Raw genomic sequence first — 56,203 nt, forward strand, 5'->3', positions numbered from 1 at the left:
CTCGTACAGCTCGCTCTGTTCCGCGACTACATCAACAACCGCCCCCTCTACCCCCAGGTGCACGCCTACTTCCGGGAACGCCAGGTCCCTCTCCTCGCGGTCTGGGGCGCGGGCGACGAGATCTTCGGCCCGGACGGCGCCCGCGCCTTCACACGGGACCTGCCGGACGCGGAGATCCACGTGGTTCCCGGCGGCGGACACTTCCTGCTCGAAAGCCACCTGGACACGGTGGCCGACTACATACGCGGCTTCCTGAAGCCCTGACAGTCGCCTACGGCGCCGCCGCCAATGTGGAGGTGACGCCGGGCGGTGGTCAGACGACGGTCGTGGCGGGGCGTGGACTGCCGTGAAAGACCTGGCTGGTGTGCCAGGAACGGTGGGCGGCGGCGATGGGGCGGACACCCGGCTGGGGGCCGATGAGCGGACGCCCGGCGAGCGCGATGACATGCTCGCGGGCGGCGGCGCTGTGACCGACGAAGCTCTGCGAGACAAGGATGCGATGGCTCTCGCCCTGACCTTCGCCCCGGCCCTCACCCCGGCCCCGCCCCTGACCATGGCCCTCGCCGAGACCGAGTACGCCCTTGTCGAACAGCTTGTGGTGCAGCGAGCACAGGCACAGCCCGTTCTCGACGTCATCCGGCCCGTCAAACGCCCACCAGCGCACATGGGCGGCCTCAAGGCCGACCGGCACCGCGCCGATCCTGCCGTCGTACCCGCAGAAGGCGCACTGGTACTCGTACGCCGTCAGGACCATTTCCCGCATCCGCCGGTCCCGCTGCCTTCGCGCGGGCGAGAGGAGTCCGGTCTCGGCCTCCTCCGGTTCCAGGCCGACGGCTTCGCACAGTTCGCCGTGGAGGGAGGGCGGGAAGTTCAGGTCGAGCAGTACCCGCGTCATCCGGCCGAGCAGGGACGGCTCCCGCCGCAGCGCCGCGCGCAGCTCCGGCGTCAGACGCCCGGCGGCACCGGTCGCGCGCAGTTCCCTGACCCCGGGCCCTGGGCTGCCCGGCCCGCGCTCGGTGCGGACCTCCCACACGCCGTCACTCACCAGGTGATGGAAGGGGTAGGCGGGCGTCGTCCGGTTACCGGGACCGTATTCGGTGAGCAGCCCTCGGAGGTCCTCCTCCACGGCGCTGTACCGCAGTTCGTCATCGGCGTCCTGCTGAAACCGGCTGAGCGCGTACAGGAACAGCAACGGCTTGTGCGGAGCGCGCGTCCCGCCCCTCGTCCACTGCCTCAACCGCGCGGCACGCTCGACCCAGTCCATGGTCGGCGATCGTAGTGAGCCGCAGGAGGTGCTGGAATGGCCCCATGGTCGACACCCCGTCCGGCACAGGCTCGCCCGCGGCCCACAGCACCGACCTGATCGTCGTCGGAGGCGGACCGGCCGGCTGTGCCGCCGCCCGCATGGCCGCCGGTGTCGGTATGCGCTCGGTACTGATCGAGCCGGACGTCTTGTGCCGCAATCTCTACCGCATCGGGGCCCTGAACAACGTCCTCGGCGGTCACACCAGCGGTCCGGCGCTCGCCGACGCCATCACCACGGAGATGCGGAACACGGAACTGTGCCGCGTGGAACTCGGCCGCCGCGTCATCGAACTCCGCGCAGGCGACGACCACGTGACCGTCACCCTGGACACCGGTACTTCCCTGACCTCCCCGTACGCGGTCGTCGCCACCGGCGTCGTCCCCCTTCAGCCCCGCGACGTCCCCTGGCTCGAGGCCCCCGGCGGCCTCACCTTGGCCCCGCTCTGGCAGGCCGATGCGGACGACACCGAGGGTCGAACGCTCCTGGTCCTCGGCGGCGACCGCCCGATCGGCACCTTCCTCCGTGCCCATCCGGCCACCGGAACCCGACTGCTGGTCGCGTACCCGGAGGCGGACGCGTACAAGGTCGAGGAGATCCGCCACGACCCCCGCGTCACGCTCCTGCCGGTCGAGCACGTGGCCCTGACGCCCTCCGAAGGGGGAGCGGTGAAAGCGGCGGAGGTGGTGAGCCGGGGCGGCGGGAGGCGGACGATCAACGCGGACGCCGCGTACTCGAGCATCGGAAACGCCCCCACGGCTCCGCTCGGCGACCTCGTCCGAGACGCCGACGGCTACTGCCCGCCGACAGCCCAGCACCCCCGCGTCCTCGTGGCCGGCGACCTGCGCTCCGCCCGCTTCCAACGCATCATGACCGCCATGGGCTCGGGCAGCGAGGCCGCGCTGCACGCCTACTCAGAGAACACCTGATCCAGCACGACGTACCGCTTTCGAGCGTGCCCTCACGAGCCTCCGTGGCCGGGTCAGACCTTCCGAACGACGATGCGATCGGGGAGTAGCTTCTCCAGGTCGTCCCCGTCGGAGGTGAAGACGGTGACTTGGCCTCGTTGGGCGAGTGCGATGACGGCGAGCATGGCGTCGATTGCGTACTTGTGACCGTGCGGCTCGGTATCGGCCAGCAGTCTGCGGGCCCGTCGGGCTTCCTCCTTGCCCAGGTCGGCGACCTTCACCCGGGAGAGCACCCAATCCCAGCGTTGTTCCGTAGTCCTGCCGTCGTATGCCTCGACCAGCGTCATGGGGGAGGTGATCACGTCGGCTTCTCCGCGTGCCGCCAGGTCGAGCCAGCCGATCATCGTGCGGTCTCCGCGGACGGCGAGTGACAGCGCCTCGCAGTCCAGCACGAAGACGCGGAAAGGCTTCGCCGCCTCACTGCGATTCCGGGTCACGCTGCCTCGCGGCTGTGCTTGGCGGCGGTGGCCATGCGGCGTTCATGCTCGGCGTCCAGGTCGTCCAGGTCGTCCAGTGCGCCGTACGCCGCGGAGCGTTCGGATTCGGTGACCGGTCCGTATTCCTCTTCGAGCCACTGCACGAGTTCGAGCAGCCGGTCACGGTCACCTTCTTGGAAGCCAGAGACGACGAAGGCCCCGACCGGTGAACCGGTCAGGGCCTTCGTCTGCCCTTGCGGGCGGGTGCGGAGGATACGAGATTCGAACTCGTGAGGGGTTGCCCCCAACACGCTTTCCAAATGTGGTGATTGTCCCGATGGCTCTGAACGGGGCCGTTCACCTGCGTTCACGACCGGCCGGTCGTGAGAGCGGCTACCGGATGCCGCCCCGCCTGAATGGTCGTGAACGGCACTGAATGAGACGGAGACTGAGACGGAAACGGGCCTCCTCCGCTCCAGGAGGGCGGCAACGTAATCCGCTATGCGCTCGGACGGCGACTGCTCCACATCTGTGTCGACGTAGCGCTCATAGAGGCCGGTGAACGCTCGCGCGGCCGCCTTATCGTCCGCAGGGCGCCTCGCCCCCAGACACACAGCCAAGTCGTATCTCATGCCCGGAGGCTCTCACGCTGCACTAACAAGCTGGCAAGGATTTGGCGACGGGGCTGGTCCTTCGTGACGCCCGCCCTCCATGGGCGATAGCAGACGGTGGAGGCAGTTAGTGAATGACTATTTGTTCAACGTAGCGTGTCAAAAATGTCATCCACGGGATCGTCTGTCGCCGCAGAGTTGAGAACAGGAACGGCGTCGGAGTTCCCTTTAAAGTGGCCGTTATCTTCTTCATCAGGATCAATGCTTTCGTCAAAGTCCAGGTCTTCGGCTACCTCATCTAGCAACATTCCAAGTCTTACCCCTAGAGCTTGTGGCTCCAGATCTGCCTCGATGTCGAATGCCTCCAAAGCCGCTGTAAGTTCTTCGATCGAGTCTTCGCATTCGGCGACGCTATTCACATTGCTCGACTGTGCACTATCCCAGATACTCACGAAATCGTAGAATTTTTCCCGTAGTTCACTCTCGGCTTTTCTCGACCATTCAGTTTCAATCAGTCCTACATCGCAGAAGATGGAAAGCGCACTCTGATATTCCCTCGGGCTGCGAAGGGAGTTCATGCGTTTCTCAGCCGCAGCGTCACGCGAAGAAACCACCTGATTATTCACGTTGGGATACTTGGCCAAGCACTGCATAACCCGAAATTCCCCGGGGGGAAGGTCTGCCGCTGCTTTCGCGATTCGACTAGCCATATTAGCCGCCATGTTAACCAAAACCTCCTCCGGAAGGAGTTTGCGGTCATGCTTCGCGTCAAGCATGAGCATCAGTAGGTGCCGACTCTGGAGCGAGATAGATTTCCTCACCCATGTGCGTTCGTTATAGCGCTGACCCCAGAAACAAGACTTTGAATCCGCGAGACGCACCAAAGCCCCCATCACAGCTCTTTGCTGGCCGGGGACGAGACGCACAGCTTGCTTTCTGCCCCTGGGTCGACCAAAGAAGGCATCCAAGAGTGAGGTAAAGGTCACTGATTCGAATGGCCCTCCAATGTCAACGCTATCGAGCAGCTCTCCCAGATCCCAGCGAGCAAGTGTCTCTGCCTGCTCGAAATAGAGGCATCCGTTGGCCATGTGGTGAATTTCGGCAGGGTGAGATGAAAGATATGAAGATACATAGTCGATAAATGACGGATTGGCCAGTTGGACGAAGGTCACCAAAGTTCCAGGGTGGATACTATTAGGCTGATCATCCAAACGGGCGTCCGCGATTACGTCAACAAAGGTCCCTTGCAGCTTCTTCAGCGCGAGATGCAACTGGTGTCGACTCGTAGGCCGAAGACAACCCACAGACTCGTAACTATTTAGAGCACGATGGAGATCTGTCAGTTCGATTTGCTCACGGACCGTGGCAAGAATTAGCAGAATGTGCCGCTCGGGACTAGTTAGTTGACTTTCGAAAATCTGCTCCCACAGGGCGTTCGGATTATTCAGGGCATTCAATGCATAATTGAAGAAGCCTGCATCCTTAAAACCAGAGTCGTGAAAATTGGAAGTGACAAATTCAATTAGGCGCGGATTGAAGTTGGCGTGCTGAACAATTTCTAGATAGTTCTTATCGTGCAGAAGCGATCTACGTGCCGTCTCGGAAATATCGGCGAAGTAGATGTGATTGTAGAAAATTCTCGCTTTCTGCTCGCGTGTGTAGTGCGCGAGATTGAGGATGATCTTGCGCTCTTCTAGCTGGGACCGCTGGAGTCGCTCGTACACTTGTCGCGCCTGCTGTAAAATGTATTCGCGAGTCGTCATGATTAGGATTTTGTCCTCAACCTCCTGAACCCTATCGATAAATTGAGCCAGTCGGCTGTCCTCATTCTTGTTTAGGTTGTCGAGCAGGGAGTTTTGGCCTAGGAAGTCATCGTAGAGAAAGACTTGCTTCTCGCCTGGCTTCCACATCCGCTCAATATCTGCAATGTCCTCTGAAGCCAAATGGACTTGCCAGCCATCGGCAATGAATCTTACAAGTAGCGTCTCGGCGAGGGTCGTTTTTCCAATTCCCGGCTCACCCGAGATAATGCATACGCGATGCCTGGCGATGAGGTCCAGTGAAGCTGCGTGTGCCTCGCTATGTACATATAGCTTCCGGCGTTTAAGGATGCGTTCTACTAGACCGGAACTTCTCTGGTAGAGCTCGGACTTTAGTAGGTAGTCCAGTACGGCACTTGAAGTGATCCACAGCTTGAAATTGTTTGTCTCGACTTGAGGATGCTGAGTAAGAAGGTTGTCGACGTCATCAATTCCAAGGATGTCCCCTTCTTCTAGGGGAACTCCAGTGAAAATTTTGACGATCTCCTTCTTATTTGCACGGGTCAAGGAAGCTGAAGTGACCAGCATGTAGCGAACTGTGAACCTGTCTTTTACTTTCTTGGCTTCAGATTCGAGCTGGCTTCTAATTTGAGAGAATGACCGCCCTGGAGAATGTTTACATTGGATCACTAGATGTTCGCTGCCGTCGCGAAACAATCGAACATCGACACCTCCGTCTCTGCCTTGAGGGAAGGTTTCCATGCGGACCTTGTATTCGGCCTGCAGTAGATCTCTGACAAGGACCTCGAAGTCGTGAGGTGAAAGGTCCGTGTAATTTCGCGACATGGCTCTACTGTGACATCTGTCTACCCGTCAAGATGACTCGTTTGGCGATTTACATACACTTGCTCTGGTTTGCGGTGATCTAGGCGGCGGTACCGACACTGCCGTGGGCTCTGGGCAATATTCGTGCTCGCTGTTGCGCTGCAGCGCAAGGTCGGCGGAGCGGCTTTGGGCTGGAGCTGCTTTGGGGCGAGTGATCATGGCCCCGTAAGCTCATCGCGAGTCGGGCAGTCTGTGGACCTGCCCGTTAAAGCACGACGTTGGGGCCATGATCTTAGAGGCTCGCCCCAAAGTGGCTGCCTAAAGCCGTGGAGCCGACCGCCCCAGCCACGATGGACCAATTCCCTGAGTTCAGTTGGCCGCCAGCTCTTGTCGCGCGGCCTGGTGGACCGGGCCGGAGCGGGGCGGAGACAGGAGCGGCGGCCCGGGGAGCCGGGCCGCGCGCGGGGAGCGGAGCGAGCCGCCTTGAACCAGTAGAGAAAGTTGTAACTCAGTCCGTCTGCTGGGGCTTGAAGTCGTATGCGCACGGCGGGAGTTCTGCCGCCTGGCGGTGTGCGAGGGGCAGGAAGAGGACTGGTCGTATCGTCCAGGTGATGCGTGTGTCGGTGTGGGTCACTGTGACCGTGCACGGCTGCATCTGGAGGAGTGCTCTGCGGGTGTGGACGCGGTCCTCATACAGCCACTCCCAGGCTTCGTCTGATGCGTCGGCGTCGAGCGCTGGGGAGATCGTGCGGAGTGCCACCGCTACCCATCGGTCCGCCTGGGGTGCCGAATAGGCGTCGAAGGATGCTCGAAGCTGCGGTTCGGACTGGCCGTCCGTCGGCATGGGCTCCGTCCAGCACTCGCACCAGTAGCCGCGGCGAGGCCTGCTCATCGGCATAGTGGGGCTCCCTGGTCGGCCTGGGTGTAGAGGGCCGCGGTGACCGTGAGGCCGTGGTCGCCGTCGTGGGCGAGGACTCGGTGGGCGATGGCGCTGACCATGTCCAGGCCCCGGCCGTGTTCCGCCTCCTCGTCCTGGCGCTCGACCTTCGGGGCGGTTCCCGCGCCTCCGCCGTCCGTGACCGACAGGGCGACCATCTCCGGCGAGACCTCGATCAACAGGTGGAAGCTGCCGGACTTCTGGCCGCTGGCCGTGTGCAGGATCGCGTTCGCGCTCAGCTCGCTCACGATCAATTCGGCGTCCTCCGCCAGCGGCGAGCCCCGCAGGATGTCCCGCGTCCAGCGTCGGGCCCGGCTGACCTCTTCAGGGAATCCTGGGCAAGTGAGGCCCCAGACTCGGATAGTGCTCGTATACTCGTGCATACAAGTTCCTTCGTGCTGGTAGGCCGCCATGTGCAGCGGGTTCGAGCTAGACGAGTTTCACGCCGTCATGGGCGCGAATGGCCGGCGGGGAAGCCGCGTCGAGAGCGTCCAGGACGCGGATCGCGTATGCCTCGTCGGCGAGTTCGGTGACTTCTTCGCGGGTGGCCCAGTGCAGTGCTCGGGTCTCGTCACCCGTGGTGGGCGTACCGTCGGCGGCCTCGCAGCGGAAGACCATGGAGACGATCAAGCCCGTCATGTTCTTGTAGATGCCGGTGAGGGTCGCGGGAAGCGCGATCTTGATGCCGGTTTCTTCGAGGACTTCGCGTTGGAGGGCCTCGGGGATGGTTTCCTCACGTTCGAGGATGCCGCCCGGGGGCTCCCACTGGCCGTTGTCCCGGCGCTTGATCAAAAGGGCTCGGCCCTGGTCGTCGACGATGACTCCGGCAACGCTCACGGAGTGCGGACGGTCAGTGCTCAAGGTCCTCGGCCCTCTCGAATAGCTAGGCTCTCCACCGTAGCAACAACACTCGCCCACTCGTCTAGATACCTAAAGGAGTACACGTGACGTCCCTTCCTGGCCTGCTCGGCGCCATCGACCCCACGAGTGATCGTGCGGTCTTCCGGCAGATCGCTGACCAGCTTCGCGAGTCCATTGACCGTGGGCGATTCAAGGAGGGCGAGAAGCTGCCCTCGGAAGCGGAACTCGTCGAGCATTACGGCGTCTCCCGGATGACCGTTCGGAACTCCTTCTCCGTTCTCCAGGGTGAGGGCCTGGTCCACGCCGAGCACGGCAAGGGTGTCTTCGTACGACCACGGCCACCGGTCCGGCGCCTAGCCTCCGACCGCTTCGCCCGGCGTCACCGCGACCAGGGGAAGTCGGCCTTCATCGTCGAAGCCGACGCTGCGGGCAGTCACCCCCAGGTGGACAGCCTGGAGGTCAAGGAGGAGAAGGCCACGCAGGACATCGCCACCCGCCTCGGCTCGGTGCGGCGGGTGCTCGCTCGTCGGCGTCGGTATCTGCTGGACGGTAGGCCGGTCGAGTTCGCCACTTCGTACCTGCCGCTCGACATCGCACGCGGTACGCAGATCGCCGAACCCAACCCCGGACCCGGCGGCATCTACGCCCGCCTCGAAGAGCTGGGCCACCACCTCGACCACTTCGAGGAGGAGATCCGGGCCCGGATGCCCGCACCGTCCGAGGTGAAGACGCTGCGACTCGCCTCCGGCGTACCCGTGATCCACCTGATCCGCACCGCGTATGACACCGAAGGTCGGGCCGTGGAGGTCTGCGACACCGTCATGGCTGCGGACGCCTACGTCCTGTCGTACCAGCTCCCGGCCACGTGAGTACCTGACCGCCGGTGGCGCGCACCGTGACGCTCCCTCAACTCGTACACACCGACAGGCATACTCGTATAGACGAGTGGGCAAGTGGTGTGGCAAGGTGGTCGCCGTTCCCGGAGATCGGGTTCGAATGCCGCATCTTGTATAGACGAGTAGATGGGAAGAATCTTGCGAACCATCCGTGTGGAGACATCGGCCGCGACGATCCTGCTGACTGAGGCGCCCGAGCCCAAGGTCCGCGACCGTCAGACCGGCGAGATCGCCAAGGACGCCAGCAGCGGTGAAGCACTCATGACGATCGGCGTCGTCTACATCGAAGAGGGGGAGTCGTCCCTGATCAAGGTGACCATCCCGGAGAGCGGAGTGTCCGACGGGCTGACGCTCGGTGCGCCGGTCTCGCTGCCGGGGCTCGTCGCCCGGCCGTGGGAGAGCGTCTTCAACGGCCAGCAGCGGCACGGCATCGCCTACCGCTGCGCCGCCGTCACTCCGGCCGCCTTCCCGGCCGCCATGGGGGCCTCGGCCTGATGACCGACCTGACGACGCTTCTGGAGGTGGGTGGTCCTGTCGCCGCGCTCGGCGGCGGGGCTGCCTACACCCGGGCCAACCATCCCGGGGTCTACTGGTCCGCTGTCGGCCTGCCGATGTCCATGGCCCGGCTGCTCAGCTCGTACGGCTCGGTCATGGAGGCATGCGGCCTGACCGTCGCGCCCTCCCGGCTGCGGGTCCTGGCGGCCAGGGCCACTAGCCGCCGGGAGATCCGGCCCGTACCGCCTCGTCGCGGACTCATCCGCCCGACCACGACCGGGCTCCGGCTCCGCCTGCGGCTCGCCCCTGGCCAGGAACCCGCCGACGTCGCTGCCTCGGCCGAACGGCTGCGGCATGCGTGGGGCGTCCACGGCGTATACGTGACCGTGGTCAAGCCTGGTGTCGTCGACTTACGGCTCGTCGGTTACGACGTGCTGCGCAACGTCCGTATGCCACGCAAAGCGGTGGACGGGTTCTTGAAGGCGCCCGTGGCGCTGCGGGAGGACGCGACGCCCTTCGTACGGGACTACCGGGCCGTGCCGCATGGCCTCTGTCTCGGCGCCACTCTGTCGGGCAAGTCCATGTACCTGCGCCACCTCGTCACCGGGCTCGCACGGCAGTCCGTCGCCCTGGTCGGCATCGACTGCAAGCGTGGCGTGGAGCTGGCGCCCTTCGCCCCGCGACTGTCGGCGCTCGCCACCGACCCCGAGCAAGCCGCCGAGCTGCTGCCCGTACTCATCAAGGAGATGGAGGACCGGTACGACCAGATCAAGGCCCGGCAGGGAATCGCCCCGGGCACGCCTGACGAGACGATCACCTCCGACATCTGGGGGCTGCCCGAGCAGGAACGGCCCGTGCCCGTCGTGCTGTTCGTGGATGAAGTGGCGGAACTCTTCCTCGTCGCCACCAAGAAGGAGGAAGAGCGGCGGGACGAGATGGTCACCCAGCTCATCCGGCTCGCCCAGCTCGGCCGCGCCGCCGGGATCTACCTGGAGGTCTGCGGGCAGCGCTTCGGCGCCGAACTCGGCAAGGGCGCGACCATGCTGCGGGCCCAGCTCACCGGACGGGTCTGCCACCGCGTCAACGACGAAGCCTCCGCGAAAATGGCGCTCGGTGACATCGCCCCCGAGGCTGTCGGGGCTGCGTGTGCCATTCCTGCCGAACGGCCCGGCCTCGCCGTTGCCGGGGACACCTCCGGTGGATGGGCCCGCATCCGTACGCCGTATCTCTCCCTGGCCGACGCCGCCGAGACCTGCCGTGCCTCGGCCCACCTGGTCCCCGACTTGCCCGCGCTGAAGCCCTTCCAGCCTGCCGTGCCCGCACTCCCGGTCGAGTCTTCGGCCCCGGCCGTACGGCCGCGACCGGTCACCGGCTGAGCGCACCTTCTCCCGTCCCGGTCGGCGTGACCTTCTCGCGCCATGTCCCTACCCCTCCCATGCCTGAATCCGGAAGGAGCCGCAGCATGCGCGCCCACCTGGCCCGTGTCGACGCGGTGCTCGTCCAAGCCGTCATCGCCGCCGCCCTGTCCTTCGCCCACCTGCACGACGTCGCCTCGGCGGCCGGACAGGACGGGTGGAAGGCGTGGGCCTACCCGGTCTCGGTCGACCTGCTGCTCGTCGCCGCCTGGCGCCGACTGCGGACCGGCGACGGCAAAGCCGCGGGCTGGTGCTGGTTCGTCATCGCGCTCGCCGCCTCCCTCGGCGCGAACATCGCCACCGCCGGACTGCTCGACATGGGCCATGTGCCGGCCTGGCTCCGCATCCTCGTCGCGGGCTGGCCTGCGGTTGCCTTCCTCGGCGGGACGCTCCTCGCCCACTCGGCGCCGATCTCGGATGACGGGGAGCAACGCCGAGACCCCGAGCGCATCGACGGCCAGGAGGACGCACCCGATCCCGTACCGGAGCTCCCGCCGTCACCGGCCCCGGCCACCGAGCCCCCTCCCGCCCCGACTCCTCCGTCCGCCGTCCCCGTCCCGGCCGCCCTGGTCGACCACGCCCGCAAAGTCGCCACCGAGCACCACGCCCGTACCGGCACAGCCATCGACACCACCACCCTGCGCGCCCGCCTTGGCGTCCCCATGCCCATGGCCGACGCCATCGCCGCTCAGCTCTGAAAGCTCGGAACGTTCTGAAGGGAGATCCACATGAGCGCCAACCGTCGCTTCCGCTCCGTCACCCGTATCGGTCCCGTCCAGGTCGGCACGGCATACGACAACCGTGGCCGCGAGAAACACACCGCTGCGTGCACGGCCCCGCGCTGCGGCTTCTCCGCCGACTACGACAGCCGCGCCGCCGCCGAGCTGGCCGCCCGTACCCACCGCTGCCCAGTTCGCTGAAAGGACCCGCTGCCGTGACCGTCAGCCTGCCGCTCGTGTTCGTCCTCGGCCTCTTCGCGTGGGGAGCGGTCAAGTTCCTCGGCGTCCGCACGTGGATCGTCGTGCTGATCGCCCTCTTCGGCTTCTGGCTATCGGACACCTTCATGGCCCCCGCCATCGAATCCGGCACGCGCTCCGGCGTGGACGCCGTAAACGACTCACATGACTAGACGAGTAGGTAAGGAGACCTTCGCCGTGTTTCTGCCCAAGTACCCCGACAGCCCGACGCCGCCGCCCCTCCACCACCTGGCCGACCCCGGGCCCGTGCGGCGGTCTTCGCCTCAGATCTCCGTCACCACCGGGGCGGTCGTGGCCGTCCTCGTCGGCGGCGTCGTGCTGACCGCGCTCCTGGCCGCCGTCGCCGTCACGGCCATCTCCGTCGCGGTGTGCGCCGTGGTCATCCGCTCGATGCTCCGCGACCAGCGCCGCCGCTAGACGCCAGCACTGCCAGACCCCCGGGGCGGCCCTGATACCGCCAAGCATCCGCCGCCCCGGGGGCCCTGTCCCTCCTAGCCGAAGCCAGAAGGAGAACTTCCATCATTACCCGCGCCACCCCGCCCCCGCTCCGCGAACTCGGTCAACTGGCCGCAACCGGCACCATGCCCGCACTCCTGCGACAGCTCTCCGGCCTCGGCGGCTGCACGCACCCGATCCGCCTCGACGGCCACCGCACCGAGCACACCGTCGACACCCACACCGGTGAGATCGGCAACGTCCTCCACCACCTCGACTCAGCCGCCCTCCCGGCCGGTCACCTCCTGGTCCGCTGCAACAACCGCCGTACGACCCGCTGCGCGGCCTGCGCGGAGGTCTACCGCCGAGACACCTTCCACCTGATCACCTCCGGCCTGCGCGGCGGCAAGGGCATGCCCGAACGCGTCGCCGCCCACCCCCGCGTCTTCGCCACCTTCACCGCCCCCGGCTTCGGCCCCGTCCACAACCGCCCCACCGGCCCGGCCCGAACGGTCCACCCCTGCCGCTGCGGCACCCTGCACGACCAGGACGACGCGGTCCTCGGCACCCCACTCGACCCCGGCACCTACGACTACGAAGCGGCCGTGCTGTGGAACGCACACGCCGGGGCACTGTGGAGGCGCTTCTCCACCTACCTCCGCCGGGAAGTCGCCAAGCGCGCCGGACTCACACAACGGGCCTTCCGCGACTACGCCCGCGTGTCCTTCGCCAAGGTCGCCGAGTACCAGAAGCGCGGCGCGGTCCACTTCCACGCCGTCATCCGTATCGACGGCCCCGAAGGCGGCGACACTCCGCCTCCCGCCTGGGCCACCGCCGATCTGCTGACCGACGCCATCCGAGCAGCCGCCACCGCTGTCCGCGTGGACGGCCCGGTCATCGACGGACGCGCCCACGCCTTCGCCTTCGGCCGCCAGCTCGACGTACGCACCATCCGGTCCGCCGACTTCGACGGCGGCCAGGAGCTGACCGAGCGAGCCGTCGCCGCCTACATCGCCAAGTACGCGACCAAGGGCGCCGAAACCGCCACGGGCGCGCTCGACCGGCCGCTGAAGTTCCTCGCCGAACTCGCCCAGCTCGACATCAGCGACCACGCCCGCCGCATGATCCGCACGGCCTGGAACCTCGGCGCCCGCAAGGAACTGGAAGAACTCCGGCTCCGGGCCTGGGCCCACATGCTCGGCTTCCGCGGCCACTTCTCCACCAAGTCCCGCCGCTACTCCACCACGCTCGGAGCTCTTCGAACGGCCCGCGCTGAATGGCGCGCAGCCCAAGCCGCAGCGGCTACCAGCAGCCAGGTCACATACGGATATCCGTATGTGACCACGACCCTCGTCCTCGCCCACTGGGTCTACGCCGGTACCGGCCTCACGGACGCCGAAGCCTGGCTCGCCGAATCGATCGAACCCGCTCCCGGAACAGAAGGAGAACCGACCCGTGACTGAGTCCAGTTCCGCTGCCGCCGTCCTGGACGCGCCCGATTCCTCCGCAGTGCTGCTGACCGTGGAAGAGGCGGCTCGGCGGTTGCGTATCGGGCGTACGACCGCCTTCCGGCTCGTCCTGGCCGGAGAGATCGTCAGTCACCGTCGGGCGGCTGCGCAGGGTTCCCGCCGATGCTCTGCCCGCTTACGTGGCCAAGCTGCGGCACCGTCCCGCAGCAGCGGCCTGAGGGGGACGACGTGGCAGAGGCAAAGCGCACGCGTCAGCCAAATGGAGCTTCATCCATCTACCTCGGCAAGGACGGCAAATGGCATGGCCGGGTGACAGTCGGCGTCCGTGATGACGGAAAGCCTGACCGCCGCCATATCGAGCGGAAGACGAAGGCCGAAGTCACGAAGGCCGTCCGCGAGATGGAGCGGGCCCGCGACGACCGGAAGCTTCGTAAGCCGGGCAAGGGCTGGACCGTCCAGGGCTGGCTTGAGCACTGGGTCGAGAACATCGCCAAGCCGTACGTCTCCGAGAACACGTACGACGGGTACGAGGTCGACGTACGCGTCCACCTCGTACCGGGCCTGGGCGCTCACAAGCTTGACCGCCTGGAGCCCGAGCACCTCGAACGCTTCTACCGGAAGATGCAGGCCGGCGGGAGCTCTGCCGGAACGGCTCACCATGTCCACCGCACGATCCGTGTGGCCCTCGGTGAGGCCGTGCGGCGCGGGCACGTCGTCGTCAATGCGGCTGAAATCGCCAAGGCTCCTCGCCTCGAAGAGGAGGACATCGAGCCGTACACGATCGAAGAGGTGCAAAGCCTCCTTGTCGAAGCCGCCAAGCTCCGCAACAGCGCGCGTTGGGTCGTGGCCCTGGCGCTCGGCCTGCGGCAGGGGGAGGCGCTCGGCCTGCACTGGGAGGACGCCGACCTCGACGCGGGATACATCCGCATCCGTAAGAACCGACTGCGTCCCAAGTACGCGCACGGCTGCGGTGCTGATCCGTGTGGGAGGAAAGCAGGCTACTGCCCCAAGCGGGAGCAGACGCGGCGTGAGCACAAGTCGACCAAGTCCCGCGCGGGGCGGCGGACGATCGGGCTGCCCGATCCGCTGATCAAGATTCTCCGTCAACACAAGGAGGTGCAAGAGCGTGAGCGGATCGCGGCCGGTGACGACTGGGAGGGGAAGGGGTACGTGTTCGCGTCCCCGACTGGCGGGCCGCTGAGTCCGAACACCGACTTCCACGTCTGGAAGCGGCTGCTTCGGGATTCCGGTGTGCGTGATGGCCGCCTCCATGACGCTCGACACACTGCCGCGACCGTGCTCCTGATTCTTGGCGTCCCAGACGTCGTGGTCGACTCGATCATGGGTTGGGAACCCGGGGGAGCGGCCCGGATGCGCGCTCGGTACATGCATGTCACCGGGACCATGCTCCGCAAGGTCGCCCAGCAAGTGGGAGACGCGCTCTGGGTACTGCCCGACTCCGGCAGCGCCACCGGTCCCGGCGAAAGAGCCGACTGAGACGGAAACTGAGACGGAGAACGACGAAGGCCCCGACCGGTGAACCGGTCGGGGCCTTCGTCTGCCCTTGCGGGCGGGTGCGGAGGATACGAGATTCGAACTCGTGAGGGGTTGCCCCCAACACGCTTTCCAAGCGTGCGCCCTAGGCCACTAGGCGAATCCTCCGCCGCAAACAATACAAGACGTTGGGGAGTGCTCGCGAACACGATCCCGGCGGTGGCATCCCGAGGTCGGATGGGGGGCTGCCGGCGTCGCTTCCGGGGCGGGGGATCCGCTAGGGTGGGCGTCAGCCCCTCACGCGGCGCTATCTGACTGAACTCCCCCAGGGCCGGAAGGCAGCAAGGGTAGGTTGGCTCTGGCGGGTGCGTGGGGGGCGCTTTGCGTTGGGGCGGTCCAGGTTGTCAGTGGTCGCCATTAACCTCGTATGTGTGTCGTCTCTCGCGTTGTACCGCCGCTATCGCCCGGAGTCGTTCGCCGAGGTCATCGGGCAGGAGCATGTAACCGACCCGCTGCAGCAGGCGCTGCGCAACAACCGGGTCAATCACGCCTACCTGTTCAGTGGTCCGCGCGGCTGCGGCAAGACGACGAGCGCCCGCATCCTGGCCCGCTGTCTGAACTGTGAGCAAGGTCCCACCCCGACGCCCTGCGGCGAGTGCCAGTCCTGCCGCGACCTGGCGAGGAACGGCCCGGGATCGATCGACGTCATCGAGATCGACGCCGCGTCGCACGGTGGTGTGGACGACGCCCGTGATCTGCGCGAGAAGGCCTTCTTCGGCCCGGCGAGCAGCCGGTACAAGATCTACATCATCGACGAGGCCCACATGGTCACCTCGGCGGGCTTCAACGCCCTCCTGAAGGTGGTCGAGGAGCCGCCGGAGCACCTCAAGTTCATCTTCGCGACGACCGAGCCCGAGAAGGTCATCGGCACGATCCGCTCGCGCACGCACCACTACCCCTTCCGTCTCGTGCCCCCCGGCACGCTCCGCGACTATCTCGGCGAGGTCTGCGGGCGGGAGGACATGCCCGTCGAGGAGGGGGTGCTGCCGCTGGTCGTGCGGGCCGGCGCCGGTTCCGTGCGTGACTCCATGTCCGTCATGGACCAGCTCCTCGCCAGCGCCGCCGACGACGGTGTGACATACGCCATGGCGACGTCCCTGCTCGGTTACACGGACGGTTCGCTGCTCGACTCCGTGGTCGAGGCCTTCGCCTCCGGGGACGGGGCCGCGGCCTTCCAGGTCGTGGACCGCGTCATCGAGGGCGGCAACGACCCCCGGCGCTTCGTGGCCGACCTGCTCGAGCGGCTGCGGGACCTCGTCATCCTCGCGGCCGTCCCCGATGCCGCGGAGAAGGGGCTCATCGACGCCCCCAGCGACGTCGTGGAGCGCATGCAGGCCCAGGCCGGCGTCTTCGGCGGCGCCGAGCTCAGCCGCGCCGCCGACCTGGTCAACGAAGGACTGACCGAGATGCGCGGCGCCACCTCGCCGCGGCTTCAGCTGGAGCTGATCTGCGCGCGCGTGCTGCTTCCCGCGGCGTACGACGACGAGCGTTCCGTCATGGCCCGCCTCGACCGCCTTGAGCGCGGCGGGAACTTCGTCCCCGGTGGCCAGGGCCCCGGGCCCGCCATGGGATATGCCCCCGGCCCCGAGGCCCACGCGGGCGTGCGGCAGCCGGGCGTGGCCATGCCTTCCGCCGGGCCTCCGCAGGTTCCGCAGGGCCCGCCCGTGCCGCAGGGCCCGCCCGTGGCGCCGGGAGGCGGTCCCGCCGCCGCGCGCGCGGCCGTACGAGGGTCAGGCGGACCGCAGGGCGACGCCGCCCCGGAGGCCCCGGCCCCCGGCCCGCAGGCGGCACCCCCCGCGGCCCAGGCTCCGCCTCCCGCCGCCGCTGCCCCCACCCCCGCAGCTCCCGCTCCCGCCGCTCCGGCCGGTGAGCGGCGTCCCGGCGGCTGGCCCACGGCGTCCGCCCCCGGCAGCGGCCCCGCGCCCGCGCCCGCCGCATCCGCCGCTCCGGAAGCCGCCGCGCCCCCGCGCCCCGGCGGCTGGCCCACGGCGGCCCCCTCCGGCGGAGCCCCGCAGGCCCCCGCCCCGGCGGCCCCCACGCCCGCGTCCGCCCCCGCGCCGATGGCCGCCCAGGCCCCCGCAGGCGGCGGTCCCGACCCCCGCACCCTGTGGCCGAACATCCTGGAGGCGGTGAAGAACCGCCGCCGCTTCACCTGGATCCTGCTCAGCCAGAACGCCCAGGTGGCGGGCTTCGACGGCACGACCCTGCAAATCGGCTTCGTCAACGCCGGGGCGCGGGACAACTTCGCCAGCAGCGGCAGCGAGGACGTGCTGCGCCAGGCGCTGTCCGAGCAGTTCGGCGTGCAGTGGAAGGTCGAGGCCATCGTCGACCCCTCGGGCGGCTCCGCGCCCCCGCCGGCCGCGGGCAACTTCGGCGGCGGTGGCGGCGCCTCGGGGGGCTACGGAGGTGGCAATTCCGGTGGGTCCGGCGGCGGCTTCGGCGGTGGCGGTGCCCCCGCGGCCCCGCGGCCCCAGAGCCCGCCCCAGCAGCCCACGCCGGCCCCGGCCCCCGCCCCGGCCCCGGAGCCGACACCTCCGCCCCGCTCGGCCCCGGCCCCGGAGCACGTGTCCCCCGAGGACGACACCCCCGAGGACGACGACCCCGACCTGGTCGAATCGGCCCTCTCGGGCCACGACCTGATCATGCGGGAGCTGGGCGCGACGGTCGTGGAGGAGTACCCCAACATCTGACCGTCCGGTGAGGGCGGAGTGGCGTGAAGTCGGGGGAGACGGCTTCGGGGCGCCGGGCGGAGTCTCTGGCCGCCGGTCGGGCAGGGCCTTGCGGAGCGTGCGCAGCCGGGCAGGACTGGATGAACGTACAAAAGGATTGGGAGTCGGACCTCGGGGAGGCATACGAAGCCACCAGCTAGGCTGACCACCGTGAAGGTCCTTGTCATCGGCAGTGGTGCCCGCGAACACGCCCTGTGCCGCTCTCTGTCCCTCGACCCCGACGTCTCCGAGCTGCACTGCGCCCCCGGCAACGCCGGCATCGCAGAGGTGGCCGAGACCCACCGGGTCGACGCCCTCGACGGCACCGCCGTGACCGCCCTCGCCGAGCGGCTCGGCGCGGGCCTGGTGATCGTGGGCCCGGAGGCCCCGCTCGTCGCGGGCGTCGCCGACGCCGTGCGCGCCGCGGGCATCCCCTGCTTCGGCCCGTCCAAGGAGGCCGCGGAGCTCGAGGGCTCCAAGGCGTTCGCCAAGGACGTGATGGCCGGCGCGAGCGTGCCGACCGCCCGGTCCTACGTCTGCACCACCCCTGATCAGATCGACAAGGCCCTCGACGCCTTCGGTGCGCCGTACGTCGTCAAGGACGACGGGCTCGCCGCGGGCAAGGGCGTCGTCGTGACGGACGACGTCGAGGCGGCCCGCGCGCACGCCATCGCCTGCGACCGCGTGGTCATCGAGGAGTTCCTCGACGGCCCCGAGGTCTCCCTCTTCGCGATCACCGACGGCGAGACGGTCGTCCCGCTCCAGCCCGCCCAGGACTTCAAGCGCGCGCTCGACGGCGACGAGGGCCCGAACACGGGCGGCATGGGCGCGTACTCGCCGCTGCCCTGGGCCGACCCGAACCTGGTCGACGAGGTCATGCGGACGGTGCTCCAGCCGACGGTCGACGAGCTGCGCCGCCGGGGCACCCCGTTCGCGGGGCTGCTGTACGCGGGACTGGCGATCACGAGCCGCGGCGTACGCGTCATCGAGTTCAACGCCCGCTTCGGGGACCCCGAGACCCAGGTGGTCCTCGCCCGCCTCAAGACGCCGCTCGGCGGACTCCTGATGGCCGCGGCGACCGGCAACCTCGCCGACCTGCCCCCGCTGCGCTGGAGCGACGACGCCGCGGTGACCGTGGTCGTCGCCTCGCACAACTACCCCGGCACGCCGCGCACCGGCGACCCCATCGAGGGGCTCGACGAGGTGGCGGCCCAGGACGCCCCCGACGCGTACGTCCTGCACGCCGGCACCCGGCGGGACGGCGACGCCGTGGTCAGCGCGGGCGGCCGGGTGCTGTCCGTGACGGCGACCGGGACCGGCCTCACCGAGGCCCGGCAGCGTGCGTACGCCGCGCTGTCCCGCATCCGTCTCGACGGCTCACAGCACCGTACGGACATCGCCGCGAAGGCGGCGGCCGAGGCGTGAGGTCCCGCCGCTTGATCGCGTGAGCGTGCCGCGTTGCCAGGCCTCCGCGTTGCCAGGCCGCCACGTCGTCAGGCCGCCACGTCGTACGTGACTTTCGGCCAAGTTCAGGCCCTGGATCCGGTTCCGGATCCGGGGCCTGTTCTCTGTTCGGCCTCCGTTCCGTGCGGGGCCCGAACGGCGCCTGTTCGATGCCCGTTCGGCGTCCGTTCGGCGTCCACCTTTAGCCAAAGCCATTCCATCGAGTGACCGCTGACCCATCCGGCTGACGGCACCCGGCACCCCAACTAGGGTGCGGCGAAAGCGTTCCAAGCGCCCAGAGCCAAACAGACCACCGGCATTGCGGTGTCGGCGGCGGGTGCAACAGTGGGGGAATGAGCAAGGCCAACGCCATTGACGTGTGCCACCGGCCCCGGCCGGTGGCCGAGCAGTAGGCAGCAGGGGGTGCAATCGGTCGTGTCAGGTTCGGGAGTGGAGGTGGGCGCGCAGGCCGCGCGTTCACGGGCCCTCGCCGTGCTGCGGTTGCGCAGCAGGGCGCTGGCCGTCGCCCTGCTGCCCGCGGCCGTCGCCGTCGTGCTCATCGCGGGCGGCGTCACGGGCCACATGGGCGGCCGGGGCTGGGACATCGCGCGCTGGGTCGTCACGGCCCTCGCCCTGCTCGTCCTGCTCGCGGCGGGGGCCGTCGCCCTGGTCGTGGCCAGGGCGCGGCCCGCCCTGAGCCCCACGGTCCCCGTGCCCGAGGAGTCCGCCCCCGATCTGTACCGCCTGGTCCGTGACCTCGCCGACCGGCTCGACGTGCCCGCGCCCTCGGCGATAGCGCTCACCCCCGACTGCGACAGCTGGCTGGAGGACCGCACCCACCCCGCACACGGCCCGCCCGCCGAGGAGTCCGCCGCCGGGGGCGCCCGTCCCCCGCACCGCCCGGCCTTCACCGCGCCCGTGCTCGTCATCGGCTCCCCGTTCCTGTGGTGGATGCGGGTCGGCGAGCTGCGCGCGGTGCTCGCCCCCGTGGTGGCGGGTACGGGTCCCTCCGCGCACCCCGACATAGCCGCCGCCCGGCGCTTCGTGCGCGGGCTCGACGCGGCGGTGGCCGACGCCACGGCCCCCGGCCGGGGGCCGCTGGTCCGCCCTCTGCTCGTCGGCGTCGGCTGGGTCGCCCGGCTGCTGCTGCGCAACTGCCGTGTGCACGCCGCCGAGATGGAGCGCGGCGTCGCCGCGGCCGCCGCCGAGCGTGCCCAGACCGTGGACTACGGCGTGCGGATCGTCGCCCAGGAGCAGGTCGGCCTCGCGTACGCGGGGTGGGACCGCCTGCTCACGCGGGTCGCGCTGCCCGCCTGGCGGATGGGCCGCTGGCCGTCCCGGCTGGACGCGGGGGTGGTCGCCGCGCTGACCGAGCTCTCGCGCAGGGACCGCCTCGCGGAGGGCTTCGCCTCCCGCCTGGGCGAGCGCCCTGCCTGTGACCTGCTGGAGGAGCCTGGCGTGGTGGACGAGGCCACGTCGCTCCTGGCCGCCCGCCTCTTCCACGGAGGTCCGGCCGAGCCGGGCCCGGACTGGGCGCCTGTGGCGTGGCAGGAGTATCCGGACGAGGTCGTGGACCGCAAGTGGCGTACGGATGCCGCGCGGCTGCACCGGGTCCTGGACTCCCTCGGCGTGGGCCACTCCGCGGACCCGTCCGCCGCGGGCCCCGAGGGACCGACCCTCGGCCGCGTCCTCGCCCACCTGACGGCCCCTGCGGGCCGCTGGGACGCGTCTGATTCCGGGGGCGGGATCGCCGGGGGGTCCGGGTCCGGTGCGGGGTCCGCGTCGGGCTCCGGTGCGGGTGCCGGGGCCGGTTCCGCTCCCGGTTCGGCGACTGGTTCCGCTTCGGGCTCCACTGCCGGTTTCGCTCCGGGCTCCGCGCCGGGCTCAGTGCCCGGTCCCGCACCAGGCTCCGCTCCCCGTCCCGCTCCGGGCTCTGCCCCCGAAGCCGCACCAGGCTCCGCGCCCCGTCCCGCTCCAGGCTCCGCCCCCGAAGCTGCGGCCGGTTCCGTTCCCGTTCCCGGTTCCGCGGCCGCGCCCCTGCCGCAGGCCGCCCTCGATCACCGCGGCGCCCCCGAGGGCGACGGCGCCCCGGGCGAGGACCCCCGCGGCGACGGCGACCCGGATGAGAGCCCCCGTGGCGACGGCGCCCCGGACGTGGGCACACGGGGCGACGGCGCCCCGGATGACGACGACGCCCCGGATGAAGGCCCCCGTGGCGTGCTCGCTGCCTCGCTCACGGCTGAGTTGGCCCGTGAGGAGGCCGAGGCTCCGCCCCGGCCGGCCCCCGCGGGTGGGCCGGACGAGGCGCTCTGGGTCGACGGGGCCCTGCCCCTCTTCCCGCTCCAGCCGCCCCGTACCGGACGTGAGCTCCTCGCCGACCACGTCACGGCGATGGTGTGCTGCGCCGCCGTGGACACCGCGGGAGCCGCCCCCGGCCTCGACTGGCTCGACGGCCCCGCCCTGCTGATCGACGGCGAGCGCGCGGCCGACCTCACGCCGAGCGTCCGCAGCCTCGTGGAGCAGGGCGACCCCGTACCCCTGCGGGACTGGCTCACCCGCCTCGGCATCCGCCCCGAGAAGCCGGTCCGCCTGGCCTGAGCGAGCCGCCGGAGCCCCTGGGATGCCTCCCCACAGCCCCCATACCCCCGTAGCCCCCCCATACCCCCGTAGCCCTCATAGGCCGCGCCCCAGCCAGGCCCCAGCCGCGACCCAGCCCCGCCTCCCGCGCACGCGCCCACGGCGCCGGAGCGCCGCGCCGGAGCGCGGGAAACCGGAAGGCAGCGTTCCGATCCCGTCAATTCGCGACGAACGGTGACGAGGTGAGTGCGTAATGTGATGTGCTTGGGCCGGGGCCGGTCGTACGTACTGACCGGTGGAGCCGGACTCGGGGGAGCGAGGGAGGGAGAGACATGGGGCAGGAGCCGATCCGCCGCTGGGAATCGGGGGCGCTCGCGCACGCCGTGTCGGACCCCTTCGGACAGGGCCCGCTGCCCTGGCTCCGCGGCTCCGAGCACTACTTCGACGACACGGGCCAGGTCGTGCCCTGGTACGTCGACCCCGTCTCGGCCGCGTCGGCCGCTTCGGCACCCGGCGTCCACATCCCCGCCGCCCGCACCGGCGGCACCCTGAACGCCGACGACGTGCGCCGCCAGATCAAGGGTTTCACCTCCACAGGAGCCGCCGCCCCCGGCGAGGCCATCGACTTCCGCGTCACGGTCGACCCGCCCCAGCAGTTCAGCGTCGACATCTACCGCATCGGGCACTACGGCGGCGACGGGGCGTCGAAGATCACCACCAGCCCCCGCCTCTCCGGCATCGTCCAGCCCGCCCCGCTCACCGCGGACCGCACCGTCTCCTGCCATCACTGGTGGCTCTCCTGGCGCCTACAGATCCCGAGCTACTGGACCGTCGGGGCGTATGTGGCGGTGCTGACCACCGCCGACGGGTACCGCTCGCACGTCCCCTTCACGGTCCGCGACCACCACCCCGCCGACCTCCTGCTGCTCCTGCCGGACGTCACGTGGCAGGCGTACAACCTCTACCCCGAGGACGGCCGCACGGGCGCCAGTCTCTACCACGCGTGGGACGAGCAGGGCCGTCTCCTCGGCGAGAGCGAGGCCGCCGTCACGGTCTCCTTCGACCGGCCGTTCGCCGGGGCCGGGCTGCCGCTCCACGTGGGCCACGCCTACGACTTCATCCGCTGGGCCGAGCGGTACGGGTACGACATCGCGTACGCGGACGCCCGCGACCTGCACGCGGGCCGCGTCGACCCCTCGCGCTACCGCGGCCTGGTCTTCCCCGGCCACGACGAGTACTGGTCCCCTGCCATGCGCCGCACCGCGGAGCTGGCCCGCGACGGCGGCACCTCCCTGGTCTTCCTCTCCGCCAACACCATGTACTGGCAGGTGGAGCTGGCCCCCTCCCCGTCCGGCGTCCCCGACCGCCTGCTGACCTGCCGCAAGCGCCGGGGCCCCGGCAGGCCCGCCCTCTGGCGCGAGCGGGACGGCGACAAGACCGCCGAGCAGCAACTGATCGGCATCCAGTACGCGGGCCGGGTCCCCGAGCCGCACCCCCTGGTCGTGCGCAACGCCGACCACTGGCTCTGGGAGGCGACGGGGGCCCACGAGGGCGACGAGCTGGAGGGCCTGGTCGCGGGCGAGGCCGACCGCTACTTCCCGCGGACGCCGCTCCCCGAGCACCAGGGCCGCATCCTGCTCGCCCACTCCCCGTACACGGACGCGGAGGGCGCCAAGCGCCACCAGGAGTCATCGCTCTACCGCGCGCCCTCCGGCGCCCTCGTCTTCGCCTCCGGCACCTTCGCCTGGTCCCCGGCGCTCGACCGGCCGGGCCATGTGGACACCCGCGTGCAGCGCGCCACGGCCAATCTCCTCGACCGCATCTGCAAGCGGGACTGAGCGGGACTGAGCGGGACTGAGCGGGACTGAGCGAGGCTGAGCGGGGCTGAGCCGGACCCGCAACTGCTGCCGGGCGCCTCCATACGTCCCCGGGCCCACCCCCGGCTCCAGCCCCGGCCCCACCCCTGGCCGAGACCACCGTCCCGATACGGGAGAATCGACAGCACTTGGCCAGAACCACCGGGAGGAACCGTGTCCGGATTCGTAGAAAAGCCCGAGCCTCTCGATGTGCCGGGCCTGGTGCACCTCCACACCGGCAAGGTGCGCGAGCTGTACCAGAACGAGGCGGGCGAGCTCGTCATGGTCGCGAGCGACCGGCTCTCCGCCTATGACTGGGTGCTGCCCTCGGAGATCCCCGACAAGGGCCGCGTGCTCACCCAGCTCTCCCTGTGGTGGTTCGACCAGCTCGCCGACCTGGTACCCAACCACGTCATCTCCACGGACCTGCCCGAAGGCGCCCCCGCCGACTGGGCGGGCCGCACCCTGGTCTGCAAGTCCCTGCGGATGGTCCCGGTCGAGTGCGTCGCCCGCGGCTACCTCACCGGGTCGGGCCTCCTGGAGTACAACGACTCCCGCACGGTCTGCGGCCTCGCGCTGCCCGAGGGCCTCACCGACGGCTCCGAGCTGCCCGCGCCGATCTTCACGCCCGCCGCGAAGGCCGCCGTCGGCGAGCACGACGAGAACGTGAGCTACGAAGAGGTCGCCCGCCAGGTCGGCGCCGACACGGCGGCCAAGCTGCGTCAGACGACCCTCGCCGTCTACAGCAGGGCGCGGGACACCGCCCGCGAGCGTGGCCTGATCCTCGCCGACACGAAGTTCGAGTTCGGCTTCGACGGCGAGGCGCTGATCCTCGGCGACGAGGTCCTGACGCCGGACTCGTCGCGCTTCTGGCCCGCCGACCAGTGGGAGCCGGGCCACGCCCAGCCCAGTTACGACAAGCAGTTCGTCCGCGACTGGCTGACCTCGCCGGCCTCCGGCTGGGACCGGAAGAGCGAGCAGCCGCCGCCCGCGCTGCCGCAGGACGTGGTGGACGCCACCCGCGCCAAGTACATCGAGGCGTACGAGCGGCTGACCGGCACCGCCTGGTAGCCGGACGAGATCGGACCGGACCGGACTAGACCGCTAGGCCGGACCGGACCGGAACGCGAAAGAAGGCCCCGCTCCGAGGAGCGGGGCCTTCTTCTCTGAACCTCTGAGCGGACGACCAGGTTCGAACTGGCGACCTCAACCTTGGCAAGGTTGCGCTCTACCAACTGAGCTACGTCCGCGCTGCGCCGTGGCGCGAGAACAACTATACCCAACCGCGCTCGCGTGCGAGACGCACCGCGGCATGACGGTTCTCCGCCCCGATCTTGGTGGCCGCGGAGGAGAGGTAGTTGCGGACGGTGCCCTGGGAGAGCGAGGCGCGTTCGGCGATCTCCGCGACGGGGGCGCCGTCGGCGGCGAGTTCGAGCACCTCGGCCTCGCGGTCGGTGAGCGGGGAGTCGCCGGCGGAGATCGCGTCGGCGGCCAACTCCGGGTCCACGTAACGGTTTCCGGCGTGTACGGAGCGGATGATCTCGGCGAGCCGCTGGGCGCTCACGGTCTTCGGCACGAAGGCGCGCACCCCCACGGCGAGGGCTCGCTTGAGATGTCCCGGTCTGCCGTGACTCGTCACGATCATGGTGCGGCACAGCGGGAGTTCGTCCCGCAGCGATGTGGCCACGCTCACACCGTCGGCGCCCGGCATCTGGAGGTCGAGGACGGCCACGTCGGGCCGGTGGGCGCGTGCCATGGCGAGCGCCTCGGGCCCGGTCGCCGCTTCGGCGACGACGACGAGGTCGTCCTCCAGGGCGAGCAGCGCGGCGAGCGCGCCCCGGATGAGGTGCTCGTCATCGGCGAGCAGCACACGCAGCGTCACAGCAGGGCTTCTTCCTGTTCCTCGGTCCGTTTCCAGGTCCGTTTCCGGGTCTGTTCCCGGGTCCGTTTCCGGGGTTCTTCCTCGGGCCGGTCCGCGGTGGAGCTGCCGGTTCCGGTGGGTGGCGACGGCACCTGGGCGGTGAGGCGGAACCGCCCCGCCTCGCAGGCGGAGTCCAGCGTGCCGCCCACCTCGGCGAGCCGCTCCCGCAGTCCGGCGAGCCCGGAGCCGCCGTTGGGCGCGGGGCCCGGTTCCGCGGCGGAGGGCGCCCCGTCGTTCTCCACGGTCAGCGTCGTACGGTCCGGGGCCACCGCCAGGGTGATGTCGCAGCGCCCGGCGTCGCCGTGCCGCAGCACGTTGGTGGCCGCCTCGCGCACCACCCAGCCCAGCGCGGACTGCACGGCGGCCGGGAGCCCCGCCGCCGACCCGGTCGCCCGGCAGGTGATCCCGGCGGCTTCGAGCACCCCTTGGGCGCCGATGAGCTCGACGCCGAGGTCGGCCTCGCGGTAGCCGCGGACGACCTCGCGCACCTCGCGCTGCGACTCCTGCGCGATGCGCTGCACCTCGACCATCTGGTCCACGGCTTCGGGGCGCCCGCGGCGCGCGAGCTGTACGGCCAGTTCGCTCTTGAGCGCGATGACGGCGAGGTTGCGGCCCATCACGTCGTGCAGGTCACGCCCGAAGCGCAGTCGCTCCTCGGCGACCGCGAGCCGCGCCTCGACCTCACGGGCGCGGTCGGCCTCCCACATCACGGAGAGCGTCCAGGCGCCGCAGCGCGAGGACAGCAGGGTCAGCAGGCCGCCGAAGGCGATGAGGCCGGCGAGGGCGAGGAGCCGGCCGTCCCGCGCCCCCGCCGCGGCGAACGCGGCCACGAGTACGACGTCCAGGGCGGCGACGCGGGCCAGGAAGGTCCGTACGGGCAGGGCGAAGGACAGGGCCTGGCAGAACGGCACCATCAGGTACATGACGGTGAGGGCGATCAGGCCGTCCTCGACCCCGTCCATGGCCTCCAGGGCGACCGCGAGCGCGTAGGCGGTGCCCATCAGGGCGCTCGCCACGGCGAGGTCACGGCGCGGCAGTTCCCGCCGCTCCAGGAAGTGGTCGAGCGCCCGCCGCAGCGAGCGGTTGGCGTGCACGCACTGCGCCGCGCCCACCGCGATCAGCGCCCAGCCGGTGAACTGGGCCGCGGGCCCGGAGCGCAGGCTCAGGCCCAGCGGCAGCGAGCCCCAGCTCAGGTAGAAGATCCACGGCAGGGCGTGCCACATGGCGACGCTCTGGAACTCCACCTTCTCGATCTTGCTCCGCGCGTGCCAGCCCCGCTGCCAGCTCCGTATCCGGCCCACCATCCCGACCGCCCCTCTCAGTGCCTCGGCTCCCAGCGGAACCACCGTCGTACAGCAAACACCGCGACCAGGGTCCAGGCCACCGCGGTGATGGCCGCGTCGAGCGCGTCCCCCGCCGAGAGGCTGCCGGTCCAGCCGCCGCGCACGAGCTGGATGACGGGGGAGAGCGGCAGGCGTTCGCAGACCGAGGCGAGGCCGTCGGGCATGACCTCGAACGGTATGACGAGCCCGGAGCCGAGCATCGACAGGAAGATCAGCGGCATGCTCATGACCTGGGCGGTCTCCGAGGTCCTGCTGAAGCTCGCCGTGACGGCGGCGAGCGCGCCGAACATCACGATGCCGAGGAGCACCCCGAGAACGGCGTACGCGACCGCGTCGGGCGCCCCCGCGTCCAGGAAGGCCACGCAGCCCACGCAGAGCACCACGCTCTGCGCGAGGCCGATGGCGACGGCCGGCAGCGAGGCACCGACCAGGATCTCGTGGTCCCGCAGCTCACCGGTGCGCAGCCGCTTCAGTACGAGCTCCTCGCGGCGGGCGACGAAGACGCCGATCAGCGAGCCGTAGACCGCGAAGATCAGAGAGAAGCCGATGGAGGACGGCAGCAGCATGGTGCCGACGGAGAGCCCCGCCTCCTTCAGGTCGGCCTCGTCCACCGCCGACGCGACGCTGAGCGGCAGGACCATCGGTACGAACAGTGCCGCGAACAGCGTGCCCTTGCTCCGCGCGAGCAGCGTCAGCTCGGCGCGGGCCAGGGACCCCATGCGCCCCGCGGGGGTCGTCATCGTCATGGTGCTCATGCCGCCGCCTCCTTCTCGGCGGAGCGCCCGGCGGCGTCCCCGCCCGTTCCCCGCCTGCCGGTCTCCGTTCCCCGCCCGCCGGTTTCCGTTCCCGGTCCGCCGGATCCCGCCTCCCGCGCGATGCGCAGGAACGCCTCTTCCAGGGAGGCGGCCCGTACGTCGAGCGAGCCGAGGCCGATCCGTGCGTCCCTGGCCCACACCAGCAGCTCCGTGGCCGTCCGCTGGAGTTCGTTGGTGCGCAGCCGCACCCGGCGCCCCTCAGCCTCGTGGCCCGTCACGCCGAGCTCGGCGAGCGGCGGCAGGTCGCCGACGAGATACCCCTCGGGCAGCTCGAAGGAGACGTGCGAGGGCTGCGCGGCGACCACGTCGGCGACACTGCCCTCGGCGGCGATCCGGCCCTCGTGCAGGATCGCGAGGCGGTCGGCGAGCACCTCGGCCTCTTCGAGGTAGTGCGTGGTGAGCAGCACGGTGGTGCCGTTGTCCCGCAGTTCCTGGACCAGCTCCCAGGTCTCGCGGCGCCCCTCGGCGTCGAGGCCCGTGGTGGGTTCGTCGAGGAAGAGCACCTCGGGGCGCCCGATGAGTGCCATGGCCAGGTCGAGCCGCCGCTTCTCGCCGCCGGAGAGCTGTTTCACGCGTACGCCGGCCCGCTTGGTGAGGCCGACGACATCGAGGGCCTCCGCGACGGGCCTGGCCCCGCTGGTGCACCCGGCCCACATCCGCACGGTCTCCGTGACCGTCAGCTCGGCGGGGAAGCCGCCTTCTTGCAGCATGACGCCGATGCGGGGCCGCACCGCCGCCCGCTCGGTGTACGGGTCGTGCCCGAGGACCCGTATGCGCCCGGCGGCGGGTGCGGCGAGGCCTTCGAGGAGTTCGACGGTGGACGTCTTGCCCGCGCCGTTGGTGCCGAGGAGCGCGAACAGTTCGCCGCGGGCCACGCCGAAGGAGATCCCCCGCACCGCCTCGAAACCGCCCCCGTACACGCGCCGGAGATCGGTCACGTCGATCACTTGGTCAGTCATGGTCCGAGCCTCTCCCGTGCGGGGAGGCGGCGGCAGTGCGCGCTGTCACCGGCCCGTATGACAAATGTCAGAAGCGGAGGGAACGGAGGCCGGGCACGAAGAAGGCCCCGGTCTCATTGACCGGGGCCTCAACAACTGGAGCGAACGACGAGGTTCGAACTCGCGACCTCAACCTTGGCAAGGTTGCGCTCTACCAACTGAGCTACGTTCGCATTGCCTCCGACCAGCTCTCACTGATCGGCGCGTGCATCAGCTTACCGCAACCAGAAGACTGGTTCGTAGGCGATGCGGAGCGGGTGACAGGAATTGCACACTGCGCCTTCCCCCTGGAAGGGGGATGTTCTACTACTGAACTACACCCGCACGACTCCTTGGGACCCGGCTTTTCGGCCTTGCCCCTCGGCGTGCTCCAGACTCTAGCTGACCAGCAGGGGTGCAACGCAAGTCGGTTGCCGCGAGGGGTTCGGGGACGTGGCCGTGAGGCGCTCCGGGTCCCGCGTGGAGTCCGAGGTCAGTTGGCCGCCTCGAACGCCTCGAAGGCCTCGTAGACCTTCTTCGGGATGCGGCCGCGCGGCGGCAGGTCCATCTGCCGCGAGCGGGCCCAGGCCCGGACCGCGGAGGGCGCGGGGGTCACCGCCGTGTGCCGGAACGCCTTCCCGGACCTCGACTGCTTGCGGGCCGCCTCCAGGTACGGGGCGAGCGCCGTGCGCAGTTTCTTGGCATTGGTTTGGTTGAGGTCGATCTCGTACGAGTTGCCGTCAAGACCGAACGCGACCGTTTCCGCTGCTTCCCCGCCGTCCATGTCGTCAAAGAGTGTGACTACGACACGCTGCGCCACGAATATCGGTCCCTTCGTGCGGCTGTACCGCGTTGACGTGCGGTGACGCCGACTGTCCGGCTGTTTTGGGGCGAGTATCTGCTATTGCCATTTCCTTTGTACAGTGCTTGGCAATGCATTGTGAAGCCCGTCCGAATATCTCCGCGTGTCCGGGCGTAATGCCGACCGGTGATCTTTTCCTGGATTCTCTGTGAAGGTGCCCCGTTCGAAACCTGTTTGGGTAGGGGAACGTGACCGTCATCACGTAGGATTCTACCAATCTACGCGAGTAGAAATTTTGTGCCGGTAGTCTGAAGGAACCTGCTTCAGCACCAGGCGAGCAGCACACGCCAGCACCACACACCGGGAGTGCCAGTGGCACGCGTCGTAGTCGACGTCATGCTCAAGCCGGAGATCCTCGACCCCCAGGGCCAGGCGGTGCAGCGTGCACTGCCGCGCCTCGGTTTCGAGGGCATCTCCGACGTACGTCAGGGAAAGCGCTTCGAACTCGAGGTGGACGGGCCGGTCGACGAGACCGCCCTCGCCCGTATCCACGAGATGGCGGAAACCTTCCTCGCCAACACCGTGATCGAGGACTTCGTCGTAAAGGTGGAGGAAGAGAAGTGACCGCTCGAATTGGAGTCGTCACTTTCCCCGGAACGCTCGACGACCGCGACGCCCAGCGCGCCGTCCGCGTGGCCGGCGCCGAGGCCGTGCCGCTGTGGCACAAGGACAAGGACCTCAAGCAGGTCGACGCCGTGGTCCTGCCCGGCGGGTTCTCCTACGGCGACTATCTGCGGGCCGGCGCCATCGCGCGTTTCTCGCCGGTGATGGAGTCCGTCATCGAGCAGGCGAAGGCCGGAATGCCGGTGCTCGGCGTCTGCAACGGCTTCCAGGTGCTCACCGAGACGCACCTCCTGCCGGGCGCGATGCTGCGCAACAACCACCTGCACTTCATCTGCCGCGAGCAGAAGCTGCGCGTGGAGAACGCGGAGACCGCCTGGACCGCCGACTACACGGCAGGACAGGAGATCCGGATCCCGCTCAAGAACATCGACGGGCAGTACACCGCCGACGAGCGGACCCTGGACATGCTGGAGGCCGAGGGCCGCGTCGCCTTCCGGTATCTGGAAGGCAACCCCAACGGCTCGCTCCGCGACATCGCCGGCATCACGAATGAGGCGGGCAACGTCGTCGGTCTGATGCCGCACCCCGAGTACGCGGTGGAGCCGCTCGTCGGGACCGGCCGCACCGACGGCCTCGGATTCTTCACCTCGATCCTGAAGAAGCTGGTCAACGCATGACTCTGGACACCGTCAAGCACGCGGCGGAGACGCCCGACGTCAAGCTGCCCTGGGCCGAACTGGGCCTGAAGGAAGACGAGTACGCGCGCGTCAGGGAGATCCTTGGCCGCCGTCCGACCGGTGCCGAGCTCGCCATGTACTCGGTGATGTGGTCCGAGCACTGCTCGTACAAGAGCAGCAAGGTCCACCTCCGCCAGTTCGGCGAGAAGGTCCCCGCCAACGACGCCATGCTCGTCGGCATCGGCGAGAACGCCGGTGTGGTCGACGTCGGCCAGGGCTACGCGGTCACCTTCAAGGTCGAGTCGCACAACCACCCCTCCTACGTGGAGCCCTACCAGGGCGCGGCCACGGGCGTGGGCGGCATCGTGCGCGACATCATCGCCATGGGCGCGCGGCCGGTCGCGGTCGTGGACCCGCTGCGCATGGGCGACGCCCACCACCCCGACACCAAGCGGGTGCTGCCCGGCGTCGTCGCGGGCATCGGTGGCTACGGCAACTGCCTGGGCCTGCCCAACATCGGCGGCGAGCTGGTCTTCGACGCCTGCTACCAGGGCAACCCGCTGGTCAACGCCGGTGCCATCGGCGTCATGCGACACGAGGACATCCACCTGGCCAAGGCGTCGGGACCCGGCAACAAGGTCATCCTGTACGGGGCCAGGACCGGCGGCGACGGCATCGGCGGCGCCTCGATCCTGGCCTCCGAGACCTTCGACGACACAAAGCCCTCGAAGCGTCCTGCCGTGCAGGTCGGTGACCCCTTCCAGGAGAAGCTCCTCATCGAGTGCACCCTGGAGGCCTTCGCAGAGAAGCTCGTCGTCGGCATCCAGGACCTGGGCGCGGCCGGACTCTCCTGCGCGACCAGCGAGCTGGCGTCCAACGGCTCGGGCGGCATGCGGGTCGAGCTGGACGACGTACCGCTGCGTGACTCCACGCTCACGCCCGAGGAAATCCTCATGAGTGAGTCGCAGGAGCGCATGTGCGCGGTCGTCGAGCCCGACAAGGTCGCCCGCTTCCTGGAGATCTGCGACAAGTGGGACGTCATCGCCACCGTCGTCGGTGAGGTGACCGACGGCGACCGCCTGGAGATCTTCTGGCACGGCGAGAAGATCGTCGACGTCGACCCGCGCACGGTCGCGCACGACGGCCCGGTCTACGAGCGCCCCTACGCCCGCCCGTCCTGGCAGGACGCCCTCCAGGCCGACGACGCGAACAAGCTGGCCCGCCCGGCCGACGCGGACGAGCTGCGCGAGCAGGTCCTCAAGCTGGTCGCCGCCCCGAACCAGGCCGCCAAGTCCTGGATCACCGAGCAGTACGACCACTTCGTGCAGGGCAACACCGTGCTCGCCATGCCCGAGGACTCCGGGATGATCCGGATCAACGAGGAGACGGGCCTCGGCGTCGCCATCGCCACCGACGGCAACGGCCGCTTCGCGAAGCTCGACCCGTACACGGGCGCGCAGCTCGCCCTCGCGGAGTCGTACCGCAACGTGGCGGCCTCGGGCGCCAAGCCCCTCGCCATCTCGGACTGCCTGAACTTCGGTTCGCCCGAGGACCCGGACGTCATGTGGCAGTTCGCCGAGGCCATCCGCGGCCTCGCGGACGGCTGCCTCGAGATGGGCACCCCGGTGACCGGCGGCAACGTCTCGCTGTACAACCAGACGGGCGAGGCGGCCATCCACCCCACGCCGGTCGTCGCCGTTCTCGGCGTGATCGACGACGTGGCCCGCCGCACGCCGATGGCCTTCAAGGAAGAGGGCCAGCTCCTCTACCTGCTCGGCGAGACCCGCGAGGAGTTCGGCGGCTCGGCCTGGTCGCAGGTCGTCCACGACCACCTCGGCGGGCTGCCGCCCAAGGTCGACCTGGCCCGCGAGAGGCTGCTCGGCGAGATCCTCATCTCCGCCTCCCGCGACGGCATGATCGACGCCGCGCACGACCTGTCCGACGGCGGTCTCGTGCAGGCGGTCACCGAGTCCTGCCTGCGCGGCGGCCGCGGCGCCCGGCTTGTCGTGCCGGACGGCCTGGACGCGTTCACGTTCCTCTTCTCGGAGTCGGCGGGGCGTGCGGTGGTCTCCGTGCCGCGCAGCGAGGAACTGCGGTTCACGGACATGTGCGGGGCGCGGGGCCTGCCCGTCACCCGCGTCGGTGTCGTCGACGGTGACGCCGTGGACGTCCAGGGCGAGTTCACGCTGCCGCTGAGCGAGCTGCGCGAGGCCCACGAGGGGACCCTTCCGGGGCTCTTCGCCTGACGGTCACTGCTCACGAAGCCCCCGCCCGGACCTGGTCCGGACGGGGGCTTCGTCGTACGTCAGCCCAGGAAGTCCAGGAGTTCGGCGGTGTCGAGCTTGAAGGCAACCGGGTCCGGCAGCTCCACGGCGGCGCCGAGGCGTACCTCGTGGACGTCGGTGTAGGCGCCGGCCGCCGCGTCCGGCCTGCTGTGGACCACGATCTTGCCGAACTCGCGGTCGATGAGCAGGTACACCGGAATGCCGGCGGCCGCGTAGGCGGCGGGCTTCTCCTCGCGGTCCCGGCGGTGCGCGTCGGTGTCGTACGAGGTGACCTCGACCGTCATCAGCACACCGCTGGCGTCGGCCCAGTCGCGGCGGCCCCGGAAGTAGCCCCGCGGGGCGAGCGAGGCGTCCGGGCGGGACCGGCCTTTGCGGTACGTCTCGATCGTCAGCCCGTGCTCCGCGCTGTACAGGCTCAGGTCCGGCCTGTGCTGCATGCACTGCTCCTGCAGCCACGTCACCATCTCGACGTGATCTCCATCCGGCACGTTCTTGACCCCGATCCGTCCGCCGATGAACTCCAACCTGATGCCCTCGAACCGCTCTTCCGTGAGCCGAGCCAGCTCCTCGAAGTCCTCGACCGACATCTGGGCCTGCGGCGTGCGTTCTGCCATGACCGTCATGTTGCACTCCTCTCCGGGCGACGGCCAGTGTTGACCTTCGACCAGCAGTACCGGGGGTGTTCGGTGATCGTTCACCCGTACGAGGGGGAAGTGCCGTGTCCGTACGTCAACGCAAGCTCGCCGCCCTGGCCCAGCGCCTGCTGTGGCTGATCTTCTTCGCCCAGGTGATCGCCGGGTTCTTCGTGGAACTGCCGTACAACTACTGGCTGGGCTGGCTGCCCGCGCTCGGCGCGATCGCCATCGGGCTGGTGAACTCCCGTTCCGTCCGGCGGCGGATCGAGGCGGAGCCCCCGGCGCCCGTCGAGGTGGCGGCCCCGGTCACCGGCCGCTGGTCCGCCCTCAACAGCCCGGCGAGCAAGGTGCCGAGCCACGGCACGCACGGCCTCGGGCAGACGTACGCCATCGACATCACGGCCGAGCCGGAGGAGGGCGCCCGCCCCGCCCCCGTCTGGTTCTGGCCCGTGGCCCGGCCCGGCACGGCCTACCCCGCCTTCGGGGCGCCGCTGCGCGCGGTGGCCGACGCCACCGTCGTGCACGCGGAGGACGGCCAGCGCGACCACCTCAGCCGCAGCTCGCTCCTCGGGGTGCTGTACTTCTGGCTGGTCGAGGGCGTCGGCCGCAGCGTCGGCGGCACCCGCCGCGTGGTGGGCAACCACGTCGTCCTCGACCTCGGCGAGGGCACGTACGCCATGTACGCCCACGTCCAGCGGGGCTCGCTGGACGTCCGGGCGGGGGACGAGGTCGTCGCCGGGCAGCGGATCGGCCGCTGCGGGAACTCCGGCAACTCCACCGAACCGCATGTGCACTTCCAGCTGATGGACGGCCCCGACCTGAACACGGCGCGGGGCGTGCCGTTCACCTGGCGCGGGATCGGCGTGCCGGCGAACCGTGAGGTCTTCACGGTGGCCGCCACCGAAGCAAGGGTGACCGAGTAAATATAGTTACCTGGTCAAATATTCATCCTGGTACAGTGTCGCCATGGTTGAGGAATCCCTGGGGCTGCGCGAGCGCAAGAAGCGGCAGACCGCGCACCGGATCTGGCGGACCGCGCTGGATCTCTTCCTGGACCGAGGCTTCGACAAGGTCTCCGTAGCGGAGATCGCCGCCGCCGCGGACGTCTCGAAGATGACGGTCTTCAACTACTTCGGCACCAAGGAAGACGTGCTCCTCGCCCCGATGGAGGAGCACGTCGCCGACGCCGCCGACGCGGTGCGCGACCGCGGCCCCGGCGAGTCCGCGGTCACCGCGCTGCGCCGGCAGTTCCTGGCCAAGATCGCCGAGCGCGACCCCTCCATCGGCCTCAGCGACGACGCGGCCGTGGTGCAACTGCACCGGCTCATCAGCGATACGCCCGCGCTGGCCCGCCGCGTCATGCTCTTCCAGATGCGCGGCATCGGCCTCCTCACCGATGTGCTCGCCGAGGAGACGGGCGACCGGCTGACGGCGGGCATCGCCGCCCACCAACTCGTCTCCGCACGCGACGCGGTGGTCATCGAGAACCACCGCAGGCTCCTCGCGGGCGAGCGCGCCGACGCCATGGCCGCCGACTGCGCGGCCCTCGCCGAGCGCGCCTTCGACCTGGTCGAAAAGGGACTTCAGGGCTACCCCGGCAGGCCCTAGAGTCGGCACCATGCCACCGGCCAAGAAGCGCACGCGGACGTACGACTCCGCCAGGATCCGCAAAGCCGTGCTCGCCCAGTCCGGCGCCGTACGGGACGCGGTGGGCACCCTCACCCCCGACCAGCTCGCCCGGCCGACCCGCCTCGGCGACTGGACCGTGCACGAACTGGCCGCCCACATCGCCCTGGTGCTCGGCACCGTCCACCGCTACCTCGGCCTGCCCGAACCGGCACGGCACGAAGTACCGCTCATGGACTGGCCCTTCGCCACCGTCGGCAAGGCCGCCCAGGTCGACGAGGACACCCGCGCCATCGCGGAGGCCGCGCGCACGGGCGCGGGCCTCGACGAGCTGTTCGCGCGCACGCTCACCGGCATCGAGGAGTCCCTGGCCGCCGCGCCGGACGCCCGCCTCGTGCCCTCCCGCGTCGGCGCCATGACCCTCGGCGACTTCCTCGTCACCCGTACCGTCGAGCTGACCGTCCACACGGACGACCTCAACGACGCGGTGCCCGGCCTCGACGTCCCCCACGACCGCCAGGCCCTCGCCGCCTGCGCCCGGCTGCTCGCCGACGCCCTCGCGGTGAAGGCCCCCGGCGCCTCGACCGAGGTCCGCGTCCCGCCGTACGCGGTGGTGCAGTGCGTGCAGGGACCCCGCCACACCCGAGGCACCCCGCCGAACGTCGTCGAGACCGACGCGCTGACCTGGATCAGGCTCGCGACGGGCCGCACCGACTGGAAGACGGCGCTTGACGCGGCGCAGGTCAGCGCGAGCGGGGAACGGGCGGACCTCTCGGAGCTGCTGCCGATCATGGGCTAGACCGGAGCCGCCGGACACCGGCCGAGGACCGCGCGGAAGCCGGATGGAACCAAGTCCCCCACTTGTCCCGTCACATCGCCATGCACACGCAGCGTCTGACCCTGACCCTGACCGCGCTGGCCTCCGCCGGGCTGCTGCTCACCGCATGCGGCACCGAGTCCGGAGCCGGCTCCGACGGCGGCTCCCCCGACCGGTCCGCGGGGAGCGCGCCGGCCATCACCGGCATCCGGTGGAACGTCGACAGCGTGACCGTGGGCGGCAAGAAGTACGAGGCACCGGACGGCGCCCACCTCAAGATCGGCAAGGACGGCCGGGCCGGCGGCAGCTTCGGCTGCAACCACGCCGGCGCCGACGTGAAGATCGACGGCGACCAGTTGGCCTTCTCCGGGACGCAGATGACGGACATGGCCTGCACGGACGGCGACCGCATGGCGTTCGAGAAGAGCCTCGCCGACACCCTGGGCAAGCAGAAGCTGACGGCGAAGGTCGACGGCGACCGGATGACCCTGACCTCCGCCAAGGGAGACCACGTGGACCTCACCTCGCGCGCCGAGGAGCCCGACGCCCCGCTGACCGGCACCAAGTGGACGGTGAACGGCGTCGGCGACGGCCGTACGACGGCGTCCCTGCCCAAGGACCTGACCGACAAGGTCCACCTCACCTTCGGCAAGGACGGCAAGGTCCGCGGCAACCTCGGCTGCAACGACGTCTCCGCCACGGCCGAGGCCAAGGACGGCCGCATCACCTTCGGCGCCCCCGCCGCCACGCGCAAGATGTGCCCCGGCGAGGCGATGAAGACCGAGCGCCGGCTGCTGAAGCTCTTCGACGGCACGGCGCGCTACGAGGTGAGCCAGGACACCCTGAAGCTGACCGCGGCCGACGGCACGGTCGTCGACGCGAGCGCCGGCGGCTCCGCGAAGGACAAGCCCGGGAAGAAGTAGGGGCGGCCGCCGCGATTACGGTCCGTGCAGGGCTCGTATCCCCAATTCGGACCCGTGGTCGATCTCGCCTACACTCGATGATGTGCCACGTGGTGACGGTCGACTCAATCACGATCTGCTCCCCGGCGAGAAAGGCCCCCAGGACGCTTGTGGCGTCTTCGGGGTCTGGGCTCCGGGTGAAGAGGTCGCCAAGCTCACTTACTTCGGGCTGTACGCCCTCCAGCATCGAGGCCAGGAGTCCGCGGGAATCGCGGTCAGCAACGGCTCCCAGATCCTTGTCTTCAAGGACATGGGGCTCGTCTCCCAGGTCTTCGACGAAACGTCTCTCAGTTCGCTCCAGGGTCATATCGCGGTCGGTCACGCCCGCTACTCGACCACTGGAGCCTCCGTATGGGAGAACGCCCAGCCGACGTTCCGTGCCACCGCGCACGGCTCCATCGCGCTCGGGCACAACGGCAACCTCGTCAACACGGCCGAGCTCGCCGAGCAGGTCGCCGCGCTGCCGAAGGAGAACGGCCGGGCGACCCAGGTCGCCGCGACCAACGACACCGACCTGGTGACGGCTCTCCTCGCGGGCCAGGTGGACGACGACGGCAAGCCGCTGACGATCGAGGAAGCGGCCCCCAAGGTCCTCCCCGGAGTGCAGGGCGCCTTCTCCCTCGTCTTCATGAACGAGCACACGCTGTACGCGGCCCGCGACCCGCAGGGCATCCGCCCGCTGGTCCTCGGCCGCCTGGAGCGCGGCTGGGTCGTCGCATCGGAGTCCGCGGCGCTCGACATCTGCGGCGCCAGCTTCGTCCGCGAGGTCGAGCCCGGAGAGTTCGTCGCGATCGACGAGAACGGCCTGCGAACGTCTCGATTCGCGGAAGCGAAGCCCAAGGGCTGCGTCTTCGAGTACGTCTACCTGGCGCGTCCCGACACGGACATCGCCGGCCGGAACGTCTACCTCTCGCGCGTCGAGATGGGCCGCAAGCTCGCCGCGGAGGCCCCCGCCGACGCCGACCTGGTCATAGCGACCCCCGAATCCGGCACCCCCGCCGCGGTCGGTTACGCGGAAGCCTCCGGCATCCCCTTCGGTGTCGGCCTGGTGAAGAACGCCTATGTCGGCCGGACCTTCATCCAGCCCTCGCAGACGATCCGCCAGCTCGGCATCCGCCTCAAGCTGAACCCCCTCAAGGAAGTCATCAAGGGCAAGCGCCTGGTGGTCGTCGACGACTCGATCGTCCGCGGCAACACCCAGCGCGCCCTGGTCAAGATGCTCCGCGAGGCCGGCGCCGCCGAGATCCACATCCGGATCTCCTCGCCGCCCGTGAAGTGGCCCTGCTTCTTCGGCATCGACTTCGCGACCCGCGCCGAGCTCATCGCCAACGGCATGACGATCGACGAGATCGCCGCCTCCATGGGCGCCGACTCGCTCTCGTACATCTCCATCGACGGCATGATCGAGGCCACGACCATCGACAAGCCGAACCTCTGCCGTGCCTGCTTCGACGGCGAGTACCCGATGGACCTGCCCGATCCCGAGCTGCTCGGCAAGCAGCTCCTGGAGACGGAGCTGGCCGCCGGTCCGGCGTCCACGGCAGCGGCCGACGCGATCCGTCGTCCGTAAGCCCACGTAGTAACGACACGAAAGCTCTCATTCACCATGCCCGAGACCACTGGTGCCAGCTACGCAGCCGCAGGCGTAGACATCGAGGCGGGCGACCGCGCCGTCGAGCTGATGAAGGAATGGGTCAAGAAGACCCAGCGCCCCGAGGTCGCGGGCCTCGGCGGCCTCGGCGGCTTCGCCGGGCTCTTCGACGCCTCCGCCCTCAAGCGCTTCGAGCGCCCCCTCCTGGCCTCCGCCACCGACGGCGTCGGCACCAAGGTCGACATCGCCCGTCAGATGGGCGTCTACGACACGATCGGCCACGACCTCGTCGCGATGGTCATGGACGACATCGTCGTCTGCGGTGCAGAGCCGCTCTTCATGACCGACTACATCTGCGTCGGCAAGGTCCACCCCGAGCGTGTCGCCGCGATCGTGAAGGGCATCGCCGAGGGCTGCGTCCTCGCGGGCTGCTCGCTGGTCGGCGGCGAGACGGCCGAGCACCCGGGCCTGCTCGGCCCGGACGACTTCGACGTCGCGGGCGCGGGCACGGGCGCGGTCGAGGCCGACCGCCTGCTCGGCGCGGACCGCATCCGTACGGGTGACACGGTCATCGCCATGGCGGCCTCCGGTCTTCACTCGAACGGGTACTCGCTCGTCCGGCATGTGGTCTTCGACCGCGCGGGCTGGGCCCTGGACCGCGAGGTCGAGGAGTTCGGCCGCACGCTCGGCGAGGAGCTCCTGGAGCCCACCAAGATCTACTCCCTGGACTGCCTGGCGCTCACCCGCACCACGGACGTCCACGCCTTCAGCCACATCACCGGCGGCGGCCTCGCGGCGAACCTCGCCCGCGTGATCCCGGACGGCCTGCACGCGGTCGTCGACCGCGGCACGTGGGCGCCGGGCGCGGTCTTCGACGTGGTCGGCAAGGCGGGCGGAGTGGAGCGCCTGGAGCTGGAGAAGACGCTGAACATGGGCGTCGGCATGATCGCGATCGTCCCCGAGGAGTCGGCGGACGCGGCGCTCACCACCCTCGCCGACCGCGGCCTGGACGCCTGGGTCGCCGGTGAGATCACCGAGCGCGGCGAGCACACCACGGGCGCGGCCCTGATCGGTGACTACGCGAAGTAAGCCGGCGGGGCGGCCCGGCCGGGCCGCCCCCGAGGCAGCACAAAACCCGGTCCGGTGTGTGGTGACCACCCCGGACCGGGTGAAGCGCGGACGGCCTACAGGCGAACCGCGAACGCCGCTTGCGCGACTACTGCTTGTGCAATTGCTGCTCGAGCAACGAGGTCAAGCGCCGCGGCGCTGCGACGACGGACCGGACTCTTCGTCCTCGTCCTCGTCGTCGTTATACAGATCCGCGTACTGGGCGTACGGGTCGTCTTCCTCGTCGTCGTCGTCTTCGAACGGCTCGCCATTCGGCGGCTGTTGCGAAGTCGAAGCGCCCAGCTCATTGGCCAGACGCGAGAGGTCAGTCCCGCCGCTGCTGTACTTCAGCTGGCGGGCGACCTTCGTCTGCTTGGCCTTTGCCCGGCCGCGCCCCATGGCTCGACCCCCTCGGATACGGGGCTCGACGGCCCCAGAGTCTTGACACGCGTTCATGATCTAGAACGGTCTCTCCTCGGAGAGACCGGTCCGTAGGGCTTCCACGGTACCTGCTCCTGCGGCCATACGGTACGTCGCCCGCAGGACGCGCCTCGGCGCAGAACCATCGAGGAGCCCCGTCCTCGCTGGTCAACTGCGATTTTAACCTCTTCTTGCCGGGCGACCCGCCGACGGGGGTGAGTCTTGTCTCTCGTTCCCGTCGGCGGGGCCCCTCCGCGGCGTCACGGCGTGCCGGAACCCCGCGTTCCATGCGGTCTCAGCGGGCGTCGGCCATCCGCTGTTCGGCGATCCTGTCGGCCGCGGCGGCCGGCGGAATGCCGTCCTGCTTTGCGCGAGCGAATATTGCGAGCGTGGTGTCGAAGATCTTCGAGGCCTTCGCCTTGCACCGGTCGAAGTCGAACCCGTGCAGCTCGTCGGCGACCTGGATCACGCCGCCCGCGTTCACCACGTAGTCCGGCGCGTAGAGGATCGCCCGGTCGGCGAGGTCCTTCTCGACGCCCGGGTGCGCGAGCTGGTTGTTGGCCGCGCCGCACACCACCTTCGCGGTCAGAACGGGTACGGAGTCGTCGTTCAGGGCGCCGCCCAGGGCGCAGGGCGCGTAGATGTCGAGGCCCTCGGTGCGGATCAGCGCGTCCGTGTCGGCCACCGCCGTCACCGACGGGTGCTTGTCGAGGATCCGTTTCACCGACTCCTCGCGCACATCCGTGACGACGACATCGGCGCCGTCCGACAGAAGGTGCTCGACGAGGTGGTGCCCGACCTTGCCGACGCCCGCGACGCCGACCTTGCGGCCGCGCAGGGTCGGATCGCCCCACACGTGCTGGGCCGAGGCGCGCATGCCCTGGAAGACGCCGAACGCGGTGAGCACCGAGGAGTCGCCGGCGCCGCCGTTCTCGGGGGAGCGCCCGGTGGTCCAGCGGCACTCACGGGCGACGACGTCCATGTCCGCGACGTACGTACCGACGTCGCAGGCCGTCACGTACCGGCCACCCAGCGAGGCGACGAAGCGGCCGTAGGCGAGGAGCAGCTCCTCGCTCTTGATCTGCTCGGGGTCGCCGATGATCACTGCTTTGCCGCCGCCGTGGTCGAGCCCGGCCATGGCGTTCTTGTACGACATGCCGCGGGCGAGGTTCAGCGCGTCGGCGACGGCCTCCTCCTCGCTCGCGTACGGGTAGAAGCGCGTGCCGCCGAGGGCCGGGCCCAGGGCGGTGGAGTGGAGGGCGATGACGGCCTTGAGGCCACTTGCACGGTCCTGGCAGAGCACTACTTGCTCATGGCCGCCCTGGTCCGAGTGGAACAGGGTGCGCAGGACGCCGTTGTCTGCATCGGTCACTGTGGTGACTCCCGGTCGAGTAGCGGCGGTGGGCGGGCTCCCGTACGGGTGGCGGGGCCCGATGGGCATGAGACTAGGGCCTGATCGGCGTTGACACGATCACCCGGGTTTTCCGGCCTGTACGCGGGGGAGAGAGCAGCAGTGCCCAAGGTGTCATCGGTGACGGTCCCGTACGCGTCCTACTTGCGTGTCTATGAGCCACTGGCCGCGTTCCCCGAACCGGAACGCGGTCACTGGACCCGCTATGCGCGCCGCGCCGACCGCCCCTCGTACCAGGACGAGCTCCGCCGTTCGCTGGCGGACCTCGTGTCCACGCCGCCCGTGCCCGTGCCGGTGCACGAGAGCGGGGACGCGTTCGTACTGGAGATCGACGGGGTGGTCTGCGTCTGTCCGTGGCGGACCCGGCTGCGGGGCTGGCAGGCGATGGGGGAGCTGCCGGACCAACTGCCCACCCCGGTGCTCGACGCGGTGCTGCCCCCGGTGCTGCGCCGCCAGACCGCCGCCGACTACGAGCAGTGGCGGGTCCGCAACCCCGACGCCCGGCCCTGGATCCGCACCTCCACGTGGCAGGTGCCGCTGCACTGGTTCGTCCTCGTCGCGGACGAGGAGCGGGACTACGAGCCGTGCGCGGGGCAGGGCCGCCCGCCCGTGCTCCGCTACCGCACCCCGATGGTCGAGGCCCGCCGCCGGGTCGCACGCGGCCTGCGGGCCCTGCGCGACGCCCTGGACGACGCGCCGCTCGTCGAGGGGCTCACGGACGTGGGCCGGTGGCTGGAGGAGTTCCACCCGCGCTCCCTGGTCGAGGTGGACTACGGAGGGCTCGTGCACGCCGTCCCCGCCGACGAGCTGGACGAGGACCACTCGGCGGCGGATGTGGCCGAGGGGATCGAGGCGCTGCGCAAGGGCGACGGGGAGGTGGCCGGCGAGGCGTATGCGAGGCTCGTGGAGCGGTGGCGGGCGATCCGGCACCTCCAGTTCGCGAACTGATCGCCAGGGCGGGCCCGGCCGCGGGACGTAGGTCCCGATCCGGGCCTTTGCCTCAAGCGTGATGGACCGCACTTACGGGGCCCTTGCGCCGATCACCCCTCCTCGTGCCAAAATAGGACAAGGAGTCCGGGGAGGTCTCCATCCGCCCAAGTATGGGCGGATTACTCTGCATTGCACGCTATGGGGGGTCCTGTTGACTCCTGATCGCTCTGTGACTGATCGTCACGGTGGCGTGACTGTCCGCTATGGCATGGTCCATCGGCTTCCGTCGGTGATGAACACCTGGGAGGGCAATTCCATCGGTTTGGCCGACGTGGCTGGACGGATGGTGTAGTTGTAGTGCCGAGGACAAGCCGTTCGTCCTATAACCGACTCGACTCGCGTCCGCCATTTCGGGCAACGCGGGTCAAGGTGCAGAATTTAGAGGAATGAACCGAGAAGGTTCGGTTCTCCCGAGGAGGCCGCTCATGACCGCTCGCACCCCTGATGCCGAGCCGCTGCTGACCCCGGCTGAGGTCGCCACGATGTTCCGCGTCGACCCGAAGACGGTGACGCGCTGGGCCAAGGCTGGCAAGCTCACGTCGATTCGCACACTCGGCGGACACCGCCGGTACCGCGAGGCTGAGGTCCGCGCACTGCTCGCGGGTATTCCGCAGCAGCGCAGCGAGGCCTGAACCAAGGCTCAACCAGCAGTAACTCGTACAACTCGGGCGAAGAGCACCACTACTGCCGGGTCCCCCAACCTGGTCGTACGTCCGACATATGGCTACACGCGACGCGGGTCCCGCCCCAACGGGAGCCACGCCTGAACTTGGGTGAGTCGTTCGATCGCGCTGGACTCCGCCGGGTCCAGCGCGATCTTTTTTGTGCGCCCCGGGGTGCGGGGTGGGCGTGGCCGTGAGCGGCCTTGTTGGTCTCTGTGGGGGCCTCCGGCGAGTCTCCTCCGGCCTCGGGGGAGTTGCCCCCGGGGTCCCTGGGGAGGGGGTACAAGGACTGCTCTCCGGGTGGTGCAATTGCACATATTAAATTGGCCTGTTGTATGAAGGGTGTAAGTTCGGGTGTTTGTAAAACTGCTTCGGTGACACCCATCACACGCCGCGTGTCTTGTTGCGCGCGATGCCGCTGCGCTAAAGGGACTTGGGCGGTCCGGTGAGGCCTCCGTCTCCCAGCCTCCCACTGTGCGGGTGGGCCGCGCGCCGGCTTTGGTCATGCGTCAGGAGGACTTTCGTCCCCGGACGACCCCGTGGGCGGCTCCGGCCTCTCGCCCTGTTCTTCGTGTACGGCGTCCTGGCGGACGAAGCCGGTTCCCGGCGCCTCACGCTCGTCGGGGCCCGCCTGAGAGGGCTCCAGGGCGAGCCTGAGGAGCCGGTGGCAGATGGGGCAGTGCCGCGTCAGATGGCGGTAGCCGGTGGCTGCCGCGAGGTGCGCGCGGAGCAGGGCGCGCGTCTCGTGCCGAGCGGACGCAGAAGAAGCGGACATGCGTCACCTCCGTGGGGGCCTCCCGCGGCTCCCTGCTGCCTGGGTACCGGCGGAATGTGACGGAGTCAAGATGCGGGGGCCTCACCGGCCGGCCACGAGCACGGCTTCGGGCCGCGACGCCCCTATGGCCGAGCCACTGTCCGGTGGGGGCTGTTGGTGCCCCTGGGGCGCCTCGGGAGGCGGCTTCGCCGCGGGCGTGGCCTCGGGGAGGCGGCTTCGCTGCGGGCGTGGCGTCCGGGTGGCGGCTTCGCCGCGGGCGCGGCCTCCGGGGGCGGCTTCGCTGCGGGCGTGGGCTCCGGGGGGAGGCCGGGTATGCGAGAAGCGGGCCGCTTCCTTTTGCATGCGGCCCGTTTCGTTGCTGCGGTCCTGACGGGATTTGCTGTATCCGATTGCGGCTTCGCCGCGGGCGCGGCCTCGGGAGGCGGCTTTGCTGCGGGCGTGGGCTCCGGGGGGCCGGACATGCGAGAAGCGGGCCGCTTCCTTTTGGATGCGGCCCGCTTCTTTACTGCGGTCCTGACGGGATTTGAACCCGCGGCCTCCACCTTGACAGGGTGGCGAGCACTCCAAACTGCTCCACAGGACCTTGCTCGCAGTGCTTGTTCGTGCGTTGCGCTGCGAGACAGGACTCTACAGCAGTGCAGGCCCGGCGGTCGAACTCACCCCTGGTGGCCGGGCCGTCACGGGGCGGCGGCGTCGATGGCCTTGACGATGCGCTTGTCCGAGACGGGGTACGCCGTGCCGAGGGCGTGCGCGAAGTAGCTGACGCGGAGCTCCTCGATCATCCAGCGGATGTCCAGGACCTCCCGTGGCACGGGCCTGCCCCGCGGCAACTGTTCGAGGAGCCACAGGTATTCGTCCCGCATCTCATGGACCTTCTCCATGCGGCTGGTGTCCCGCTGGACATTGGTCGGCATCTGCTGGAGCCGCCGGTCCGCGGCCACCATGTACCGCATCAGGTCCGGCAGCCTCCGCAGCCCCGTCTCCGTCACGAATCCCGGCTTGATGAGGGAGTTGAGCTGCTCCCGCACATCGGAGAGATTGGCGAGAAGCGTCGGGCTCTTCGTCGACTTCAGGCGCCGCTCGCACGCCTGCCAGGCGGCGAGGATCTCCTGGACCTGGCCGACCGCCCGTACGGTCGTGTCGACGATGTCGGCGCGCACCTTGTCGAAGAGCTTGCGGTAGGACTCCTCGTCCCAGACCGGCCCCCCGAAGTCCCCGATCAGCTTGTCCGCCGCGGCCATCGCGCAGTCGTCGAAGAGCGCCTGGATGGAACCGTGCGGATTGGCGGACAGGGCGATCTTCTGCAGGTTCGTCAGCTTGTCCGAGGCGAACTTGCCCGGATTGACCGGGATGTTCAGGAGGATGAGGCGCCGCATGCCGCGCCACATGGCCTGCTGCTGCTCCGCCTCGGTGTCGAAGAGGCGTACGGAGACGGTGTCGCCGTCGTCCACGAGCGCCGGGTAGGCCTTGACCGGCTGGCCGGCCCGCCGGGTCTCGAAGACCCGTGAGAGGGAGCCGATGCTCCAGTCCGTGAGCCCGGAGCGCTCGACCGCCGCGCCGCCGGAGCGCTCCGCCGTCGCGGCGGCCGCCTGGGACAGGGCCTTACGGGCCTTCGGCTTCAGGCGGAGCTTGAGCGCCTCCAGGTCCTTGTCCTCGGCGAGCTTCTTGCGCCGCTCGTCGGTGATCCGGAACGTCACCTTCAGGTGGTCGGGTACGCGCGTCAGGTCGAAGTCGCCGGGCGCGACCGGCACGCCCACCATCCGCTGGAGCTCCCGGGCGAGCGTGACGTGCAGCGGCTCCTGGAGGGGCACGGCGCGGTCGAGGAACGCCTTCGCGAAGTTCGGCGCCGGCACGTAGTTGCGGCGGATCGGCTTCGGCAGGGAGCGGATCAGCTCGATGACGACGTCCTCGCGCAGGCCGGGGATCTGCCAGTCGAAGCCCTCGTCCGTGACCTGGTTGAGGACCTGGAGCGGGATGTGGACGGTCACGCCGTCCGCGTCGGCGCCCGGCTCGAACTGGTACGTCACCCGGAACTTCAGCTCGCCCTGCCGCCACGCGTCGGGGTAGTCGTCCTTGGAGACGTCCCCCGCCTTCTCGTTGATCAGCATCGACCGCTCGAAGTCGAGCAGTTCGGGCTCCTCGCGCTGCTGCTTCTTCCACCAGGCGTCGAAGTGCGCCCCGGAGACGATGTCTTCGGGTACCCGCTGGTCGTAGAAGTCGAAGAGCGTCTCGTCGTCGACGAGGATGTCGCGGCGCCGGGCGCGGTGCTCCAGCTCCTCGACCTCGGTCAGGAGCCGGCGGTTCGCGGCGAAGAACTTGTGGTGCGTGCGCCAGTCGCCCTCGACCAGGGCGTTGCGGATGAACAGGTCGCGGGAGACCTCGGGGTCGATGCGGCCGTAGTTCACCTTGCGGTCGCTGACGATCGGGACGCCGTACAGCGTCACCTTCTCGACCGCCATGACCGCCGCCTGGTCCTTCTCCCAGTGCGGCTCGCTGTACGTGCGCTTCACGAGGTGCTCGGCGAGCGGCTCCACCCACTCCGGCTCGATGCGCGCGTTGACCCGCGCCCAGAGGCGGGACGTCTCGACGAGCTCGGCGGACATGATGAAGCGCGGGGGCTTCTTGAAGAGCGCCGAGCCGGGGAAGACGGCGAACTTCGCGTTGCGCGCGCCGATGTACTCGTTGCGCCCGCCGCGCTGCTTGGCGTCACCGTCCCTGGCGGGCTTGGCCTCCTTGGACTCCTTCACGTCCTTCATCCCGATGTGGGACAGCAGGCCCGCGAGGAGGGAGATGTGCACGTGCTGCTCGGGGGCGTCCTCCTCGTTGAGGTGGATGCCCATCTGCTTGGCGACCGTACGGAGCTGCGAGTAGATGTCCTGCCATTCGCGAATGCGCAGGAAGTTGAGGTACTCCGCCTTGCACATGCGGCGGAAGGACGACGAGCCGCGCTCCTTCTGCTGCTCGCGGATGTACCGCCACAGGTTGAGGAAGGCGAGGAAGTCGCTCGTCTCGTCCTTGAAGCGGGCGTGCTGCTGGTCGGCCTGTGCCTGCTTCTCGGCCGGGCGCTCGCGCGGGTCCTGGATGGAGAGCGCCGCCGCGATCACCATGACCTCGCGCACGCAGCCGTTCTTGTCGGCCTCCAGGACCATGCGGGCCAGGCGCGGGTCGACGGGGAGCTGGCTGAGTTTGCGCCCCTGCTGCGTGAGCCGCTTCTTCGGGTCCTTCTGCGTGGGGTCCAGCGCACCCAGCTCCTGGAGGAGCTGGACGCCGTCGCGGATGTTGCGGTGGTCCGGCGGGTCGAGGAAGGGGAACTTCTCGATGTCGCCAAGACCGGCCGCGGTCATCTGGAGGATGACGGAGGCGAGGTTCGTGCGGAGGATCTCCGCGTCCGTGAACTCCGGGCGCGAGAGGAAGTCGTCCTCGCTGTAGAGGCGGATGCAGACGCCGTCCGACGTACGCCCGCAGCGGCCCTTGCGCTGGTTGGCGCTGGCCTGGCTGATCGCCTCGATGGGCAGCCGCTGCACCTTCGTACGGTGGCTGTAGCGGGAGATGCGGGCCATGCCCGGGTCGATCACGTACTTGATGCCGGGGACGGTCAGGGAGGTCTCCGCGACGTTCGTCGCGAGGACGATCCGTCTGCCCGTGTGCTGCTGGAAGACGCGGTGCTGCTCGGCGTGCGAGAGCCGGGCGTAGAGGGGGAGGACCTCCGTGAACCGGTAGTTCTTCTTGTTCAGCGCGTCCGCCGTGTCGCGGATCTCGCGCTCCCCGGAGAGGAAGACGAGGATGTCGCCCTTCCCCTCGCGCTGGAGCTCCTCGACGGCGTCGGTGATCGCGGTGATCTGGTCGCGGTCGCTGTCGTCGGAGTCGTCTTCGAGGAGCGGGCGGTAGCGGACCTCCACCGGATACGTACGCCCGCTGACCTCGACGATCGGGGCGTCACCGAAGTGCCGCGAGAAACGCTCGGGGTCGATCGTCGCCGAGGTGATGACGACCTTCAGGTCCGGCCGCTTGGGCAGGAGCTGCGCCAGATAGCCGAGCAGGAAGTCGATGTTGAGCGAGCGCTCGTGGGCCTCGTCGATGATGATCGTGTCGTACGCGCGCAGCTCGCGGTCCGTCTGGATCTCGGCCAGCAGGATGCCGTCCGTCATCAGCTTGATGAACGTCCCGTCCGGATTCACCTGATCGGTGAAGCGGACCTTCCAGCCGACGGCCTCGCCCAGCGGCGTGTCCATCTCCTCGGCCACGCGCTCGGCGACCGTGCGCGCGGCGATGCGGCGCGGCTGCGTATGGCCGATCATGCCGCGCACGCCACGGCCGAGCTCCAGGCAGATCTTGGGGATCTGCGTGGTCTTGCCCGAGCCGGTCTCGCCCGCGACGATCACGACCTGGTGGTCGCGTATCGCCTCGGCGATGTCGTCCTTCTTCTGGCTGACCGGGAGCTGCTCGGGATACGTGATCGAGGGCACGCGGGAGCGGCGCTCGGCCATCCGGGCCTCGCCCTTCTCCACGTCCGCCGAGATCTCGGCGAGGACGGCGGCGCGAGCCTCGGGCTTACGGATCCGGCGCGCACCCTCCAGCCGCCGGCCGATCCGGTGCTCGTCGCGCAGCGAGAGCTCGGACAGACGGGGGGCGAGGGCGTCGAGGGTGAGGGCGGGCTGCGTAGACATACGGCCCCCAGGATCTCACCCGCCGCTCTGCGGTGGCGAACCGATTTCCCGCGGGGCGCGGCCCGGCCGTTACGATTCCGGGCATGCCGACCCGCGTACGCACGCTCCGGAGCCCCCTGGTGGTGCTGCTCCTCGCCGTGCTCGGGGTCGGCCTGGCCTGCGCGCCCGCGGTGGCGGCGCAGTCCGTGCGGCCGTCGCCGGCGCCGGCATCGGTGACCGCGGCTTCCACTCCTGCCTCCGCTTCCGCTTCTGTTTCCGATTCCGATTCCGGGCACGACGGGCCCGGCCAGGACCGGCGGCCCGGCTGTGGCCGGGGCGGGCAGCACGGCCTGGACGACCCCGCGCAGCCGCCGCGCCCCAGCACCTCGCACGAACTGCTGCCCGCTCTGCACGAGGCGCACGGCGGCAGCGGCTCCTGGGGCGGTGACCAGGCGGTTCTCGATCTGACTCCGGTGCGGGGGCCGCCCGAGCCGATACCGCTCTCCCCGTTCGACCTCTCGATCCTGCGCGTATAGGAGGCCCCTGATCCAGGGGCCCCTTCATCGACGTACACGGAACGAGAGAGCACAGCCATGCCCAAGAACGGCACCAAGCCCGGAAACGACAACAAGAAGAGCCGCAACATCGCCATCGGCGCGGGCGTCGCCGTCGCCGCGGTGCTGCTCGGCGTCGCCTCGTACACGGCGACCAAGCCCGACGACTCCTCCGGCAGCACCGTGACCGAGGAGGCCGCGGGCGCCGGGCCCTCCACCGAGGCGGACACGCAGGCCGGCGTCTACCCCGAGCTGGAGAAGCTCGCCAGGCGCGACGCCGGGGACCCGCTCGCGCAGGGGGACGCGGACGCACCCGTGGTGATGGTGGAGTACGCCGACTTCAAGTGCGGCTTCTGCGGGAAGTTCGCCCGCGACACCGAGCCCGCCCTCGTCAAGAAGTACGTCGACGAGGGCACCCTGCGCATCGAATGGCGCAACTTCCCCATCTTCGGCGAGGACTCCGAGCGCGCCGCGCGCGGCGCGTGGGCCGCGGGGCGCCAGGGCCGCTTCTGGCAGTTCCACCAGGCCGCGTACGCCAAGGGCAGCAAGGAGAAGGGCTTCGGGGACGACCGCCTGAAGGAACTCGCCGAGGAGGCGGGGATCAAGGACGTCGGCCGCTTCGCGAAGGACGCGGACAGCGCCGGGGCCAAGGCGGCCGTCAAGAAGGACCAGGAGGAGGCCTACGGCCTCGGGGCCACCTCCACGCCGTCGTTCGTGATCAACGGGCGGCCCGTCTCGGGCGCCCAGCCGGACCAGGTCTTCGCGCAGGCGATCGAGGCCGCCGCCAAGTCGGCGAAGACCTCGAAGTCCGGCGGGAAGAGCGCGGGCGGCTCGCGGTGACCGCCGACGTCGGGTACTTCGCCGCGTTCCTCGGCGGCCTGCTCGCCCTCGTCAGCCCGTGCAGCGCGCTGCTGCTGCCCGCCTTCTTCGCGTACTCGATCGACTCCACCTCCCGCCTCGTCGCGCGGACCGGCATCTTCTACGCGGGACTCGCGACGACCCTGGTGCCGCTCGGCGCGGCCGGGTCCGTCGCCGGGCGGTTCTTCTTCGGCCACCGCGACCAGCTCGTGCTCGCCGCCGGGTGGCTGATCATCGGGCTCGGTCTGCTCCAGATCCTCGGCATGGGCTTCGCCTCGCGGAAGATGGCGGAGCTCTCGGGGCGGATCAGGCCGACCACCGCGTTCTCGGTGTACGCGCTGGGGGCGGTCTACGGCCTCGCGGGCTTCTGCGCAGGGCCGATCCTCGGCAGCGTCCTGACGGTGGCGGCGGTCAGCGGCAGCCCGGTCTACGGAGGCCTGCTGCTCGCGGTCTACGCGCTCGGCATGGCCGTGCCGCTCTTCCTGCTGGCCCTGCTCTGGGACCGCTTCGACCTGGGGCGGCGCCGATGGCTGCGGGGGCGGACCTTCCGGCTCGGGCGGTTCGAACTGCACACGACCTCGCTGCTGTCCGGCCTCTTCTTCATCGGCCTCGGCGCGCTCTTCCTCGCGTACGACGGGACGACCGCCCTGCCCGGTCTCCTGGACGTGGACGACTCCTTCGCGGTGGAGCAGTGGGCGGGCGGCGTCGGCAGGGCCGTGCCCGACTCGGTGCTGCTCATCGGGGTCGTGGTGCTGGTGGCGGCGGTGCTCGCGGTGCGGGGGTGGGTGCGGGGGCGCTCCCGCGCCCGTTCGGCCGAGGCCGAGCAGGGGTGAGTCCGTTTTAGGTGGTTTAGCGTGGTTCGCATGTCGCACCCGGCGCCCGAGTCACCCCAGTCACCTGAGCCGTCACAGTCACCTGAGCCGTCACAGTCACCCGAGTCACTCCAGTCGTCTGAGTCCCAAACAACCGGCGAGCCACAGCCGCCCCACGACGGAAGCCGGCACGGCGCGCACGGGCGGGTTCCCACCCTCGGCGAGCGGTGGTCCTCGTTCAAGGAGTCACCGTTCCTGCCCGCGCTCGTGCTGGTCTTCATCCTGGCGGCCGCCGCCGGGCTCTTCGCGGGCTCGTACACGTACTCCATGGCCAAGCCGACGCCCCACCACGTACCCGTCGCGGTCGTCGGCGACCCGGAGTCCGCACAGGGCAAGGCCTTCCTCGGCGGCATGGAGAAGGCCCTGAACGCCTCGCTGGAGGTGAAGGAGTACGCCTCCTTCGCCGGGGCGAGGGGGGACGTGGACGAGCAGCGGGTGTTCGCGATCGTGGACGTCGGGCGAGGCGGCGCCGAAGGGGTGACGCTGAACCTCTCCGGGGCTTCGGGCGCCTCGGTCGCCCAGGTGCTCGCCGAGACCGCGCCGAAGGTGGGCGAGGAGGCCGGCGTCCCGGTCACGGTCAAGGACATCAAGCCGCTCCAGGAGGGCGACCCCCGGGGCCTCGCGATCTTCTACATCTCGCTGGCGGCGGTGATCATCGGCTTCGTGGGCGCGATCCAGCTCAGCGTCCACGCCCGGGGCCTGAACCCGGCGGAACGGATCGGCTTCACGGTGCTCTACGCGCTCCTCGGGGCGTTCGTCATCGCGGCGGTCGTGGACTGGTGGCTGGGCGCGCTGGACCTGCCGTTCGTGGAGTCGTGGCTGATCCTGGCGCTGACGCTGTTCACGTCGGGGATGGTCTTCACGATGTTCAACACCCTCTTCGGCCGGTGGGCGATGCTCCCGACCTGGGGCCTCATGGTGCTGCTCGGCAACCCGTCGTCCGGCGGAGCCGTCTCGTGGCCGCTGCTTCCCTCGGTGCTCGGGCACATCGGCCAGTGGCTGCCGCCGGGGGCCTCGGTCAACGCGCAGCACACGGCCGTCTACTTCGGCGGCCACCAGCACGCGTTCCCGTACCTGGTCCTCGGGGGCTGGGCGCTGCTCGCCTGCGCCGTCTTCTGGGTGTGGCGGCACCGGCATCCGGGTGGCAGGAACGGCGGACGCGCGCACGCCCCGGCGCACGCGGCGGAGTCGGGCGCCACGATCGCCTGAGCCTCTGACGCTCCTACGGACCTGCCGGTGATACGACCGGACGTACGACGAAGGCCCCGTCCACTGGACGGGGCCTTCGGTGAGAGTGGCTGGGGCCGGGATCGAACCGGCGACCTATCGCTTTTCAGGCGATCGCTCGTACCAACTGAGCTACCCAGCCACGCGATCCGCGTGGAATCGCAAGCGGTCCTGACGGGATTTGAACCCGCGGCCTCCACCTTGACAGGGTGGCGAGCACTCCAAACTGCTCCACAGGACCAAGCATTGTGCGAGCACTAGTCTCGCACAAGGTATTGCGTGCCCCCAACGGGATTCGAACCCGTGCTACCGCCTTGAAAGGGCGGCGTCCTGGGCCACTAGACGATGAGGGCTAAGGGCCCGCCTGGGCGCTTTGCAGCGCGTCGGGGACGTGAGAAGCATATGGGATGCGGGGAGCTATCGCCAAAACGGTTTAACCGGAGGGGCTCGGGGCGGTCGGCGACGGGGTGGCCCCGGGCTGGTTCTCCTTGGGCAGATGGCGGCTGACCTCCGCCTTCGTCAGGCCGAGACCGCCCAGCCTGATCTCGTCCCAGGCCTGTAGGCGCTTGCTCGTACGGTCCAGATAAAGCACGGACGCCTCGACCGGGTCGGGGTACTTGCCCTCGACCGCGCGCAGCCCGCTGCCGCCCGTCGACCCCTCGATACGCAGCCGCGTGCCCCCGTCCATGACCTCCATCTCCTGGTGGTGCAGATGGCCCGCGAGGACCAGCGGGACCTCGCCGTCCGTCTCGCGCGCCGCCTCGGGTTCGTGCGCGATGGCCACGTCCACCGGGGTGCCCGCCGCCCGCTCGGCGCGCAGGGCGGAGGCGAGCCGGATGCCGGCCAGGTGCTGGACGGAGCCGGACGTCTTCGCCGAGCGGTCGGGGGTGTACTGCGGGTCGCCGATCCCGGCGAAGCGCAGCCCCGCCACGGTCTCGGCCCGGCCGTCGTCGAGCACGTGGACGTTCTTGAGGCGCTCCAGGTAGCGCTGGGTGGTGCGCGAGTCGTGGTTGCCCCGGACCCAGACGTAGGGCGCGCCCAGGTCCTCGATCGGGTCGAGGAAGGCGTTCTCGGCGGCCGAGCCGTGGTCCATGGTGTCGCCGGAGTCGACGATGACGTCGATGTCGTACTGCTCGACGAGCGAGGCGATGATCTTCCAGCTCGCCGGGTTGAGGTGGATGTCGGAGACGTGCAGGACCCGCATCGTGGTCGGGTCCGGCCGGTAGGCGGGGAGCGTGGACGTGACGTCGTAGAGCTTGGTCACGTTGGTGACCAGACGCGCCAGCTCCTGCTGGTAGACGTCGAACTCGCTGACGATGCTGCGGGCGTTGCCCACCACCGAGGGGGCGCCGCTGAGCAGCCCGGAGAACTTCGGTTCGAGGACCGACTTGGGGTTCCAGGTGGCGTACGCGGCTCCGCCCGACGCCGCGAGGAGCGCCAGCGCGAGACCGCCGGCCGCGAGGGCGCGGCGCGGGCGGCGGTAGACGGCGAGGCCGAGCGCGGTGGCCCCCGAGACGACGGCGACGCAGGAGCGCGCGGCCAGGTCGAGCGTGCCGTGGCCGACGTCGCGCGCGACCTCGTCCTGGAGCCCGGCGAGCCGCTCGGGGTGGTTCACCAGGGCCTGGGAGCGGACCGGGTCGAGCTGGTCGACGTCCACGTCGAGCCGGATCGGCGCGGTGTGCGAGCGCAGTTCCAGGGCGCCGAGCGGTGAGACGTTGATCTTCGTGCCGCCGGACAGGGAGGGCCTCAGCGTCATGCGGGTGTCCATCGGGCCCACGGGCGCGCGCACGCTGCCGACGATCAGGAGGCCGAGCCAGGCGCCGAAGAGCACGACCGCGACCAGGCCGACGGCGGCCCTGACGGGGTGGCGGGCGGTGCCGTCGAGCGGGGCGGTGCCGTCGAGCGGGGCCGTGGCGGACGCGGGGCCGCCCATCCGTCGCACGCCCTGGAGAAAGACTCCGAAGTCGCGGGCCATTGGTCCCGTATGCCCATGTAAGGCCCCCGGTATGCCGGGACGCCGGTATGGCCGGGGCCCCGGGTAGCCGGGACGGGAGCGGCGGCGTGGCCGACAATGGGGGCGTGCTGGAGATGACGCGCGAAGAGTTCGAGGAACTGGTCGGCGAGGCTCTCGACCGGATTCCGCCGGAGCTGACACGGCTGATGGACAACGTGGCCGTCTTCGTCGAGGACGAGCCGCCATCCGACGACCCCGAACTGCTCGGGCTCTACGAAGGGACGCCGCTGACCGACCGCGGGGAGTGGTACGCCGGGGTGCTGCCGGACCGGATCACGATCTACCGGTGGCCGACGCTGCGGATGTGCGGATCGCGCGAGGAGGTCGTCGCCGAGACGGAGATCACCGTGGTGCACGAGGTGGCGCACCACTTCGGCATCGACGACGCCAGGCTGCACGCGCTCGGGTACGGGTGACGCCGGGTCCTCCCGCGTCCGTGTCCTCTTGCGTGTGACGGGAGTTGGGCAGGGCGTCCCGATTGTCAGCGCCTCAGGAGGTGCTCGGCCGTGCGCCATTTGTACGTTCCCGTCCGTTGGGCCGCGGTCGCGGTGGCCGTCGCGGCGACCGCGGGGTGCATGAGCGTCGGTGACGACGGCGGCGCCCCGCGGCCCGGGCGCTCCGCGGGGGGCCAAGGCGGCGAGGCCGCTCCCGGTGGCGCTCCCGTGATCCGCGGTGACGACGTCATGTCCGGTGGCGAGCGGAGCCAGGGCAAGGGCAAGGGCCGGGCGAAGGGCAAGGGCAAGAACGGCAAGGAGGGCAAGGGCGGCAAGGACGGTGACGCCGCGCGCGACGACGACGGCAAGGGCGCCGCCGAGCGCGGCGAGCGCCCCGGGGACTCCGCCACGCCCTCCGGCAAGCCGCCGAAGCCGGGCGGGCCGGGTCAGCCGGATCAGCCGCGGCCGAAGCCGACCCCGACGCGCACGACCCAGGAGCCCGAGCCGCCGAAGCCCGAGCCGACCCCGACGCCGGACCCCACCACTCCGGAGCCTTCCTCGTCGGCGCACGAGGGGTCGGGACCGGGGGCACAGCTCCAGCGGCGGAACGCGGAGATCGGCTGGCGCGAGCCGTCGCCGGCGGCGGGGCCGAAGTAGCGTGGCGGCCGTCGTCCGCGGCCCAGCCGAAGCAGCGCGGCAGCCGTCGGGTGAAGGTGGCCGTCGGGTGTTCACCTCCGGGGTGGGATTTGCGTATGCGCAGGTCGGAGGGGGTGTGACGGGGGTGGTTTGCCATCCAGGGGGTTAGGTGAGTATGGTGGTAGATCGTTTGATCCCATTTGCCCGGCGCCGACACAGAAGAGCGCCGCGTGGCGCGTACTCTCCCTTGCCGTGGCTGACCGCATAGAGGCGGTCCATTGCGAAATCACGGAGTTGACGGGCGCGTGCCGAAACTCCGGAAGGTTTCGCATTTCGTATGTCCATTTTCAGTTCTGACCAGGCCGTCCTGCCCGAGAACGAGACCGTCGAGAACGACGAGGCCGTAGTGGCCGTCGCCGAGACCGTCGTGTCCGAGACCGTCGAGTCCACCGAGACCGTCGAGTCCACCGAGTCTCAGGACGTCACCGAGGTCACCCCCGACGCCGGCGTGTCTGACGCCGACGTCTCCGAGGCCGTCGCCGCCGAGCCTGTCGCCGCCGCGGCCGTTGCCGCCGAGGCCGACGTCTCCGAGGCGGACGCCGACGACGCCGACGACGCCGAGCCCGGGCTCACCTTCGGCGACCTCGGTCTGCCCGAGGGCATCGTCCGCAAGCTCGCGCAGAACGGCGTCACCGCCCCCTTCCCGATCCAGGCCGCGACCATCCCGGACGCCCTGGCCGGCAAGGACATCCTCGGCCGTGGCCGCACCGGCTCCGGCAAGACCCTCTCCTTCGGTCTGCCGATGCTGGCGACCCTCGCCGCGGGCGGCCGCACCGAGAAGAAGAAGCCCCGCGGCGTCATCCTCACGCCGACGCGTGAGCTCGCGATGCAGGTCGCGGACGCCCTCCAGCCGTACGGCGACGTGCTCGGCCTGAAGATGAAGGTCGTCTGCGGCGGTACGTCGATGGGCAACCAGATCTACGCCCTGGAGCGCGGCGTCGACATCCTCGTCGCCA

Annotated in this window: 52 protein-coding genes, 8 tRNA genes, 1 other RNA gene and 1 pseudogene (2 of these 62 cut by a window edge); 36 read left to right on the top strand and 26 right to left on the bottom strand. The window is 69.8% G+C overall.

The window, feature by feature from the left end; translation table 11 throughout:
* On the top strand, positions 1-264 hold the final stretch of the coding sequence (locus tag ACZ6JY_RS06585; RefSeq protein WP_469192855.1) for an alpha/beta fold hydrolase. Its footprint begins 597 nt before the window's first position; only the last 264 of its 861 coding nucleotides appear in the window; its start codon lies beyond the left edge, outside the window; its stop codon occupies positions 262-264.
* Positions 265-313: 49 nt separating this feature from the next.
* Here ACZ6JY_RS06585 and ACZ6JY_RS06590 read toward each other — a convergent pair whose 3' ends face one another.
* Positions 314-1,264, bottom strand: a complete 951-nt coding sequence (locus tag ACZ6JY_RS06590) for a phosphorothioated DNA-binding restriction endonuclease (RefSeq protein WP_469192857.1) — start codon at positions 1,262-1,264, stop codon at positions 314-316.
* A gap of 44 nt (positions 1,265-1,308) precedes the next feature.
* Between ACZ6JY_RS06590 and ACZ6JY_RS06595 the strand changes: the two genes are divergently transcribed.
* A complete protein-coding gene (locus ACZ6JY_RS06595; RefSeq protein ID WP_469192859.1) occupies positions 1,309-2,232 on the top strand; it encodes an FAD-dependent oxidoreductase in 924 nt (307 codons plus the stop codon).
* A gap of 53 nt (positions 2,233-2,285) precedes the next feature.
* Here the strand turns inward: ACZ6JY_RS06595 and ACZ6JY_RS06600 are convergent, their stop codons facing one another.
* The 6 genes from ACZ6JY_RS06600 to ACZ6JY_RS06625 all read right to left on the bottom strand — a co-directional run bounded on the left by ACZ6JY_RS06600 (position 2,286) and on the right by ACZ6JY_RS06625 (position 7,657).
* On the bottom strand, positions 2,286-2,708 hold the full coding sequence (locus ACZ6JY_RS06600; RefSeq protein ID WP_469192861.1) for a type II toxin-antitoxin system VapC family toxin: 423 nt from the start codon (positions 2,706-2,708) through the stop codon (positions 2,286-2,288).
* Positions 2,705-2,995 carry a hypothetical protein gene (locus ACZ6JY_RS06605; RefSeq protein WP_469192863.1) on the bottom strand — a complete coding sequence of 97 codons (291 nt, stop codon included), beginning with the start codon at positions 2,993-2,995 and terminating at the stop codon, positions 2,705-2,707. The genes ACZ6JY_RS06600 and ACZ6JY_RS06605 overlap by 4 nt, the downstream gene beginning before the upstream one ends.
* A 449-nt stretch (positions 2,996-3,444) precedes the next feature.
* The gene (locus ACZ6JY_RS06610; RefSeq protein ID WP_469192865.1) at positions 3,445-5,904 is read right to left on the bottom strand and encodes an nSTAND3 domain-containing NTPase; all 2,460 of its coding nucleotides are present in this window, start codon (positions 5,902-5,904) and stop codon (positions 3,445-3,447) included.
* A gap of 487 nt (positions 5,905-6,391) precedes the next feature.
* Positions 6,392-6,775, bottom strand: a complete 384-nt coding sequence (locus ACZ6JY_RS06615; RefSeq protein WP_469192867.1) for a hypothetical protein — start codon at positions 6,773-6,775, stop codon at positions 6,392-6,394.
* Complete coding sequence (locus ACZ6JY_RS06620; RefSeq protein ID WP_469192869.1) at positions 6,772-7,203, bottom strand: ATP-binding protein; 432 nt, start codon at positions 7,201-7,203, stop codon at positions 6,772-6,774. The genes ACZ6JY_RS06615 and ACZ6JY_RS06620 overlap by 4 nt, the downstream gene beginning before the upstream one ends.
* A 46-nt stretch (positions 7,204-7,249) precedes the next feature.
* Positions 7,250-7,657 (bottom strand): NUDIX hydrolase, encoded by a 408-nt coding sequence (locus ACZ6JY_RS06625; protein WP_469192871.1) that lies wholly within the window; start codon positions 7,655-7,657, stop codon positions 7,250-7,252.
* 107 nt (positions 7,658-7,764) lie between these two features.
* Here ACZ6JY_RS06625 and ACZ6JY_RS06630 point away from each other — a divergent pair, with 107 nt between their 5' ends.
* The 10 genes and pseudogenes from ACZ6JY_RS06630 to ACZ6JY_RS06675 all read left to right on the top strand — a co-directional run bounded on the left by ACZ6JY_RS06630 (position 7,765) and on the right by ACZ6JY_RS06675 (position 14,865).
* Positions 7,765-8,550 (top strand): GntR family transcriptional regulator, encoded by a 786-nt coding sequence (locus tag ACZ6JY_RS06630; protein ID WP_469192873.1) that lies wholly within the window; start codon positions 7,765-7,767, stop codon positions 8,548-8,550.
* Positions 8,551-8,715: 165 nt separating this feature from the next.
* Entirely contained in the window at positions 8,716-9,072 is a 357-nt protein-coding gene (locus tag ACZ6JY_RS06635; RefSeq protein ID WP_469192875.1) for an SCO3933 family regulatory protein, read from the top strand.
* Positions 9,072-10,448 (top strand): FtsK/SpoIIIE domain-containing protein, encoded by a 1,377-nt coding sequence (locus ACZ6JY_RS06640; RefSeq protein ID WP_469192877.1) that lies wholly within the window; start codon positions 9,072-9,074, stop codon positions 10,446-10,448. The genes ACZ6JY_RS06635 and ACZ6JY_RS06640 overlap by 1 nt, the downstream gene beginning before the upstream one ends.
* Before the next feature lie 86 nt (positions 10,449-10,534).
* On the top strand, positions 10,535-11,185 hold the full coding sequence (locus ACZ6JY_RS06645) for a DUF2637 domain-containing protein (RefSeq protein WP_469192879.1): 651 nt from the start codon (positions 10,535-10,537) through the stop codon (positions 11,183-11,185).
* A gap of 30 nt (positions 11,186-11,215) precedes the next feature.
* Complete coding sequence (locus tag ACZ6JY_RS06650) at positions 11,216-11,407, top strand: mobile element transfer protein (RefSeq protein WP_093836421.1); 192 nt, start codon at positions 11,216-11,218, stop codon at positions 11,405-11,407.
* Between the two features lie 14 nt (positions 11,408-11,421).
* Positions 11,422-11,616: a hypothetical protein gene (locus ACZ6JY_RS06655; protein ID WP_469192881.1), complete on the top strand. Its 195-nt coding sequence runs from the start codon at positions 11,422-11,424 to the stop codon at positions 11,614-11,616.
* Between the two features lie 25 nt (positions 11,617-11,641).
* Complete coding sequence (locus ACZ6JY_RS06660) at positions 11,642-11,881, top strand: SpdD protein (RefSeq protein ID WP_469192883.1); 240 nt, start codon at positions 11,642-11,644, stop codon at positions 11,879-11,881.
* A gap of 164 nt (positions 11,882-12,045) precedes the next feature.
* On the top strand, positions 12,046-13,362 hold the full coding sequence (locus ACZ6JY_RS06665; protein ID WP_469192885.1) for a replication initiator: 1,317 nt from the start codon (positions 12,046-12,048) through the stop codon (positions 13,360-13,362).
* Positions 13,355-13,586 (top strand): annotated as a pseudogene (locus ACZ6JY_RS06670) (excisionase family DNA-binding protein). Before ACZ6JY_RS06665 ends, ACZ6JY_RS06670 begins: the two are co-directional and overlap by 8 nt.
* A gap of 10 nt (positions 13,587-13,596) precedes the next feature.
* Positions 13,597-14,865 (top strand): tyrosine-type recombinase/integrase, encoded by a 1,269-nt coding sequence (locus ACZ6JY_RS06675; RefSeq protein ID WP_469192887.1) that lies wholly within the window; start codon positions 13,597-13,599, stop codon positions 14,863-14,865.
* 80 nt (positions 14,866-14,945) lie between these two features.
* Here the strand turns inward: ACZ6JY_RS06675 and ACZ6JY_RS06680 are convergent.
* Positions 14,946-15,030 (bottom strand) — tRNA-Ser (locus tag ACZ6JY_RS06680).
* Positions 15,031-15,150: 120 nt separating this feature from the next.
* Between ACZ6JY_RS06680 and ffs the strand changes: the two genes are divergently transcribed.
* The 6 genes from ffs to ACZ6JY_RS06710 all read left to right on the top strand — a co-directional run bounded on the left by ffs (position 15,151) and on the right by ACZ6JY_RS06710 (position 24,577).
* Positions 15,151-15,249: signal recognition particle sRNA small type (gene ffs, locus ACZ6JY_RS06685), an RNA gene on the top strand.
* A gap of 44 nt (positions 15,250-15,293) precedes the next feature.
* Complete coding sequence (locus ACZ6JY_RS06690; RefSeq protein ID WP_469192889.1) at positions 15,294-17,612, top strand: DNA polymerase III subunit gamma and tau; 2,319 nt, start codon at positions 15,294-15,296, stop codon at positions 17,610-17,612.
* Between the two features lie 189 nt (positions 17,613-17,801).
* Complete coding sequence (gene purD / locus ACZ6JY_RS06695) at positions 17,802-19,055, top strand: phosphoribosylamine--glycine ligase (protein ID WP_469192891.1); 1,254 nt, start codon at positions 17,802-17,804, stop codon at positions 19,053-19,055.
* Between the two features lie 453 nt (positions 19,056-19,508).
* Entirely contained in the window at positions 19,509-21,671 is a 2,163-nt protein-coding gene (locus tag ACZ6JY_RS06700) for a M48 family metalloprotease (protein ID WP_469192893.1), read from the top strand.
* 311 nt (positions 21,672-21,982) lie between these two features.
* Positions 21,983-23,488, top strand: coding sequence for a N,N-dimethylformamidase beta subunit family domain-containing protein (locus ACZ6JY_RS06705; protein ID WP_469192895.1), 1,506 nt, complete (start codon positions 21,983-21,985; stop codon positions 23,486-23,488).
* Between the two features lie 192 nt (positions 23,489-23,680).
* Positions 23,681-24,577 carry a phosphoribosylaminoimidazolesuccinocarboxamide synthase gene (locus tag ACZ6JY_RS06710; protein ID WP_469192897.1) on the top strand — a complete coding sequence of 299 codons (897 nt, stop codon included), beginning with the start codon at positions 23,681-23,683 and terminating at the stop codon, positions 24,575-24,577.
* Positions 24,578-24,683: 106 nt separating this feature from the next.
* Here ACZ6JY_RS06710 and ACZ6JY_RS06715 read toward each other — a convergent pair.
* The 8 genes from ACZ6JY_RS06715 to ACZ6JY_RS06750 form a co-directional block, all read right to left on the bottom strand.
* A tRNA-Gly gene (locus ACZ6JY_RS06715) sits at positions 24,684-24,756 on the bottom strand.
* A gap of 23 nt (positions 24,757-24,779) precedes the next feature.
* Positions 24,780-25,388: a response regulator gene (locus tag ACZ6JY_RS06720; protein ID WP_469192899.1), complete on the bottom strand. Its 609-nt coding sequence runs from the start codon at positions 25,386-25,388 to the stop codon at positions 24,780-24,782.
* Entirely contained in the window at positions 25,385-26,731 is a 1,347-nt protein-coding gene (locus ACZ6JY_RS06725) for a sensor histidine kinase (protein ID WP_469192901.1), read from the bottom strand. The genes ACZ6JY_RS06720 and ACZ6JY_RS06725 overlap by 4 nt, the downstream gene beginning before the upstream one ends.
* 14 nt (positions 26,732-26,745) lie before the next feature.
* On the bottom strand, positions 26,746-27,525 hold the full coding sequence (locus tag ACZ6JY_RS06730) for an ABC transporter permease (RefSeq protein ID WP_469192903.1): 780 nt from the start codon (positions 27,523-27,525) through the stop codon (positions 26,746-26,748).
* Positions 27,522-28,544 carry an ABC transporter ATP-binding protein gene (locus ACZ6JY_RS06735; RefSeq protein ID WP_469192905.1) on the bottom strand — a complete coding sequence of 341 codons (1,023 nt, stop codon included), beginning with the start codon at positions 28,542-28,544 and terminating at the stop codon, positions 27,522-27,524. The genes ACZ6JY_RS06730 and ACZ6JY_RS06735 overlap by 4 nt, the downstream gene beginning before the upstream one ends.
* 136 nt (positions 28,545-28,680) lie before the next feature.
* A tRNA-Gly gene (locus tag ACZ6JY_RS06740) sits at positions 28,681-28,756 on the bottom strand.
* A gap of 79 nt (positions 28,757-28,835) precedes the next feature.
* Positions 28,836-28,907 (bottom strand) — tRNA-Gly (locus ACZ6JY_RS06745).
* Positions 28,908-29,055: 148 nt separating this feature from the next.
* Positions 29,056-29,382 (bottom strand): histone-like nucleoid-structuring protein Lsr2, encoded by a 327-nt coding sequence (locus ACZ6JY_RS06750; RefSeq protein ID WP_469192907.1) that lies wholly within the window; start codon positions 29,380-29,382, stop codon positions 29,056-29,058.
* Positions 29,383-29,736: 354 nt separating this feature from the next.
* On the opposite strand from ACZ6JY_RS06750, the gene purS reads away from it, so the two are divergent.
* Genes purS through purL form a run of 3 tightly spaced genes read left to right on the top strand, consistent with a single transcriptional unit; the run spans position 29,737 to position 32,911 of the window.
* Entirely contained in the window at positions 29,737-29,988 is a 252-nt protein-coding gene (gene purS, locus ACZ6JY_RS06755; protein WP_447038725.1) for a phosphoribosylformylglycinamidine synthase subunit PurS, read from the top strand.
* Positions 29,985-30,665, top strand: coding sequence for a phosphoribosylformylglycinamidine synthase subunit PurQ (gene purQ, locus ACZ6JY_RS06760; protein ID WP_447038726.1), 681 nt, complete (start codon positions 29,985-29,987; stop codon positions 30,663-30,665). The genes purS and purQ overlap by 4 nt, the downstream gene beginning before the upstream one ends.
* On the top strand, positions 30,662-32,911 hold the full coding sequence (gene purL / locus ACZ6JY_RS06765; RefSeq protein WP_469192910.1) for a phosphoribosylformylglycinamidine synthase subunit PurL: 2,250 nt from the start codon (positions 30,662-30,664) through the stop codon (positions 32,909-32,911). Before purQ ends, purL begins: the two co-directional genes overlap by 4 nt.
* Before the next feature lie 59 nt (positions 32,912-32,970).
* Here the strand turns inward: purL and ACZ6JY_RS06770 are convergent, their stop codons facing one another.
* Entirely contained in the window at positions 32,971-33,573 is a 603-nt protein-coding gene (locus ACZ6JY_RS06770) for a Uma2 family endonuclease (RefSeq protein ID WP_469192911.1), read from the bottom strand.
* Between the two features lie 95 nt (positions 33,574-33,668).
* Between ACZ6JY_RS06770 and ACZ6JY_RS06775 the strand changes: the two genes are divergently transcribed.
* The 6 genes from ACZ6JY_RS06775 to purM all read left to right on the top strand — a co-directional run bounded on the left by ACZ6JY_RS06775 (position 33,669) and on the right by purM (position 39,670).
* A complete protein-coding gene (locus tag ACZ6JY_RS06775; protein ID WP_469192913.1) occupies positions 33,669-34,508 on the top strand; it encodes a M23 family metallopeptidase in 840 nt (279 codons plus the stop codon).
* A 43-nt stretch (positions 34,509-34,551) separates the two neighbouring features.
* Complete coding sequence (locus ACZ6JY_RS06780) at positions 34,552-35,193, top strand: TetR/AcrR family transcriptional regulator (protein ID WP_469192915.1); 642 nt, start codon at positions 34,552-34,554, stop codon at positions 35,191-35,193.
* 10 nt (positions 35,194-35,203) lie between these two features.
* Positions 35,204-36,010 carry a maleylpyruvate isomerase family mycothiol-dependent enzyme gene (locus ACZ6JY_RS06785; RefSeq protein WP_469192917.1) on the top strand — a complete coding sequence of 269 codons (807 nt, stop codon included), beginning with the start codon at positions 35,204-35,206 and terminating at the stop codon, positions 36,008-36,010.
* A gap of 80 nt (positions 36,011-36,090) precedes the next feature.
* The gene (locus tag ACZ6JY_RS06790; RefSeq protein WP_469192919.1) at positions 36,091-36,951 is read left to right on the top strand and encodes an META domain-containing protein; all 861 of its coding nucleotides are present in this window, start codon (positions 36,091-36,093) and stop codon (positions 36,949-36,951) included.
* A gap of 82 nt (positions 36,952-37,033) precedes the next feature.
* The gene (purF, locus tag ACZ6JY_RS06795; protein ID WP_469192921.1) at positions 37,034-38,560 is read left to right on the top strand and encodes an amidophosphoribosyltransferase; all 1,527 of its coding nucleotides are present in this window, start codon (positions 37,034-37,036) and stop codon (positions 38,558-38,560) included.
* Between the two features lie 36 nt (positions 38,561-38,596).
* Entirely contained in the window at positions 38,597-39,670 is a 1,074-nt protein-coding gene (gene purM, locus ACZ6JY_RS06800) for a phosphoribosylformylglycinamidine cyclo-ligase (protein WP_469192923.1), read from the top strand.
* 162 nt (positions 39,671-39,832) lie between these two features.
* Here the strand turns inward: purM and ACZ6JY_RS06805 are convergent, their stop codons facing one another.
* Complete coding sequence (locus tag ACZ6JY_RS06805) at positions 39,833-40,087, bottom strand: DUF3073 domain-containing protein (protein ID WP_402005207.1); 255 nt, start codon at positions 40,085-40,087, stop codon at positions 39,833-39,835.
* A 316-nt stretch (positions 40,088-40,403) separates the two neighbouring features.
* Positions 40,404-41,480, bottom strand: a complete 1,077-nt coding sequence (locus ACZ6JY_RS06810; protein WP_469192926.1) for a Leu/Phe/Val dehydrogenase — start codon at positions 41,478-41,480, stop codon at positions 40,404-40,406.
* 141 nt (positions 41,481-41,621) lie between these two features.
* On the opposite strand from ACZ6JY_RS06810, the gene ACZ6JY_RS06815 reads away from it, so the two are divergent.
* A complete protein-coding gene (locus ACZ6JY_RS06815) occupies positions 41,622-42,467 on the top strand; it encodes a DUF8083 family protein (protein ID WP_469192928.1) in 846 nt (281 codons plus the stop codon).
* A 467-nt stretch (positions 42,468-42,934) separates the two neighbouring features.
* On the top strand, positions 42,935-43,141 hold the full coding sequence (gene bldC, locus ACZ6JY_RS06820) for a developmental transcriptional regulator BldC (RefSeq protein ID WP_003949541.1): 207 nt from the start codon (positions 42,935-42,937) through the stop codon (positions 43,139-43,141).
* 532 nt (positions 43,142-43,673) lie between these two features.
* On the opposite strand, the gene ACZ6JY_RS06825 is transcribed toward bldC, so the two are convergent.
* The 3 genes from ACZ6JY_RS06825 to hrpA all read right to left on the bottom strand — a co-directional run bounded on the left by ACZ6JY_RS06825 (position 43,674) and on the right by hrpA (position 48,613).
* Positions 43,674-43,946 carry a DUF6274 family protein gene (locus tag ACZ6JY_RS06825; protein WP_469192930.1) on the bottom strand — a complete coding sequence of 91 codons (273 nt, stop codon included), beginning with the start codon at positions 43,944-43,946 and terminating at the stop codon, positions 43,674-43,676.
* 508 nt (positions 43,947-44,454) lie between these two features.
* A tRNA-Asp gene (locus tag ACZ6JY_RS06830) sits at positions 44,455-44,529 on the bottom strand.
* A 94-nt stretch (positions 44,530-44,623) separates the two neighbouring features.
* On the bottom strand, positions 44,624-48,613 hold the full coding sequence (gene hrpA / locus ACZ6JY_RS06835) for an ATP-dependent RNA helicase HrpA (protein ID WP_469192932.1): 3,990 nt from the start codon (positions 48,611-48,613) through the stop codon (positions 44,624-44,626).
* A gap of 83 nt (positions 48,614-48,696) precedes the next feature.
* Between hrpA and ACZ6JY_RS06840 the strand changes: the two genes are divergently transcribed.
* From ACZ6JY_RS06840 to ACZ6JY_RS06855, 4 genes are all read left to right on the top strand, one after another.
* Positions 48,697-49,128: a hypothetical protein gene (locus tag ACZ6JY_RS06840; RefSeq protein ID WP_469192934.1), complete on the top strand. Its 432-nt coding sequence runs from the start codon at positions 48,697-48,699 to the stop codon at positions 49,126-49,128.
* A gap of 57 nt (positions 49,129-49,185) precedes the next feature.
* The gene (locus ACZ6JY_RS06845) at positions 49,186-49,986 is read left to right on the top strand and encodes a DsbA family protein (protein WP_469192936.1); all 801 of its coding nucleotides are present in this window, start codon (positions 49,186-49,188) and stop codon (positions 49,984-49,986) included.
* Positions 49,983-50,837 (top strand): cytochrome c biogenesis CcdA family protein, encoded by an 855-nt coding sequence (locus ACZ6JY_RS06850; protein WP_469192938.1) that lies wholly within the window; start codon positions 49,983-49,985, stop codon positions 50,835-50,837. Before ACZ6JY_RS06845 ends, ACZ6JY_RS06850 begins: the two co-directional genes overlap by 4 nt.
* A gap of 246 nt (positions 50,838-51,083) precedes the next feature.
* Entirely contained in the window at positions 51,084-52,085 is a 1,002-nt protein-coding gene (locus tag ACZ6JY_RS06855) for an ABC-2 transporter permease (protein ID WP_469192940.1), read from the top strand.
* Positions 52,086-52,171: 86 nt separating this feature from the next.
* Here the strand turns inward: ACZ6JY_RS06855 and ACZ6JY_RS06860 are convergent.
* From ACZ6JY_RS06860 to ACZ6JY_RS06875, 4 genes are all read right to left on the bottom strand, one after another.
* A tRNA-Phe gene (locus ACZ6JY_RS06860) sits at positions 52,172-52,245 on the bottom strand.
* Between the two features lie 24 nt (positions 52,246-52,269).
* A tRNA-Asp gene (locus tag ACZ6JY_RS06865) sits at positions 52,270-52,344 on the bottom strand.
* 39 nt (positions 52,345-52,383) lie between these two features.
* Positions 52,384-52,456: transfer RNA gene (locus ACZ6JY_RS06870), tRNA-Glu, on the bottom strand.
* 80 nt (positions 52,457-52,536) lie between these two features.
* Positions 52,537-54,078, bottom strand: a complete 1,542-nt coding sequence (locus tag ACZ6JY_RS06875; protein ID WP_469192942.1) for a metallophosphoesterase family protein — start codon at positions 54,076-54,078, stop codon at positions 52,537-52,539.
* A gap of 104 nt (positions 54,079-54,182) precedes the next feature.
* Between ACZ6JY_RS06875 and ACZ6JY_RS06880 the strand changes: the two genes are divergently transcribed.
* The 3 genes from ACZ6JY_RS06880 to ACZ6JY_RS06890 form a co-directional block, all read left to right on the top strand.
* Entirely contained in the window at positions 54,183-54,533 is a 351-nt protein-coding gene (locus tag ACZ6JY_RS06880) for a metallopeptidase family protein (RefSeq protein WP_469193033.1), read from the top strand.
* 90 nt (positions 54,534-54,623) lie between these two features.
* Positions 54,624-55,208 carry a hypothetical protein gene (locus ACZ6JY_RS06885; RefSeq protein ID WP_469192944.1) on the top strand — a complete coding sequence of 195 codons (585 nt, stop codon included), beginning with the start codon at positions 54,624-54,626 and terminating at the stop codon, positions 55,206-55,208.
* A gap of 316 nt (positions 55,209-55,524) precedes the next feature.
* A protein-coding gene (locus tag ACZ6JY_RS06890) for a DEAD/DEAH box helicase (RefSeq protein ID WP_469192946.1) crosses the window boundary here: on the top strand, positions 55,525-56,203 show its start. It continues 1,730 nt past the right edge of the window; 679 of the gene's 2,409 nt are visible here — the first part of the coding sequence; the start codon lies at positions 55,525-55,527; the stop codon falls past the right edge of the window.

The organism is Streptomyces sp. NPDC046335, from assembly GCF_055587985.1.

Bases quoted from the DNA above. Each gene is read 5' to 3' on its own strand.
- ACZ6JY_RS06590 (WP_469192857.1), bottom strand. From the start codon at position 1,264: ATGGACTGGGTCGAGCGTGCCGCGCGGTTGAGGCAGTGGACGAGGGGC.
- ACZ6JY_RS06595 (WP_469192859.1), top strand. From the start codon at position 1,309: ATGGTCGACACCCCGTCCGGCACAGGCTCGCCCGCGGCCCACAGCACC.
- ACZ6JY_RS06610 (WP_469192865.1), bottom strand. From the start codon at position 5,904: ATGTCGCGAAATTACACGGACCTTTCACCTCACGACTTCGAGGTCCTT.
- ACZ6JY_RS06615 (WP_469192867.1), bottom strand. From the start codon at position 6,775: ATGAGCAGGCCTCGCCGCGGCTACTGGTGCGAGTGCTGGACGGAGCCC.
- ACZ6JY_RS06620 (WP_469192869.1), bottom strand. From the start codon at position 7,203: ATGCACGAGTATACGAGCACTATCCGAGTCTGGGGCCTCACTTGCCCA.
- ACZ6JY_RS06640 (WP_469192877.1), top strand. From the start codon at position 9,072: ATGACCGACCTGACGACGCTTCTGGAGGTGGGTGGTCCTGTCGCCGCG.
- ACZ6JY_RS06645 (WP_469192879.1), top strand. From the start codon at position 10,535: ATGCGCGCCCACCTGGCCCGTGTCGACGCGGTGCTCGTCCAAGCCGTC.
- ACZ6JY_RS06650 (WP_093836421.1), top strand. From the start codon at position 11,216: ATGAGCGCCAACCGTCGCTTCCGCTCCGTCACCCGTATCGGTCCCGTC.
- ACZ6JY_RS06665 (WP_469192885.1), top strand. From the start codon at position 12,046: ATGCCCGCACTCCTGCGACAGCTCTCCGGCCTCGGCGGCTGCACGCAC.
- ACZ6JY_RS06705 (WP_469192895.1), top strand. From the start codon at position 21,983: ATGGGGCAGGAGCCGATCCGCCGCTGGGAATCGGGGGCGCTCGCGCAC.
- ACZ6JY_RS06725 (WP_469192901.1), bottom strand. From the start codon at position 26,731: ATGGTGGGCCGGATACGGAGCTGGCAGCGGGGCTGGCACGCGCGGAGC.
- ACZ6JY_RS06730 (WP_469192903.1), bottom strand. From the start codon at position 27,525: ATGAGCACCATGACGATGACGACCCCCGCGGGGCGCATGGGGTCCCTG.
- ACZ6JY_RS06735 (WP_469192905.1), bottom strand. From the start codon at position 28,544: ATGACTGACCAAGTGATCGACGTGACCGATCTCCGGCGCGTGTACGGG.
- purL (WP_469192910.1), top strand. From the start codon at position 30,662: ATGACTCTGGACACCGTCAAGCACGCGGCGGAGACGCCCGACGTCAAG.
- ACZ6JY_RS06770 (WP_469192911.1), bottom strand. From the start codon at position 33,573: ATGACGGTCATGGCAGAACGCACGCCGCAGGCCCAGATGTCGGTCGAG.
- ACZ6JY_RS06780 (WP_469192915.1), top strand. From the start codon at position 34,552: ATGGTTGAGGAATCCCTGGGGCTGCGCGAGCGCAAGAAGCGGCAGACC.
- ACZ6JY_RS06785 (WP_469192917.1), top strand. From the start codon at position 35,204: ATGCCACCGGCCAAGAAGCGCACGCGGACGTACGACTCCGCCAGGATC.
- ACZ6JY_RS06790 (WP_469192919.1), top strand. From the start codon at position 36,091: ATGCACACGCAGCGTCTGACCCTGACCCTGACCGCGCTGGCCTCCGCC.
- purM (WP_469192923.1), top strand. From the start codon at position 38,597: ATGCCCGAGACCACTGGTGCCAGCTACGCAGCCGCAGGCGTAGACATC.
- ACZ6JY_RS06805 (WP_402005207.1), bottom strand. From the start codon at position 40,087: ATGGGGCGCGGCCGGGCAAAGGCCAAGCAGACGAAGGTCGCCCGCCAG.
- bldC (WP_003949541.1), top strand. From the start codon at position 42,935: ATGACCGCTCGCACCCCTGATGCCGAGCCGCTGCTGACCCCGGCTGAG.
- ACZ6JY_RS06825 (WP_469192930.1), bottom strand. From the start codon at position 43,946: ATGTCCGCTTCTTCTGCGTCCGCTCGGCACGAGACGCGCGCCCTGCTC.
- hrpA (WP_469192932.1), bottom strand. From the start codon at position 48,613: ATGTCTACGCAGCCCGCCCTCACCCTCGACGCCCTCGCCCCCCGTCTG.
- ACZ6JY_RS06840 (WP_469192934.1), top strand. From the start codon at position 48,697: ATGCCGACCCGCGTACGCACGCTCCGGAGCCCCCTGGTGGTGCTGCTC.
- ACZ6JY_RS06845 (WP_469192936.1), top strand. From the start codon at position 49,186: ATGCCCAAGAACGGCACCAAGCCCGGAAACGACAACAAGAAGAGCCGC.
- ACZ6JY_RS06875 (WP_469192942.1), bottom strand. From the start codon at position 54,078: ATGGCCCGCGACTTCGGAGTCTTTCTCCAGGGCGTGCGACGGATGGGC.